Origin of the sequence: Pseudomonas sp. FeN3W (assembly GCA_030263805.2) — a bacterium.
Lineage (GTDB): Bacteria > Pseudomonadota > Gammaproteobacteria > Pseudomonadales > Pseudomonadaceae > Stutzerimonas > Stutzerimonas stutzeri_G.
This window is the reverse complement of sequence record CP136010.1, coordinates 1,281,343-1,336,853: the sequence shown is the minus strand read 5'-3', so window position 1 is coordinate 1,336,853 and position 55,511 is coordinate 1,281,343. Positions and strand designations below refer to the sequence as shown.

Sequence of the window (55,511 nt, the reverse complement as noted above, 5' to 3'; positions counted from 1 at the left end):
AGTTGGCCGGGCAGCGCATCCTGATCGATCCGGTCTTCAGCAGCAATGCCGCACCCGTGCCGCGGGCGAATCTGGCCTTCGACGGCACCAGCCTCTATACGGCGCAGGACATGCCCAAGATAGACGTGCTGCTGGTCACCCACGATCATTACGACCACCTGGACTATCCGAGCATCCTGGCGCTGCAGGACAAGGTCAGGCGGGTGGTGGCCGGGCTCGGGGTGGGGGCGCACTTCGAGGCATGGGGCTACGACATGGACATCGTGCGCGAGGTCGATTGGTTCGATGTCGTCGAGCCGACACCAGGGCTGCAGATCCACGTCACCCCGGCCCGACATTTCTCCGGGCGTACCTTGACGCGCAACAGATCGCTGTGGGTCGGCTTCGCGCTGGTATCGCCCGAGCGCCGTCTGTTCTTCAGCGGCGACAGCGGCTACGCGCCGCACTTCGTCGAGATCGGCCGGCGGCTTGGTCCTTTCGACTGGGTGGCGCTCGATATGGGCCAGTACGATCCGCACTGGGCCAATGTGCACATGAACCCCGAGCAGGCAGCGCAGGCGGCTGAAGACTTGCGAGCGAAGGTGTTGACACCCGCGCATGCTGGCCGCTTTTCCATCTCTCCCCACGATTGGGACGATCCGTTCAAGCGGATCACCGTCGCCAGCCAGGGACGCAGCTATGCATTGTGGACGCCGGAGATCGGCCGCCCCATTCACCTGGATGGCCGTGCCCAGGCGTTCAGCGCATGGTGGGAGGAAGCTTCAAGCTTCAAGCCAGGCTCCACCCCATTCTTCACCGCCAGGATTTCCGCCATCACGCTCACCGCGATCTCGGCGGGGGTCTTGCTGCCGATGTAGAGGCCGACCGGCGCATGCAGGTGCCGCAGGGAGTCCTCCGTCTCGTCGAAGTGCTCGATGAAGCGGCGCCTGCGGCTCGCGGTGTTGCGCCGCGAGCCGATGGCGCCGACGTAGAAGGCGGGGCTGTGCAGCGCCGCCAGCAGGGCCAGGTCGTCGAGCTTGGGGTCGTGGCTCAGGGCGACGATGCAGGTGCGCGGGTCGGGATTCAGGGTACGAACCGCGTCGTCGGGCATTTCCGTGCTGAGCGCCACGCCTGCCACGGTCCAGGTTCCACGATGTTCGATGCGCGGATCGCAGACCGTCACCGCGAAGTCGTTGAACAGGGCCATGGTGGCCACGTACTCGGCCAGCGCGCCGGCGCCGATGAGCAGCATGCGGTATTGCGGCCCCAGGGTGCAGGACAGGCTGGCGCCATCGAAGCGCAGCGCCTCGGGGATCGAGGTCGGCTGCAGCGTCACCGCGCCGCTGGCGCAGTCGACCGTGCGCTGCATGAGTCGTCCCGATTCCAGCTGGCGCACCAGTTCGTCGAGCGCCGTGAAGTCCGGCTGGAACTCCAGCAGCAGTTCCAGCGTGCCGCCGCAGGGCAGGCCGAAGCGATGCGCCTCGTCCGCGGTGACGCCGTAGCGCACGACCGCGGGCGTCGTCTGCCCGATGTCTCCCGCGCCGCCGTAGGCGCGGGTGTAGCGGTGGACCAGGTCATCCTCGATGCAGCCGCCGGAGACCGAGCCCACGCAGCGGCCATCCTCGCGCAATGCCATCATCGAACCCACGGGGCGCGGCGACGAGCCCCAGGTCTTGACCACCGTGACCAGCAGCAGCCGATGTCCGGCCGCATGCCAGTCGCGGGCGGTGCGCAGTACGCGTACATCGATGCTTTCCAATGTCGTGGTTCCTTATCGGGCATGAGCGGCCGTCAAGCGCGGCAGGGCATTCCTGTGTACTAGACCGTGCCCGCCCCGTCGCAGGTCGTGTGCGCCGACCGGCGGCGAATCGCCCGGCGTGCCCGAAGCGCACGACAGGCGATTTCCGGGCCGGTTCTTACGCCACCCTGCGCACCGGCAGGCTGCGCACGCGCTTGCCGGTGGCGGCGAAGATCGCGTTGCACAGCGCCGGCGCCACGGGCGGCACCGGCGGCTCGCCCACGCCGCCGGGCGGCAGGTCGTGGTCGTCGTTGACCAGGTGGGTGCGGATCAGCCGCGGCGAGGCGGAGTGGCGCAGCACTTCGTAGTCGTGGAAGTTGCTCTGCTGCACGCGGCCGCTCTCGAAGGTGATCTCGCTGGCCAGCGCCAGGCCCAGGCCCATGATGGCGCCGCCTTCCATCTGCGCGCGGATGCGTTCGGGATTGATCTGCGGGCCGCAGTCCAGCGCCATGTCGACGGCCAGCACGCGCACCTCGCCCTCGTCGTCCACGGCCACCTCGACCACGCTGGCCGTGTAGCTCATGAAGCTGTAGCAGAAGGCCAGGCCCAGGCCATGGCCCTCGGGCAGTTCGCGGCCCCAGCCGGCGCCTTCGCAGGCGGCCTCGATCACGCCGCGCAGGCGGCCGGTGTCGTAGGGGTAGCGTTCGGGCGACTCGGTGTAGTTCCAGGTGTCGGCCAGCGTGCCGGGGTCGAGCCGGCGTGCCGGCCCGATCAGGTCGAGGGCGAACTGCCGGTGGTCCTTGCCGGCGCGGTGCGCCAGTTCGGCGATGAAGCATTGCGCGGCGAAGGCATGCGGGATGTTGGCCACCGAGCGGAACCAGCCGATGCGCGCATGCGCCGGCACCTCGGCGGTTTCCACGCGCACGTTGGGGATGCGGTAGGGCATGTTGATGGCCGACATGGCCGACTCGAACAGCTGCTGGCCTTTCGCCCCTTCGGCGAACAACGAGGCGATCGTGGGCGCGGCGCTGCGGTGCAGCCAGGAACGCACCTGGCCCTGCCGGTCGACGACGGCTTCCAGCCGTTCGCAGGAGACGGTGTGCAGGTAGTCGTGGCGGATGTCGTCCTCGCGCGTCCACACCAGCTTGACCGGGGTGCCTTCGGGCATGGCCCGGGCGACGATGGCGGCTTCATCGACGAAGTCGGGCTTGGACTTGCGGCCGAAACCACCGCCCAGCAGCAGGACGTTGACCTTGACCTTCTCGGGCTGGAGTCCGAGCCGGGCGGCCACGGCGTCCCGGGCGGCGATGGGGTTCTGGACCGAGGTCCAGACGTCGGCGCGGCCATCCTGGATGCGCACCGTGGCCACGGGCGGCTCCATCGACGCATGGGCCAGGTGGGGCACGTAGTACTCGGCGGCGAAGCGCTCGCGCTCCGCTGCCTGCGCCCAACTGCCCGGGGCGTCGCCCTGGTCGCGCATCACCTTGCCGGGCGCGCGCGAAGCCTCTTCCAGCGCCTGGCGATAGGCGGCCGAGTCGTAGCCGGCATTGGCGCCGTCGTCCCATTCGAGTTCCAGCGCGGCACGGCCCTGCATGGCGGCCCAGGTGTTGCGCGCGACCACGGCCACGCCGCCCAGCGGCTGGAACGCCGGCGCGCCCTGGAAGGCGGGAATCTCGATGACCTGCAGCACGCCGGGCAGCGCCAGCGCCTTGCGGCTGTCCAGCCGGCGCAGCGTGCCGCCCACCACCGGCGGGCGGGCCACCACGGCGTAGACCATGCCGGGCAGGCGCATGTCCATGCCGTAGATGGCCTGGCCCGTGCCGATGTCTTCCAGGTCGACGAGGCGCACCCGGTCCTTGCCGATATAGCGGAACTCGGCGCGGGTCTTGAGCCGCAGCGCATCGCCCGTGGGCACGGGTTGCCTGGCCGCATCCGCCGCCAGTTCGCCGTAGCCCAGGCGGCGACCGCTGGGCTGGTGCAGGACTTCGTGCTGCGTCGCCCTGACCTCGGCGACCGGCACCGCCCAGCGCGCGGCGGCCGCCGCTTCGAGCATCTGCCGGGCGGCCGCGCCGACGCGGCGCATGGGCATCAGGAAGTGCCGCACGCTGCGCGAGCCGTCCACGTTCTGGTTGCCGTAGCGCGCCTCGTCGGCCTCGGCCTGCACGACCTTGACCCGGTCCCAGCGCGCCTCCATCTCGTCGGCCACCACCATCGGCAGGCTGGTGCGCACGCCGGTGCCCATCTCGGCGCGGTGCGCCACGATGGTGACGGTGCCGTCGGTCGCGATCGAGACGAAGACCAGCGGATCGTCCACCGTACCGCCGGGCATGCTGTCGGCACCGTATCGGGGAGCGTCGTCGGCCCAGGCGACGCTGACCAGGCCCCTGGCCGTCACGGCCAGCGTCAGCAGGCCCAGGCTGCCCTGCAGGAAACGACGTCGGGAGAGTGCGCTGCCGGTCATCTACTGGTCCCCCTGCGCAAGGACTTGCGCCGCCTGCTGGACGGCGGCGCGAATGCGCGGATAGGTGCCGCAGCGGCAGATGTTGCCGCTCATGGCTTCTTCGATCTGCTGCTCGCTGGGCGCCGGCGTGCTCTTGAGCAGGCCCACGGCCGTCATGATCTGGCCGGCCTGGCAGTAGCCGCACTGGGCGACGTTCTGTTCGAGCCAGGCGCGTTGCACCACCTGGCCCACGCGGTCGGCCTGCAGGCCTTCGATGGTGGTGATGGCGTGCTCGGCCGCCGTCGAAACGGGCGTGATGCAGGCGCGGACCGGCGCGCCGTCCATGTGCACCGTGCAGGCGCCGCACAGTGCCACGCCGCAGCCGAACTTGCTGCCGGTCATGCCCAGCTCGTCGCGCAGCGCCCACAGCAGCGGCATGTCGTCGGGGACCTCGATGTCCCTGGCCTGGCCATTGACCTGAAGTCTCGCCATGGTGAACTCCTCGGGAAGGTAAAGGGCCACGGCCATGGCCCATCGCGGGTGATACGCGCTCGGAATTTTCCCGGAAAATATAGGCAGGCATTCATTAGATTGCCTACTAGCCGTATTAAGGGTTCATCAGGTGTCCACTGTATTCGAGGCCCGGACGTGGGGCTCGAGGGGGCGCTGTGCCGTTCAGATCTTGCGCATGTGAATGTTCAGCGTCTGCACCCGGTAGGCGATCTGCCGGGGCGTCATGCCGAGCAGGCGGGCGGCCTTGGCCTGGACCCAGCCGGCCTGTTCCAGGGCGGCGATGACGCGTTCGCGGTCGTCGAGGCTGTCGTCGGCGAGGTCGACCTCGGGGACCGGCGCCAGCGGCGTGGCGTCGTGGTCGAGGCCGGTGAGGGAGACCACGTCGCGGCTGATGGTGCCATCCTCGCTCATGATGGCCGAGCGTTCCAGGCAGTTTTCCAGTTCGCGCACGTTGCCCGGCCAGCGGTGGCTCATCAGCAGGCGCAGGGCGCTGTCGGTCAGCTTGAGTTTGCGGCCCTGCTGGCGGGCGATCTTGTCGAGGAGGAATTCGGCCAGTTCCGGGATGTCGGCGCTGCGCTCGCGCAGCGGCGGGACGCGGATGGCCATGACGTTGAGGCGGTAGTAGAGGTCTTCGCGGAACTTGCCTTGCTCCACCTCGTGCTCCAGGTCGCGGTTGGTGGCGGCGACGATGCGCACGTTGACCTTCACCGTCTGGGTGCCGCCGACGCGCTCCAGTTCGCCTTCCTGCAGCACGCGCAGCAGCTTGGCCTGGAACATCGGCGAGATCTCGCCGATCTCGTCGAGGAACAGGGTGCCGCCGTCGGCCTGTTCGAAACGTCCCTTGCGCTGCTTCACGGCGCCGGTGAAGGCGCCTTTCTCGTGGCCGAACAGTTCCGATTCGAGCAGGGTTTCCGGTAGCGCGGCGCAGTTCAGGCGTACCAGCGGCTGATGAGCGCGCGGCGAGTTGTAGTGGATGGCGCTGGCGATCAGCTCCTTGCCGGTGCCGGATTCGCCGAGGATCAGCACGGTGCTGTTCCACTTGGCGACCCGCCGCACCTGGTCGAAAACCCGGCGCATGGAGGTGGTGTGGCCCACCACCATGTTCTCGAAGCCATACTTGGCGCGGACTTCGCGGCGCAGTTCGTCGCGCTCGTCGACCACTTCCTGGCCGTCCTCGAGGTTCACCACCAGGCGCACGGTCTGCGCCAGCAGGCGGGCGACGATTTCCATCAGGCGGGTGCGCTCGGGCATCAGCTCGTCGGCGCGGCGGTCGGGTTGCGCCGCCAGCACGCCGATGGTGGTGCCGTCGATGGCCTTGATCGGTACGGCGATGAAGGGCAGGTCCATGTCGTACAGCGCCAGCCGGTCGAGAAAGCGCGGTTCGGCGTCGATACGCCCGAGCACCACGCTGTTGCCATGTTTGAGGATGTTGCCGAACACGCCTTCGCCGATGCGGTAGCGGGTGCTTTCGCAGGCCCGTACCACGGTTTCGGAGTCGCTGTGCACGGCGCCCACCTGCAGGCTGCCGTCCTTCGGGTTGCAGATGGAGACCAGCCCGTGCAGCAGGCCGAGGTCTTCGTGCAGCACGGCGAGGATCTCGGCCAGCAGTTCCTCGATGGGCCGGCCGCGGTTGAGGATGCGGGCGATCTGCGCCAGCGCCTGCAGTTGGGCATCCAGCAGTTCGCTGCGGGTCGGCGCGCTGGGGCGTTCGGCGAATGTGGCGTTCATGCGAGCTTCCCCTGTCAGCTGGCCGAGAAGGGCAGTTCGACGACGATCCTGCAGCCCTGGTCGTAGCCGCTATCGATATGCACCGTGCCGGCGTGTTCGGTGACGGTTTCCTGCACCATGGCCAGGCCCATGCCGCGGCCGGCTTTGTGCGGCGGCTTGGTGCTGAAGAACGGCTCGAATACCTTCAGCGCCAGCTCCGGCGCGATGCCCGGGCCGCTGTCGGCTATTTCCAGGCGCACCACCCGCTGGCCCTGGACGCGGGTGACGATCGACAGCGTGCGCGGGTTGTCCTGGTTCTGGCTCATGGCCTCGATGGCGTTTTCCAGCAGTTGCTTGATCATGCTGCGCAACCGGCCTTCGGCGCCCATCACCCAGGGCAGGCGCAGCGCCGGTTGCCAGTCGACGACGATGCCCTGGGCGAGCAACTGGTCGGTCATCAGGCTGACCACTTCGCGGATCAGCTGGTTGACGTTGACCGGCACGCAGCCGCCGGTCTGGCGCTGCGGAATCGAGCCGCTGAGGCTTTCCAGCGCGTCCATGCCGGCCTGGCTGGCTTCGCGCATGGCGCTGAGCACCGGGTCGCCCTCGGCGCTGTCGCCCAGGCGCCGTTCGAGCATGCGCAGCGCGGCGCTGATCAGGTTGACCGGGCCCTGCAGGCGGTGGATGGCGCCGTTGAAGGTCTCGCGCATGCCGTCGAGCAACTCTTCCTCGGCCATCAGCACCTTCAGCGCGTTGAGCTGGGAGGCCTGCTGTTGCTGGCGCAGCCCGGTGATGTCGTTGATCGTGAGCAGCAGGTAGTTTTCCTCGCCCGGGTCGAAGAAATCGTCGGCGCGCTCGCCCTCGATGCGGATGGCGCGGCCGTGGCAGGACAGCCAGCGCGGGGCGTGGCCGCCGAGGTCGAAGGTGACTTCCTTGCCGGTGAAGGCCTGGCCATGCGTCTTCAGCGCCTCGATGGCGCCGCCGAGGTTGTCCTGCAGCAGGCTCACCAGTTGCGCGGGCGTGGCCTGGTCGCCGAGCTCGGCGGCCAGGCGGTTGAAGCTGGGATTGGACAGGCGGATGCGCAGGGCGTGATCGAGCACGACGATGGCCGCCGGCGCGCTGTCGACCACCGCCTCGATGATCAGCCGCTGGTTGCTGACGCGCTGTTCGAGCTTGTGCTGGTCGCTGCTGTCGCGGTGCATGCCCAGGTAATGGATGGTCCGCTCGTGCTCGTCGAGCACCGGTGCCACGGTCAGCTCGGCGAGGTAGCAGCTGTCGTCCTTGCGCCGATTGATCAGCATGCCGGACCAGGCCTTCTTCTGCGCCAGGCGGCTCCAGAGCGCCTGGTAGACCAGCCGCGGGGTGGTGCCGTTGGACAGCACCGACTCGTTCTTGCCGATCACCTCGGCGCTGTCGTAGCCGGTGATGGCGCTGAAGGCGCGGTTGGCATAGAGGATGTTGGCCTTCAGATCGGTGATGGAGATGGCGATCGGCGCGTGTTCCACGGCTTGCTGGAACACCTCGGGCGCCAATCCATCGGACGCGGCGGGTTGCCCCACGTCGCGCTCGGGGGTGGCCTGGGTCATGTGCAATGTCCTCATCGATGCGGCGAAGCCGACGTCTGTGCGCCGGTATCCGCTGCAAAGCCATACGGTTAGGGGCTGTTGCCGTTTCATCGAGGTCGCGAATGAAATGGCAACAGCCCCCTCGGGTTTTGCAAACCGCGTGCCGCCGGTCACATTCCACGTCGGCGACCCCGCAAGGGCCCTAAACAGGTTGCGCAGGCGCATTTGCGCCCGGCAAACGCCCGTTGCGCTGTTGCAAAACCCACAGGGAGGCGCGCCTGCCCCTCTGGACCTGTCGTAAATCCCACAAAATCCGTCCCGCCAGCGCCGTCGGAGGCTGCGCTATCGCGAGCTTCGTTGATCTGCATCAACGAATCCCGGGCTCCCGGGGGGCTCCGGGACATCTGGCGGGGCGTGGCATGCTTGATGCAAAACCCTCTCGTGACGTCGCGTTGCCCGACAACGGTGCAGCGCCATTACAGCGGAGAGGGTTTATGGAATACGCGCTGTTCCTGATCGGCACCGTACTGGTCAACAACGTGGTGCTGGTCTACTTCCTCGGCCTGTGTCCGTTCATGGGCGTGTCCGGCAAGCTCGATCCCTCGCTGGGCATGGGCCTGGCGACGACCCTGGTGATGACCCTGGGCGGCATCAGCAGCTGGTTGCTCGAACACTACGTGCTGCTGCCGCTGGGTATCGGCTTCCTGCGCATCCTTTCCTACATCCTGGTGATCGCCGGCATGGTGCAGCTGATCGAGATGGTCATCCGCAAGGTCAGCCCGCCGCTGCATCGTTCCCTGGGCATCTACCTGCCCCTGATCACCACCAACTGCGCCGTGCTGGGCGTGCCGCTGATCAGCGTGCGCGAGGGCCACGGGCTGGCCGAGGCGGGGTTGTTCGGCCTGGGCTCGGCGCTGGGTTTCACCCTGGTGATGGTGATCTTCGCCGGCCTGCGCGAGCGGCTGGCATTGGCCAGCGTGCCGGCGGCCTTTGCCGGCGCGCCGATCGCTTTCGTCACCGCCGGGCTGCTGGCGATGGCCTTCATGGGCTTCGCCGGCCTGATCTGAATGCTGCTGCCGGCGAGGCTGGCGAAGGAGGAACGATGCTGGGCGCAATTCTGGTTCTCGCACTGATGGGCCTGCTGCTGGGCGGCGGTCTCGGCCTGGCGGCACGCTACCTGGCGGTCTCGGAGGAGAATCCGCTGGTCAAGGAGATCGAGGCGTTGATGCCCGGCAGCCAGTGCGGGCAGTGCGGTTATCCGGGCTGCGGCGCGGCGGCCAGCGCCCTGGTCGAGGGCCGCGCCGCGGTCACCTGCTGCCCGCCCGGCGGCGCCGCGCTGGCCGAGCGTCTGGCCGAGCTGCTCGGCGTGCCGCTGGATGCCAGCGCGCTCGCCGCGCCGATGCTGGCGCGCATCGATGCCGCCGAGTGCACCGGCTGCACGCGCTGCTTTCGCGCCTGCCCGACCGACGCCATCGTCGGCGCCAATGGGCAGATCCATTGCGTCTTGAGCAACGCCTGCACCGGTTGCGGCAAATGCCTGGAGGCCTGCCCGGAAGACTGCATCGCCCTCGCGGCCCAGGAACCGACGCTGGACCATTGGCGCTGGGCCAAGCCCCGGGCCGCCTGATTTCGCCTGATGAACAGGGGCGTCAGACCCCGGGAGTCGACCATGTTCCACCTCGCGCATTTTCGCGGCGGCATCCATCCCGCCGCCCACAAGGACCGCTCGGCCGCCCTCGGCATCGCCGTGCAGCCACTGCCGCCGCGCCTGTACCTGCCGTTGCGCCAGCACGCCGGGGCCGAGGCCTTGCCGGTGGTGAAGGCGGGCGAACGGGTGCTCAAGGGCCAGTTGCTGGCCGGCTCGCCCACCGAGCTCTCGGCGCCGATCCATGCGCCGAGTTCCGGGCGCATCGTCTCGATCGGGCCGATCGACGCGCCGCACCCGTCCGGGCTCCAGGTCAATGGCATGGTGCTCGAATGCGATGGCGAGGAGCGCTGGATCGAGCTGGACGTACCGGCCGATCCCTTCGCCGAGGCCCCGCAGCGGCTCGCCCAGCGTGTCGCCGATGCCGGCGTGGTCGGACTCGGCGGGGCGATCTTCCCGGCTGCGGTGAAACTCAAGCAGGGCACGAAGCACGAGATCAAGACGGTGCTGGTCAACGGCAGCGAGTGCGAGCCGTACCTGAGCTGCGACGACCGGCTGATGCGCGAGCGCGCCGAGGCGGTGGTCGACGGCGCGCGGCTGATCCAGCACATCCTGCGCGCCTACAGCATCGTCATCGCCATCGAGGACAACAAGCCGGCGGCGCTGGCGGCCATGCGCGCGGCCAGCGAGCCCTACGGCGCCGTCGAGGTGGTGGCGGTGCCGGCGCTCTACCCGATGGGCTCGGCCAAGCAACTGATCCGCCAGGTCACCGGCCGCGAGGTGCCGGCCGGCGGGCGCAGCACCGACGTCGGCGTGCTGGTGCACAACGCCGGCACGGTCTACGCGATCCAGCAGGCGCTGCGCCACGGCCGCCCGCTGATCTCGCGGGTGGTGACGGTGGCCGGCGGCTGCGTGAGCAGCCCGCGCAACGTCGAGACCCTGATCGGCACGCCGGCGCAGGCGCTGCTCGACACCTGCGGCGGGCTGCTGCGCGAGCCGCGGCAACTGCTGCTCGGCGGGCCGATGATGGGCATGCCGCTGCCGTCGACGGCGGTGCCGGTGATCAAGGGGGCCACCGGCCTGCTGGCGCTCGACCGCCACGAGTTGCCGCATGACGACAGCGCGCCGTGCATCCGCTGCGCGCGCTGCGTGGATGCCTGCCCGATGGGCCTGGCGCCGCTGGAGATGGCCGCGCGCACCCGCGTCGACGATTTCGACGGCGCCAGCGAGTACGGCCTGCGCGACTGCATCCTCTGCGGCTGCTGCGCCTACGTCTGCCCGTCGCACATCCCGCTGGTGCAGTACTTCCAGTATGCCGTCGGCCAGCAGGACGAACGCCGCAGCGCCGCACGCAAGAACGATTACATCAAGCGCCTCACCGAGGCGCGCGAGGCACGCCTGGCCGAGGAAGAAGCGGCCAGGGCGGCGGCCAAGGCCGCGAAGAAACGCAAGACGGCGGCGCCGGCCGCCAGCAGCGAGGTGTCGTCATGAGCGCGCCAGGTATCGCATCGGGGCCGTTCGCCCACGACCGCTCCTCGGTCGACCGCATCATGCTGCACGTGTGCCTGGCGCTGCTGCCGGCGACGGCCTGGGGGCTGTACCTGTTCGGCTGGCCGGCGATCAACCTGTGGCTGCTGACCTGCGCCAGCGCGGTGGCCTGCGAGGCCGTCTGCCTGTACCTGCTCGGCCGGCCGCTGCGCCGCCTGCTGGACGGCAGCGCGCTGCTCAGCGGCTGGCTGCTGGCGCTGACGCTGCCGCCCTGGGCGCCCTGGTGGATCGCCGTGGCCGGCAGCGTCTTCGCCATCGGCATCGGCAAGCAGCTGTATGGCGGCGTCGGGCAGAACGTGTTCAACCCGGCGATGCTGGCGCGGGTGGCGCTGCTGATCGCCTTTCCGCTGCAGATGACCACCTGGGCGCTGCCCCTGCCGCTGGGCGCGGCGGGCGCGCCCGACTGGCTCGAAGGCCTGCGCATCACCTTCGCCGGCGGGACGCTGGCCGATGGCCTGAGCGGCGCCACGGCGCTGGGCCAGTTGCAGACCGAGCTGACCCTGGGCCATGGCGCCACGCAGATCCTCGCCGAGCATTTCGACCTGCTGCCGGCCTTTCTCGGCTACAGCGGCGGCGGCCTCGGCGAGACCTCGGAGCTGCTGATCCTGCTCGGCGGGCTCTGGTTGCTGGCGCTGCGCATCATCCACTGGGAGATCCCGCTGGGCATGCTGTTGACGGTGGCGGCGCTGGCGGCGCTGGCGCACCAGATCAATCCGCAGGTGTATGGCGGCGGGCTGTTCCACCTGACCTCGGGCGGGTTGCTGCTCGGCGCGCTGTTCATCGCCACCGATCCGGTGACCTCGCCGACCAGCCGCAGCGGGCGGCTGGTCTTCGCGATCGGCTGCGGGGCGCTGGTGTTCATCATCCGCAGCTGGGGCAATTTCCCCGAGGCGGTGGCCTTCGCGGTGCTGTTCATGAACGCCCTGGTGCCGCTGATCGACCGGCTCTGCCGGCCGCGCGCCTATGGGCGCAACGCGCGGGGCAAGCCGCTGGTGGCGGCGAAATGGACCAGCCAGGTGAAGGAGGTCGACAAGGTATGAACGAGATGACCCAGGTTCCGCCCGCAGAGTCCGGCAGCGAACCGTCGGCCGTCCGACCCGGCCTGATCGAGGCCTGGCGCGACCGGGTCGCCTACCAGGCGCTGTCGCTGGGGCTGGTCTGCGCCCTGGTGGCCGTGGTGCTGCTGCTGGGCAACCAGCTGACCCGGCAGCGGATCGTCGATGCCGAATTGCAGGACCGCCTGGCCGTGCTGCGCCAGGTCCTGCCGCAGGCGCTCTACGACAACGACCCGCTGGCCGACGCCTTCGAGCTCGAGGATGCCGAACTGGGCCTGGTCGAGGTGTACCCGGCGCGGCGTGCCGGGCAACTGACGGCGACCGCCTTCCAGGTCAGCACCGTCGGCTACGGCGGCCCGATCGTCCAGCTCATCGCCCTCGACAACGAAGGCCGCATCCTCGGCGTGCGGGTGCTCAGCCACAAGGAAACCCCCGGCCTGGCGGACAAGATCGAAATCGCCCGCAGCGACTGGATCAAGGGCTTCGACGGCCTGTCGCTGGCCAACACAGCGCTGGATCGGTGGGCGGTGAAGAAGGACGGCGGCCAGTTCGACCAGTTCGCCGGCGCCACCATCACCCCGCGGGCCATCGTCAAGGGTGTGGTGCGAACGCTCGAATTCCAGGCCCGCCAGTCCACTGTCCAGTCCAACCAGGAGACCCGGCCATGAGCAGCCATTGCGGATCACCCGAGGTCGCGGCAGCCACGCCCAAGGGGCTGTTCGGCTACTTCAGCTCGGCGCTGTGGGACTACAACGTCGCCCTGGTGCAGATGCTCGCGCTGTGCCCGGCGCTGGCGGTGACCACCACCGCCACCAACGGCCTGGGCATGGGCCTGGCCACCACGCTGGTGCTGATGATCACCAACGCGATCGTCTCGGCGCTGCGCCACAGCATTTCGCCGGCGGTGCGCAACCCGCTGATGATCGGCATCATCGCCGGCGTGGTGACGCTCATCGACATGGCGATGAACGCCTGGATGCACGAGCTGTACAAGGTGCTGGGGCTGTTCATCGCGCTGATCGTGACCAACTGCGCGGTGCTCGGCCGCGCCGAATCCTTCAGCAGCCGCAACCCGGTGCTGCCCTCGATCCTCGATGGCGCCGGCATGGGCATCGGCTTCACCTGGGTGCTGATCGTGATCGGCGGGGTGCGCGAGATTCTTGGCAGCGGCACGCTGTTCGCCCAGGCCTCGCTGCTGCTGGGCGAGCACTTCCGCTGGCTGGAGATCACCGTCTTTCCCGACTTCCAGGGGATTCTGCTGGCGATCCTGCCGCCCGGGGCATTCATCGTCCTGGGCTTCGTGCTGGCGTTCAAGCGGGTGGTCGACCGCCGCCGCGCCGAGCGACGGGTCAGGACCCATGGCGAACTGATCGTGCTGCAGTGAGGCCGGCCGAGGAGCGAAGCGCACCATGAAGATTTCCGTTGTATACGCCGCACCCCGGCAACCCCTGCTGTTCGATTGCCGGGTGGCGGAGGGCTGCAGCGTGGCCGAGGCCATCGAGCAGTCCGGCCTGCTGCGCTACTGCCCGGACATCGACCTGGGCAGGCAAAAGGTCGGCGTCTACGGCAAGTTCGTCAAGCTCGACAGCCCGCTGAAGGAGGGCGATCGGGTGGAGATCTACCAGCGCATCACGCGCGTGCTGGACGAAGACGACGATGACGACGACTGAAGCGATCGTCGCAGACAGCCACCGTGGATGAGAACAGCCCAGAGAGGAGCGACCGATGGACAGCCAGCCCCCGAAAATGAACCGTGAAACCGCACTGCGCATCGCCCTGGCCGCCCGGGCCCTGCCCGAGGTGGGCGTGGGCCGCCTGCTGGAGATCCTGCATCAGCGGATCGAAGGCGAACTGAACGAAGAGAGCCTGCAGCGCGTGACCGTCACCGACCTCAAGACCGCCTTCGCCAGCGCCGATGGCGAGGAGGACGGCGAGGACATCGGCATCGGCCTGCCGGCGCTGAAGGAGGCGGTGCGCATCCTCTGGGGCGAAGGCGTCGACGACGACCTGCCGCAGGCGGAGGCCCTGGACGTCGTGCCGGAAGGTTCGATCCGGGTGGCCGTGGCCTCCAACAACGGCGAACGGCTGGATGGCCACTTCGGCTCCTGCCTGCGCTTCCTGGTCTACCAGGTCGGCGTCGACAGCCTGGCGCTGGTGGACGTGCGCTCGGCGCTGGACACCGAGTTCGCCGAGGACCGCAACGGCGCGCGCGCCGAACTGATCGGCGACTGCCAGGTGCTCTACGTGGTCTCCATCGGCGGCCCGGCGGCGGCCAAGGTGGTCCGCGGCGGCCTGTATCCGATCAAGAAAGCCGGCGGCGAGGCGCGGCAGATCCTCGCCGACCTGCAGACCGTCATGGCCGGCAGCCCGCCGCCGTGGCTGGCCAAGCTGCTGGGCGTGAGTGCGGAACAGCGGGTGCGCTTCGACCGCTCCGACGACGAGGCGGCCTGGGCATGAGCGACGCGCGCAGGCTGGTCGCCGTGGCCATCGACCGCCACGGCAAGGTCGCCGGGCATGCCGGCCGGGCGCATCATTGGCAGATGTACGACATCTGGCCCGGCGAGGCGCCGGAATCGGTCTACCGCCTGGCGCTGGACGAACAGGCCTGCCTGCACGAGTGGCACGTCAGCGCCCAGCCCGAACGCCATCCGCTGCACGCGGTGGACGTGGCCATCGCCGCCAGCGCCGGCGACGGCGTGGTGCGCCGCCTGGGCGAGCGCGGCGTGACGCTGCTGACCACCGCCGAGAGCGATCCGCTGCGCGCCGTGAAGGCCTGGCTCGCCGGCACCCTGCCAGCGGGATTGCCGCACGAGGAGCCGGGCTGTGGCGGCGAGGGCCATCGGCATCCATGAGCGTGGATTGGCGGAGGCGTGGATTATGAGGGCGGCCGCCAGACCGTAATCGTAGGCTGCGGCGGCGCAAAACGGGTCGTGGTGGCCGACCAGCAGCTCGGCGTAGACCGACGGGCGCACCGGCAGCTTGCGGATGTCCGCTGACGGACAGCACGAAGGCGACGAAGGCTTCGGCCGCCTCCGGCTCCCGCGTGCCGGCGGTGATCGCGACATGGCTGGGGTTGAGCCCGCGTGCGCCGGGTAGACGAAGCGCAGGGACGCGTCGCTGTCGATGCTAGAGGCGACGAAGAGTCGATGGACAGGCCGACCACCTCGACCCATCCCAGGTCGAAGGTGGTGAAGCGGCTGAGGTCCGCGTAGCCGTAGTAGGGGACGTAGATGGGGATGCCGTCGACGAAGATCGGCACCTGGCGCAGGTCGAAGCCGCGCACGTGGACCATTTCTTCGTTGCGCGCGGATCTGCTCGCGGCCGACCGACCGGGCCGCGCCCAGGCTGTCTTCGCCACGGTTGTCGACGACGATGGTGCCGAGGTCGGCCGGTGCGGATGGGGCCGACTGAGCATGGGCGAGCGTCGAGCTTCGGCGGTCATGGCGCTCCGCTGGAGCCGCTCACTCGGCGGCGACGATGACGTGCGAGGCCTTGATCAGCGCGGTGCAGTCCTGGCCGCTGCCCAGGCCCAGTTCGGCGACGCTGGCATTGGTCACCAGGGCGGTCAGCGTGCGGCCCGGCGACAGGCGCAGCTTGACTTCGCTGCGCACGGCGCCGGGAATCAGGCTCAACAGCTTGCCGTGCAGGCGGTTGCGGGCGCCGATGCCCACCGCCGGATCGGGCGACAGCATCACGAAGTCGGCCTTGATCAGGGCCATGGCCATCGTGCCCTCGCGCAGTTGCATCTCTTCCAGGCTGTCATTCGACACTGTCGCCTGCAGTGTCACGCCTTCGCCGATATCCAGCGTCACGCAGCCTTCGATGGCATCGCGCTCGATACGGCTGATGCGTCCGCGGTACTGGTTGCGTGCGCTGGTGCTGAGCGACAGCGCGCGCAGTTGCCGCTGGATTTCGGCCGCTTCCAGCGGCTCTGCGGAGGGGGGCGCTTCGCGCAACTGCTGCCAGGCTTCCAGCAGGCGTCTTCCGTACTCGGTCAGGTGGGTGCCGACTTCGGCCGAATAGTCGATCAAGGGCGCCTGGGACAGGTTGTTCATGGCATCCACGCAGTCCCAGGCGCTCTTGTAGCTGAGCCGGATCCGCTTGGCGGCACGGCTGATGGAGCCGGATGCCTCGATCGATGCCAGCAGCTCGAGGTTGCGCTCGGCGTTGCGAATGGATGTGGGCCTGGGCTGGCATTCGCCGGGTATCTGTATCTGGAGGGGTGGGACATTCATGGAAGAGCTCCTGGGAAAGGCTGTCTCGCCACCGCCTGCAAAACCGTCGCCAGGCTGGCATGCCGGGAAAGCGGCCGGTTTTCAAGGGCTTGGCTTTGTGCTCGGCGGGTTCGCGAATGTGCGGGTCGTGACAGGCAGGCTTTATCTATGTCGCTTTGTATATAAGTAAACATCGTGAAGCCAGCGGTTTCGATTCGTGTGCAGGGCGGACCGGGCTTGTAGCAAAGGTGACATTCGCCTTCGGCAAGTCCTGTTCGCGACAGCCGGGGTTGGCACGCCCTTCCTGCAACCTGTTGATAATCATCGATTTTCGTTTCTTTTCGGGTGTGGCATGGCGGTTGCAACTCCCCTGCTACAGGTTGCCCAGGCAGCCGCGTCCAGTCGAGGAGACATGCCGATGATTACTTTGACCGAGAGCGCCAAGTGCGCGGTTAGCCGCTTCATCAGCAACGCCGGCAAGCCCACCGCCGGCTTGCGCATCAGCGTCGAGGGTGGCGGCTGTGCGGGGCTGAAGTACAGCCTGAAGCTGGAGGAGCAGGACCTCGCCGGCGACCAGCGGGTCGACTGCGGCGCCTTCACCGTGCTGATCGACGATGCCAGCGCGCCGTTGCTCGCCGGTGTGACCATGGATTTCGTCGACAGCATGGAAGGCAGCGGTTTCACCTTCGTCAATCCGAACGCCAGCGGTGGCTGCAACTGCGGCAAGTCCTTCGCCTGCTAAGCGCCACTACGAGGCGGCCGGCCAGGACCAGCCGCCCAGCATTTCACCGGGAGATCAGCCGTCATGTGGGATTATTCGGAAAAGGTCAAAGAACACTTCTACAACCCGAAGAACGCCGGTGCCGTGGCCGAGGCCAATGCCGTCGGCGACGTCGGCTCGCTGAGCTGCGGCGATGCCCTGCGGCTGTCGCTGAAGGTCGATCCCGACACCGACGTGATTCTCGACGCCGGTTTCCAGACCTTCGGCTGCGGCTCGGCGATCGCATCGAGCTCGGCGCTGACCGAGATGATCAAGGGGCTGACCGTCGACCAGGCGTTGAAGATCAGCAACCAGGACATCGCCGATTTCCTCGACGGCCTGCCGCCGGAGAAGATGCACTGCTCGGTGATGGGCCGCGAGGCCCTGCAGGCGGCGGTGGCCAACTACCGCGGCGAAGAACTGGAAGACGACCATGAGGAGGGCGCGCTGGTCTGCAAGTGCTTCGCCATCGACGAGGTGATGGTGCGCGAGACCATCCGCGCCAACCGCCTTTCCAGCGTCGAGGACGTGACCAACTACACCAAGGCCGGCGGCGGCTGCTCGTCCTGCCACGAGGGCATCGAGCGGTTGCTGGTCGAGGAGCTGGCCGCCCGTGGCGAGATCTTCGTCCCGGCCGGCACCGGCGCCAGGGCGGCGAAGAAGAAGGCCAAGGCGCCGCTGGTGACCCTGGAGGCAGCGCAAGCGGCGCCTGCCGCGCAGCCCATGACCAACCTGCAGCGCATCCGCCGTATCGAAAGGGTGCTCGAATCGATCCGCCCGACCCTGCAGCGCGACCACGGCGACGTCGAACTGCTGGATGTCGAGGGCAAGAACGTCTACGTCAAGCTGACCGGCGCCTGCACCGGCTGCCAGATGGCGAGCATGACGCTGTCCGGCATCCAGCAGCGGCTGATCGAGGAACTCGGCGAGTTCGTCAAGGTGGTCCCGGTCAGTGCCCCGGCCCACAGCGCGATGGCGGAGGTGTGAGATGAACGGCATCTATCTCGACAACAACGCGACCACCCGTGTCGATGACGAAGTGGTGCAGGCCATGCTGCCGTTCTTCACCGAGCAGTTCGGCAACCCGTCGTCGATGCACAGTTTCGGCAACCAGGTCGGCATGGCGCTGAAGAAGGCCCGGCAGAGCGTGCAGCGGCTGCTGGGCGCCGAGTTCGACTCGGAAATCGTGTTCACCTCCTGCGGCACCGAGGCCGACTCCACCGCGATCCTCTCGGCGCTCAAGGCCCAGCCCGAGCGCAAGACCATCATCACCACGGTGGTCGAGCATCCGGCGATCCTCAGCCTGTGCGACCATCTGGCCGAGGACGGCTACAGCGTGCACAAGCTCAAGGTGGACAAGAAGGGCCGCCTGGACCTGGACGAGTACGCCGCGCTGCTCGACGACGACGTGGCCATCGTCTCGGTGATGTGGGCCAACAACGAGACCGGCACGCTGTTCCCGGTGGAGCGGATGGCGCAGATGGCCGACGACGCCGGCATCATGTTCCACACCGATGCGGTGCAGGCGGTCGGCAAGGTGCCGATGAACCTCGAGGACAGCGCCATCCACATGCTCTCGCTGTCCGGCCACAAGCTGCATGCGCCCAAGGGCGTCGGCGTGCTCTACCTGCGCCGCGGCACGCGCTTCCGTCCGCTGCTGCGCGGCGGTCACCAGGAGCGCGGACGCCGCGCCGGCACCGAGAACGCGGCGTCGATCGTCGGCCTGGGGGTCGCCGCCGAGCGCGCGCTGGCCTTCATGGAGCACGAGAACACCGAGGTCCGGCGCCTGCGCGACAGGCTCGAGGCCGGCATCCTCGCCGCGGTGCCCCATGCCTTCGTCACCGGCGACCCGGACAACCGCCTGCCGAACACCGCCAACATCGCCTTCGAGTACATCGAGGGCGAGGCCATCCTGCTGCTGCTGAACAAGGTCGGCATCGCCGCCTCCAGCGGCTCGGCCTGCACCTCCGGCTCGCTGGAACCCTCGCATGTGATGCGGGCGATGGACATCCCCTACACGGCGGCCCACGGCAGCGTGCGCTTCTCGCTGTCGCGCTACACCACCGAGGAGCAGGTCGACTACGTGATCCGCGAGGTGCCACCGATCATCGCCCAGCTGCGCAAGCTGTCGCCCTACTGGAGCGGCAACGGCCCGGCCGAGGACGTGGGCGAGTCGTTCGCACCGGTCTACGCCTAGGGCGGGTCAACCCAAGGTGTGGCCCCCTGTGTAGGAGCCAGCTTGCTGGCGATCAGCTGATCGAAAGCATCGCCGGCAAGCCGGCTCCTACGAAAACGCAGACCCGCCGTGACATTGCACTATCTGGAGGCAGTCATGAGCACAGTGATCATCGACGACACCACCCTGCGCGACGGCGAACAGAGCGCCGGGGTCGCCTTCAGCGCCGAGGAGAAGCTCGCCATCGCCCGCGCCCTGGCGGCGCTCGGCGTGCCGGAGCTGGAGATCGGCATCCCCGGCATGGGCGAGGAGGAGTGCGAGGTGATGCGCGCCATCGCCGGGCTGGCCCTGCCGGCGCGGCTGCTGGCCTGGTGCCGGCTGTGCGACGCCGACCTGCTGGCGGCCTGCGGCACCGGCGTGGACATGGTCGACCTGTCGTTGCCGGTCTCGGACCTGATGCTGCAATACAAGCTCGGCCGCGATCGTGACTGGGCGCTGCGCGAGGTCGCACGGCTGGTGGGGGCGGCGCGCGACGCCGGGCTGGACGTCTGCCTGGGCGGCGAGGACGCCTCGCGTGCCGACCTGGAGTTCATCGTTCGCGTGGCGGAGGTCGCCCAGGCCGCCGGCGCGCGGCGGCTGCGCTTCGCCGACACGGTGGGGGTGATGGAGCCGTTCGCCATGCACGAGCGCTTCCGCTTTCTCGCCGAGCGCCTGGACCTGGAGCTGGAAGTGCACGCCCACGACGACTTCGGCCTGGCCACGGCCAACACCCTGGCGGCGGTCAGGGGCGGCGCCACGCACATCAACACCACGGTCAACGGCCTCGGCGAGCGGGCCGGCAACGCCGCGCTGGAGGAATGCGCGCTGGCGCTCAAGCAACTGCACGGCATCGACTGCGGCATCGACGTGCGCGGCATTCCCTCGATCTCCGCGCTGGTGGAGCAGGCCTCCGGGCGCCAGGTGGCGTGGCAGAAGAGCGTGGTCGGCGCCGGGGTGTTCACCCACGAGGCGGGCATCCACGTCGACGGGTTGCTCAAGCACCGGCGCAACTACGAGGGGCTCAATCCCGACGAACTCGGCCGCAGCCACAGCCTGGTGCTGGGCAAGCATTCCGGCGCGCACATGGTCGAGCTGAGCTACCGCGAACTGGGCATCGAGCTCGAGCAGTGGCAGAGCCGCGCGTTGCTCGGCTGCATCCGCCGCTTCTCCACGCAGACCAAGCGCAGCCCGCAGCGCGCCGACCTGCAGGGTTTCTACCAGCAACTGTGCGAACAGGGCCTGGCCCTGGCCGGAGGTGCCGCATGAGCCTGTACCGCGAATGCCGCGACGACGTGCGTTGCGTGTTCCAGCGCGACCCCGCCGCGCGTTCCACGCTGGAGGTGCTGACCACCTATCCGGGTGTGCACGCGATCATGCTCTATCGCCTCGCACACCGCCTGTGGCGCCGCCAGTGGCGCTACCTGGCGCGCCTGCTGAGTTTCGCCGGGCGGCTGCTGAGCAATGTCGATATCCACCCCGGTGCCCGTATCGGCGCACGCTTCTTCATCGACCACGGCGCCGGCGTGGTGATCGGCGAGACCGCCGAGATCGGCGATGACGTCACCCTCTACCACGGCGTGACGCTGGGCGGCACCAGCTGGCGCAAGGGCAAGCGCCACCCGACCCTGGGCGATGGCGTGCTGGTCGGCGCCGGGGCGAAGATCCTCGGGCCGATCAGCATCGGCCGCAATGCCCGGGTCGGTGCCAATTCGGTGGTGGTGCAGGACGTGCCGGACGGCTGCACGGTGGTCGGTATCCCCGGCAAGGTGGTGCGTCTGCGCGAGGCTGGCCGACCCAATGCGCATGGCATCGATCTCGATCATCACCTGATCCCCGACCCGGTGGGCAAGGCCATCGCCTGCCTGCTGGAACGCCTGGACAGCCTGGAGAAGCAGGTCGAGCAGGGCGGCCTGGTCGCCGCCGGCAGCCAGCAGCGGCGCTACCAGGAGTGCCAGCCGGACAACAGCCTGTGTGACAACGATTGCCCGGCCATGGCCGGGCGCTGACGGAGCGCGCCCATGGACCTGCAGGATTTCGACGGCGACGGCCTGTATTTCGACGAGCCGCGCCAGCCACGCGTCGCGGCGCTGCTGGACGAGGCGTCGGCGCAGTACGCCACCGGCATGGCGGAGCGGCCGCTGCTGACGGCGCAGGCGCTGGCACCGGGCGACCTCAGCGTGCTGGTCGGGCTCTACCGCTTCTACTTCTACCAGCATCGCCATGCCGATGCGCTGGGCATCGCCGCGCAGGTGCTGGACGTGGTCGCGCCGCGGCTGGGCTTGCCCACGGACTGGCGCGCACTCGATGCCGACTGCCTGGCGCGCGTGGCGCCCGGCGCCATCGGCCTGCTGCGTTTTCATCTGCTGGCGCTCAAGGGCGCCGGTTACCTGAGCCTGCGCCTGGGCCTGTTCGGCCAGGGCAAGGCGATGCTGGCGAAGGTCGTCGAGCTGGACGCGGACAACCGCCTCGGCGCGCGCCTGCTGCTCGAGGTGCTGGCGGCCAACGACGCCACCATCCTCACCTTTCCCTCTGCCGCCACCCTGGAGACACGCCCATGAGCGAATACGCCGCCGAACCGAACCTGGACGGGCCTCTGGACGAGGCGCTGGAAGAGCTGGTGTCCGCCGAGGACTTCCTGAACTTCTTCGGCGTGCCCTTCGTGCCGTCCGTGGTCCAGGTCAACCGCCTGCACATCATGCAGCGCTATCACGACTACCTGTGCCAGGCCGGCGACATCGAGCATCTGCCGGATGCCGTGCGGCATGCGGTCTATCGCCGGCTGCTGGGGCGTGCCTACGAAGATTTCGTCGCTTCCGACGCGCAGACCGAGAAGGTCTTCAAGGTCTTCCGCATGCACGAACCGCAGACGACCTTCGTGCCTTTCGATCAACTGCTGGGCTGATCCGCAGGAGGTGAGCGCCATGAGCCTGCCGCTCTACGAATATGGCCAGGCCGTAAGGCTGATCCGCAACGTGCGCAACGACGGCACCTATCCCGGCAAGGACACCGGCGCCCTGCTGATGCGCCGTGGCGCGGTGGGCTGCGTCTACGACGTCGGCACCTACCTGCAGGATCAACTGATCTACCGCGTGCATTTCCTCGAGCAGGGCTGCACGGTGGGTTGCCGCGAGGAGGAGCTGATTCCGGCGTCGGACCCCTGGATACCCAACCTGTTCGAGTTCCGCGACCAGGTGATCGCCACCCGCAGCCTTGCCGTGCGCGGCGAGGTGGTGGTGGAGCAGGGCCGCGCCGGCAGCATTGAGAAGGTGCTGCGTGACCTGCCCGGCGGCATCCAGTACCACGTCTATTTCGGCGACGGCCGGGTGCTGCAGGTGCCCGAGGCGAGCCTGGCCTGGGCCGACGCGCAAGTGGGAGGCGAGCATGAGCATTGATCCCGTTGCCGGCGGCGCCCGCTACCAGCTGCTGAAGATCGCCCACGAGCGCTTCGGTTGTGACCCGGCCGCCCTCAGCACGCCGCAGCGCGAGCAGGCCGAGCGCATCGCCGGTCGCCAGCTGCAGCTGGAGAATGCCGTGCTGCACAGCGCCGAGGCCTGCGGCGTGGTGATTCCGGACGAGCAGGTCGACGAAGCCTGGGCGCAGATCGCCGCCCGCTACGAGGACCCGCTCGCGCTGCGCAAGGCGCTGGCCGACAGCGGCCTCGACGAGGCCGGGCTGCGCCAGCTGCTGGCCCGCGAGCTCAAGGTCGAGACGGTGTTGCAGCGCGTCTGCGCCGGGCTGCCGGAAATCACCGACACGGATGTCAGCCTGTACTACTTCACACATCCGGAACGCTTCGTGCGGCCCGCCACGCGCCTGGCGCGGCATATCCTGATCACCATCAACGAGGATTTCCCGGAGAACGGCCGGACCAGCGCCTGGCGCCGCATCAACCTGATCGCCGAGCGTCTGTTGCGCAAGCCGCAGCGCTTCGCCGAACAGGCACTGAAACATTCCGAATGCCCTTCGGCGATGGACGGCGGGAACCTCGGCCTGGTACGCCCCGGCATGCTCTATCCGCAGCTGGAAGCCTGCCTGTTCGCCCTGCGCGCAGGCGAGATCGGCCCGGTGGTGGAGACGCCGATGGGGTTTCACCTGGTGTTCTGCGAGGCGATCCATCCCGCGGGCCAGTTGACGCTACAGGAGGTACTGCCACACCTGCGCGAGAAGCTTCGCGCCCGTCAACACGAGCGGCACCAGCGCGCATGGCTGGCCGGCCTGCTGCAACCCGCCCCGTCCCGCATGGAGGCCACCCATGACTGATATCGACAAGCCCTGCTGTTCGTTCTGCGGTGCGGAAAAATCGCCGACGGTCCCGCTGATCGCGGGCAACGAGGGGCGCATCTGCGAGGCCTGCGTCAAGCTCGCCCACCAGGTGGTGACCAGTTGGGGGCAGCGGCGCCAGGCCCAGCAGCTGGCGCCGCAACTGCTCACCCCGGCGGCCTGCATGCAGCATCTGGACGAGTCGGTGATCGGCCAGGACGAGGCCAAGGAAACCCTGGCGGTGGCGGTCTACAACCACTACCTGCGGCTGCTCAACTGCACCCGCGAACCGGTCTGCCAGCTGGGCGGGGCGGTGGAGCTGGAGAAATCCAACATCCTCATGGCCGGCCCCTCGGGAACCGGCAAGACCCTGCTGGTGCGCACCCTGGCGCGCATCCTCGGCGTGCCCTTCGCCTCCGCCGACGCCACCACCCTGACCCAGGCCGGCTACGTCGGCGACGACGTCGACAGCATCATCGCCCGCCTGCTGGAGGCTGCCGGCGGCGACGTGCAGAAGGCGCAATGGGGCATCGTCTATATCGACGAGGTGGACAAGCTGGCACGGCGCGGCGGGGGCGGCACGGCGGTGCGCGACATCTCCGGCGAAGGCGTGCAGCAGGCGCTGCTCAAGCTGGTCGAGGGCAGCGAGGTGCGCATCGGCAAGGGCGGCCGGCGTGGCGAGCACGGCGAGGAGCAGGTGGTGGACACCCGCAACATCCTGTTCATCGCCGGTGGCGCCTTTCCGGGCCTGGAAACCCTGGTCGGCAGCCGTGTGCACCCGCGTGGCAGCGCGATCGGCTTCCATGCGCGGCCGCAGCAGCAGGCGCCGTCGATCAACGAGCTGCTGGCGGCGCTGCTGCCGGACGACCTCCATGAGTTCGGGCTGATCCCCGAGTTCATCGGTCGCTTCCCGATCATCACCTTCCTCCGCGAGCTGGACCACGCGACGCTGCTGCGCATCCTCAGCGAACCGCGCAATGCGCTGGTCAAGCAGTACCAGCAACTGTTCGCCTACCAGGGCGTGAAGCTGGAGTTCAGCGAGGCGGCGCTCGGCCACATCGCCGACCAGGCGCTGCTGCGCCGCACCGGCGCGCGCGGGCTGCGCGCGGTCATGGAGGGCGCGCTGCAGCGCACCATGTTCGAGATGCCGGCGCAGCCGCAACTGCGCAGTTGCCTGCTCGACCTCGACGAGGAGGGCAGCGAACTGGTGGTGCTCAGGCAGTTCGACGAGCATGCCGAAGCGCAGCCTGAGGCTGCTCGGCCGGCCGTATCGCCCGGACAGGGCGCGCTGCTGAGGGTGGATGGCTGAATGTCGCAATGCCGACAGTGGCGAGCGGTCGTCGGCAGCCGGCTTGTGTGGTTTGCGACAGGTAATGCTTATAAAAGTGCTTTGTTTTCAATTACTTACAATAATCCAGTGGCTGGCGTGCTTCCTGCTAGAAGTCTTTTGCCGAGTGGGTATGGGGCCTGCGCGGTGTTTCATTCATCCAAACAGCAATGAGGTGGCGTGATGGCCAGGATCGGACTTTTCTTCGGCAGCAACACGGGCAAGACGCGCAAGGTCGCCAAGATGATCAAGAAGCGCTTCGACGACGACACCCTGGCTGATCCGCTCAACGTCAACCGCACGAGCGCGGAGGACTTCGCCGGCTATTCGCACCTGATCCTCGGCACGCCGACCCTGGGCGAGGGTTTGCTGCCAGGGCTGAGCGCCGATTGCGAGAACGAAAGCTGGGAGGAATTCCTGCCGCAGATCGAGGGGCTGGATTTCACCGGCAAGACCGTGGCCATCTTCGGCCTCGGCGATCAGGTCGGCTACGCCGACGAGTTTCTCGATGCGATGGGCGAACTGCACGAATTCTTCAGCGAGCGCGGCGCCACCCTGGTCGGCGAGTGGCCGACCACGGGCTACGAATTCACCCACTCCGAAGCGGTGGTGGACGGCAAGTTCGTCGGGCTGGCGCTGGACCTGGACAACCAGAGCAACCTCACCGAAGAGCGGCTGGGCGCCTGGTTGCGGCAGATCGCCCCGGCCTTCGAACTGCCGTTGTGAACGCTCGTTGAGCTTCGTTCGGCTGTAGCCACGCGTCGGGCTTCGCTGCGCTCAGGCTGCGTACCCCGGCCCCGACCTACGCCTCGTAATCCGTAGGTTGGGTTGAGACGCGCAGCGTCGAAGCCCAACGCGCTCCGAAGCGCAGCTCGGCGGCGATCTATGCGAACCGTTGCCCGGCGGCCGTGGGCGGAGTAGCGTGATCGCGAACCGAGGAAGGAGATTCGCCATGAAGCTTCTCACGCTCATTGCCCTGTCTGCGCTCGCCTTGCCGGTAATGCCGGCGGCGGCCAGCGAATGCCCGACCCTGCTACAGCACGAGCTGCCCAAGCTGCGCTCCAAAGAAACCGTCGATCTGTGCGGCCAGTTCCATGGCAAGGCCCTGGTGGTGGTCAACACGGCCAGCCATTGCGGCTTCACCGGGCAGTTCAAGGGGCTCGAAGCGCTCTATCAGCGTTACAAGGACGACGGCCTGGAGGTGATCGGCGTGCCCTCGGACGACTTCTTCCAGGAGGCCGATGACGAAGCCGAGACGGCCGAGGTCTGCTACGTGAATTACGGTGTGACCTTCACCATGACCCAAACGCAGCCGGTTCGGGGTGGAGATGCGACGCCGTTGTTTCGCCAGCTGGCCGAGCAGGCCGGAACAGCGCCGCGCTGGAACTTTTACAAGTACGTGGTCGATAGGGAAGGGCGCGTCGTCGGGCATTTCTCCAGCAAGGTCGCGCCGGATGACCCGCGCCTGATCGCAGCAGTGGAGAAGGCGTTGGAAAGGTAGAAACAAAAAAGCCCCGGCGGACCGGGGCTTTTTCGTTCTTTCGCTACATCAGAAGCGGTAGCTCAGAGCAGCGCCAAAGCCGTGGGCGCTGTTTTCATATGTGGCGTTGTAGATGCCCTTGGACTGGTGCTCGCGGCGAACCTTTGTATCTTCTTCCCATAGGTAGGAATAAGCGAGGTCGACAGTAATATCGTCGGTTGGGTGCCAGCCCAGGCCGAGGCTCACCGCAGTACGGTCTCCGGAGGGGATGCGTGGCGAACGATCAACGTTGTTGGTCGGGCTCTGGTCAAATGCCAAGCCAGTGCGCAGAGTCCACTCGCGATTCAGCTTGTACGCGGCGCCGAGCGCATAGGACCAAGTGTCATGCCATTCCTGATCTTCGACGATCGGGTTGAGCGGACCGGAAGGAAGTCCTTCGTTTTCGATAATGATCGCTTCGAAGCGGCTCCAGCGAGTCAGCATGGCGCCGGCGTATAGCGTCCACTGGTCGTTGAGCTCGTGTGTGACGGAGAGGTCAATTGACTCGGGGGTGGTCAGGTCCAGCGAGGCATCATACTTTCCGGCGATGCCGAGTTGGTTGAAGCCTTCTTTGAGTTCGGTATCGCCCTCAAGTGTGTATTCAACCTTGGAGTGGTAAGTCAAGCCCATGCGGGTATGGGGTGTGAACTCATACAGGATGCCTGCATTGAAGCCCACGGCGGTGTCGTCACCCTTAACCTTGACCCGGCCGTCGTTTCCTCCGATAGGGCTGATCGTTGCGCTCTGCAATTCACCGTCGATACGGTTAATCGTGGGGCCAAAGCCGACAGAGAGCTTGTCGTTAAAACGATAGCTGACGGTTGGCTGCACCGTGATCACGCGCACTTCGCTGTAGTCGCCGTGATAGCGACCCTGAAAGCCGCTTTCGTAGTCGGTAATCAGGCCGAACGGTACATAAACACCGACACCCAACGCCCACTTATCATCAATTGGTTTGACGTAATAACCCATCGGAACGGCGGTGAACGGGACCATATCGCCGTCATTGCTGCCGTCAACCGGCAGGCGGGCGCCACCGAGCGCGGGAATTTGTGGTGAAGCTGCGCTCGTATTCTTGATATCTGTCTTCGCATGAATCGCTGCCATACCGAAGCTGACTTCCTCACGCTTCAGGCGGGACATGCCGGCAGGGTTGCCGAACAGGGTGGTGGCGTCGTCGGCGGAAGAGGAACGACCTGCAAAGGAGGTGCCCATGCCGCTGATGCTTTGTTCGTTGAGGGCAAAACCGGCGGCCATTGCCTGGCTGGACAAGGCGCCTACGGCTACCGCGAGCGCGGTCTTCAACCATGTTGTTTTCATTGTTCTACTACTCCGGGATGAAAGCGGGTCGGAACCTAGCAACTTTCTCCGACAGGTAGCAAGACAATGAATTGCAATTTTTCGTAAAGATGACGACTAACGGTAGTGAAAACAAATGTAACTTCGGTGAAAACCCCGTGGGCGTATTCTGACTGGCGAGCCACGCTGCGCGCTGGGCACAGCGGGTCGCTCCAGCATCAGGCCCGAGGCCTGCCTGGGTCGGTGATCCATTCGCTCCATGAGCCCGGGTACAGCGTCGCCAATGGGTAGCCTGCGAGACAGAGCGCGAACAGGTTGTGACAGGCGGTGACGCCGGAGCCGCAATAGGCTACCGCGGTTCGCGGTGATTTGCCGTCTAGCAGCTGATCGAATCGGCCGCGTAGCTGCCCGGCATCGAGAAAGCGGCCATCGCTGCCCAGGTTTTCGCTGAAGGGGGCGCAAACGGCACCGGGGATATGCCCAGCGATGGGGTCTATGGGCTCGACCTCACCGAGGAAGCGTGGCAGGGCGCGTGCGTCGAGCAGTGTCAGCTCCGGGCTATGCAGGCGTCCTTGCAGTCGCGCTGCATCGACGACCATGCTGTCGTCTACGTGCCCGTCGAAATGGCCAGTTTGCACGGCGGGCGTGATGTTTTCCGTTGGCAGCCCCGCTTCCCGCCAGGCGTTGAGGCCTCCGTCCAGCAGGTAGACGCCTTCACGCTTGCCCAGCCATAGCAGCAGCCACCACGCCCGTGCCGCAAACGCGCCGGGGCCGTCGTCATAGAGCACCACTTCGCTGCCGTCATCGAGGCCCCATTCGCGCAGGCGAGTCAGCAGCTGCTCAGGATCCGGCAGTGGGTGGCGCCCGGTGGTGCCGGCGATCACCGGGCCGGACAGGTCTTCTTCCAGATCGGCGAACTGCGCGCCGGGAATATGCGCCTCGCTGTAACTGCGCTCGCCATAGGTCGGATCTTCCAGGGCGAACCGGCAATCCAGAATCAGCAGGTCGGGGGTGTGCAGGCGCTGGGCAAGCTCAGCGGCGGTAATGAGTTGGGCCAGTGGCATCGGTGCGGCTCCAGGCGGATTGAGCGGCCAACACTACCAGCGCGCGTGGCGGTCATGAATGCCCCGGCCGCTCGGATGCTCGATATATACTGCGCGCCTCGTTCGGCCGTGCGCCGGTCGTCAGCCGAAAAGGAGGGCCGTGTGGCCATCGAAACGCAATGGGTCCTGGATGATGAGCATCTGACCCGCCTGTGCGCCGAGTGGCGCCAGCTGCCCTATGTGGCAGTGGATACCGAATTCATGAGGGTCGATACCTTCTATCCCATCGCCGGGCTGATACAGGTCGGTGACGGGCGGCGTGCCTATCTGATCGACCCGCTGAGCGTACGTGACTGGTCCTCGTTTGCTGCGTTGCTGCAAGACCCGGCGGTAGTGAAAGTGCTGCACGCCTGCAGCGAAGACCTCGAGGTGCTGCTGCGTCTGACCGGCAGCTTGCCGCAGCCGCTGTTCGATACCCAGCTGGCCGCCGGTTACCTGAATATCGGCTTCTCCATGGGTTACTCGCGCTTGGTCCAGGCCGTGCTTGGCATCGAGTTGCCCAAGGGCGAAACGCGCTCTGACTGGCTGCAACGGCCGCTGAGCGACATGCAGGTGCGCTATGCCGCGGAGGATGCCCAGCATCTGGCCGAATTGTATGAAGCCCTGCTGCCGAAGCTGTCCGAGGACAAGCGTGCCTGGGTGCTGGAGGATGGCGCCGAGCTGGTGGCCAACCTGCAGCGCGAATCCGATCCGGACGAGGCCTACCGTGACGTGAAGCAGGCCTGGCGCCTCAAGCCGCAACAGCTCGCCGTGCTCAAGGTGCTGACGGCCTGGCGCGAGCGTCAGGCCCGTGCACGCAACCAGCCGCGCAATCGCGTGCTGCGCGAAGCCAGTCTTTGGCCGCTGGCGCGCGCACAACCGCGCGATCTGGTGACGCTGGCGCGGATCGAGGACATGCATCCGCGTACCGTGCGCCAGGACGGTGAGTTGCTGCTGGAGATGATCCGCGAGGCCGCAGCGACGCCCGAACAGGATTGGCCGGCACCGCTACCGGAACCATTGCCTCTGGAGGTGTCGTCCGTGCTGAAAAAGCTGCGTGCGGTCGGCCAGCGCGAAGCGCAGGCGCTGGATATCGCTCCGGAGCTGATGCTGCGCAAGAAAACCCTCGAGGCGCTGCTCAAGAGCGGCTACCCCGATGGTCCCTATCAACTGCCCGAATCGTTGCGCGGTTGGCGCCGTGAGCGGATGGGGCAAGCCCTGCTCGATGCTCTGGAAAAACGACCATGAAAGTCATCTGTTCCATCTACAAAAGCCCACGTAAGGACGGAATGTACCTCTACGTCGAAAAGCGCGATGCGCTCAAGCGCGTCCCCGAAGGGCTGATCGCCGCGTTCGGGCCACCGCAGCTGGCCTTCGAAATGGTGCTGACGCCCGAGCGCCAGCTGGCACGCGAAGACATCACCAAGGTGCTCGCCAATCTGCAGACGCAGGGCTATCACCTGCAGATGCCGCCCGCCGAGGACGATTACATCGAACATCTGCCTGAAGAACTGCTGCGCATGAACGATCCGATGTAATCCGGCGCTCGATCCTGACGCTGGACAAGATGCGCCAGGGGGATCGGAACTACGCTCTTCTGACCGTACATGCATAAGGAGACGACGATGAAAACGTGTTCTTTGGTGATCGGTTCGGTACTGGCGGCTCTGGCGATGCCGGCTGGCGCACAGACGCCCGCTAGCGACGACGAAGCCTGGCAGCAGCATTGGCAGAAGATGCAGGAGTACCGGCAGGCCTGGCAGTCTGCGAAGACCCCGCAGGAGCGGCAGAAACTTCGCGAAGAGCATTGGCAGAGCATGCAGTCCGGTATGGGCGGCATGGCCGGCTGCCCGATGGGTGGGCCCGGTGGCGGAATGGGCAAGCAGGGCGGCAAGCCGATGCAGGGCGCCATGGGTGGTGCAGGCATGATGGGCGCGCCGTCCAGGGAGATGCTCGACATGCGTATCCAGCACATGGAGCAGATGCTCGAGCAGATGCGTAGTCACCGACAGATGCTCGACAAGCAGTAGCGCTCGCCGTAGTCGCCGGCTCGTACCGGCGGCATCCGTCTGGCGGCTCTTGGCCGGATATCCGACAGTGGCTAGACTTGCCGGTTTTTACCGGTAGTGACAGTCATGGCGGCCAAGGTCGAACCCTTCTGGATGCGCAAAACCCTTGCCGAGCTTGATTCGGCGGAATGGGAGTCGCTGTGCGATGGTTGCGGCCTCTGCTGCCTGCAGAAGCTCGAGGACGAGGAAGACGGCGCCGTTTACTACACGCGCATCGCCTGCAAGCTCCTCGACTTGAAAACCTGTCGCTGCAGCGATTATCCGAACCGGCGCGCCAGTGTGCCGGACTGCATTCAGCTGAACGCTTCCGATGCCGCCCAGTTCAAATGGCTACCGCCCACCTGCGCCTATCGCCTGGTGGCCGAGCGCAAGGATCTACCGCTCTGGCATCACCTGGTCTGTGGCGACCCTGATGCGGTGCACGTCGAGCGAATTTCCCAGTCGGGCCGGATGCTCGCCGAAGGCAGCGTTGCCGAGGAGCACTGGGAAGACCACCTGATTTTCCGCGCCGGTTGAATCTAAGCTTCGTTTGCATCGTCTCAAGATCAGCACACCCCCGCGCGTTTCCGATGGAGTTCTCTTCGATGCTTGTCCGACTGCTGTCGCTGTTCGCTCTTGTTCTTTTCTTCAGCGCAGAGGCCCACGCGGCCAAGCGGGTCGACCTGGACTATCACGTGCGTTTTCTGCCCGACGAGGATCAGGCCGAGGTGCAGCTGATCCTGGAGAAAGGCGAAGCGGTTCGTAGTCTGGAGTTCAATCTGGGCGATGACGGCTACTACAGCGACTTCGAAGCGGATGGCGAATGGTTGCAGGCGTCGCCGGAGCGTGGTGCCTGGCGGCCCGCCGAAGGTAAGGCGCGTCTCAGCTACCGTGTGCGTATCAGCCATCCGCGCGACAACGGACGCTACGACGCGCGGATGACCAGTGACTGGGCGTTGTTCCGTGGCGATGACTTAGTGCCGCCGGCCCGGCTCGACCAGGTCGACGGTGTGAAGCTGGTTTCGCGTATCACCTTCGAACTGCCCGAGGGCTGGAAGAGCATCGAAACCGGCTGGCCGCGTGTCGGCAAGAACCGCTTCCGCGTGGAGAACCGTGAGCGGCTGTTCGACCGGCCGACCGGCTGGATGCTCGCCGGCAAACTCGGTACCCGTCGCGCCAAGCTCGGCGAAACGGACGTCACCGTCGCAGCGCCGGTTGGCGAAGGTGTCCGGCGGATGGATATTCTGACGATGCTGACCTTCGTCTGGCCGCAGGTACAGAACGTCTTTCCCCGCGACCCGGCGAAGCTGCTCATCGTCGGCGCCGGCGACCCCATGTGGCGCGGCGGCTTGTCTGGTCCGAACTCCCTGTACATGCACGCCGATCGGCCGATTGTCAGCGAGAACGGCACCAGTTCGCTGGTGCATGAGCTTGTTCACGTCTTCAGCCGTATCAAGGACAGCGACCGCAGCGACTGGATCAGTGAAGGGCTGGCCGAGTACTACGCCATCGAACTGGTGCGCCGCGCCGGTGGCATGAGCGAAGACCGCTACCAGGCGGTGCGTGAGCATCTGACCAAGTGGAGCCGCAAGGTCGATAGCTTGCGCACCGAGCACTCGACAGGGCCGATCACTGCCCGTGCCGTGCTGCTGTTGCAAGAGCTGGACAAGGAGATCCGCCAGCGCAGCAAGGGCCGCCATTCGCTCGACGATGTCAGTCGGGGCTTGATGCGTATGGATACGGTCAGCACCGACGCCTTCATTGAAATGACCGAAACGCTGCTGGGCGGCGGCTCGAAGGTGCTCGACACGCGCCTGCTGCGCTGACGGCCCTAGCGGCAGCATCATTGGCCCTGCCTGAGCCCGAGGAGGTCTCATGTCCGTGATCGATCTACGCAGCGACACCGTTACCCAACCCACCGCAGCAATGCGCGAAGCGATGCTTGCCGCCGAAACCGGTGACGATGTGTATGGCGAAGATCCCACGGTCGTTCTGCTCGAGCGGCGTCTGGCAGCCGACCTGGGCTTTTCTGCGGGAATGTTCGTGCCGTCCGGCACCATGAGCAATCTGCTGGCGTTGATGGCGCACTGCGAGCGTGGCGATGAATACATCGTCGGGCAGCAGGCGCATACCTACAAATACGAGGGCGGCGGAGCGGCCGTGCTCGGCTCGATCCAGCCCCAGCCGATCGAAATGGAAGCCGACGGAACGCTGGACCTGGTGCGTGTCGAGGCCGCGATCAAACCGGACAATTTCCACTTCGCCCGCAGCCGCCTGCTCGTGCTGGAAAACACCATGCACGGCAAGGTTCTGCCGCTGGACTACTTGGCCGCGGCCCGTGGCTTCAGCCATCGGCATGGCCTGGCGCTGCACCTCGACGGTGCGCGGCTGTACAACGCTGCGGTGAAGCTTGGCTGCGATGCCCGCGAGATCACCCGGCACTTCGATACGGTGTCGGTCTGCCTGTCCAAGGGCCTCGGCGCACCAGTCGGCTCGGTGCTGTGCGGCAGCGAGGCGTTCATCGCCAAGGCCCGGCGCCTGCGCAAGATGGTTGGCGGCGGCATGCGCCAGGCCGGCATTCTTGCTGCCGCGGGCTTATACGCGCTGGAACACAACATCGAGCGATTGGCCGATGACCATCGTCGTGCAGAACTGCTCGGCAATGAGCTGGCAGCACTCGGCTTCGTTGTGGAGCCGGTGCAGACCAACATGGTTTATCTCGAGATAGGGGAGAAAGCTGCGGTGCTGGCGGCCTTCTGCGCGCAGCGCGGCATTCGCCTGACGCCTGCGGCGCGGCTGCGGCTGGTTACCCATATGGACCTGAATGACGAGCATCTTCCGCTAGTGGTAAATGCATTCGCCGAATTTGCCGAAAACATGGGCCGTCGCTGACGTCGAATTGCTTGATTCAATCGCTTTTATCCCCTATACCCGGCGCGCAGGCCCGATATAATGCGGCCCTTTGCCGGCTATCCGTTGGGTAGTTGCGAACCGGCTTTCGGTAGTCTCGCCTCGCCGTGTCGTTTTGCAGCCGTTCGGCCGCAGTCCTCTGGAAGAAATCTATGAAAAGCGCAGAAATCCGTGAAGCCTTCCTCCGCTTCTTCGAAGAGAAGGGCCACACACGCGTGGCCTCCAGTTCGCTGATTCCGGCGAACGACCCGACCCTGCTGTTCACCAACGCCGGCATGAACCAGTTCAAGGACTGCTTCCTCGGCCTGGAGAAGCGCGCCTACACCCGCGCCACCACCAGCCAGAAATGCGTGCGCGCCGGCGGCAAGCACAATGACCTGGAGAACGTCGGCTACACCGCGCGTCACCACACCTTCTTCGAGATGCTCGGCAACTTCAGTTTCGGCGACTATTTCAAGCGCGACGCCATCACTTACGCCTGGGAGTTCCTCACCTCCGAGAAGTGGCTGAACCTGCCCAAGGAGAAGCTCTGGGTCACCGTCTATGCCAGCGACGACGAGGCCTACGACATCTGGACCAAGGAAGTCGGCGTGCCGGCCGAACGCATGGTGCGAATCGGTGACAACAAGGGCGCTCCTTACGCGTCGGACAACTTCTGGGCGATGGGCGACACCGGCCCCTGCGGTCCCTGCACCGAGATTTTCTTCGACCACGGCGAGCACATCTGGGGCGGCCCGCCCGGCTCGCCGGAAGAAGATGGCGACCGCTACATCGAGATCTGGAACAACGTGTTCATGCAGTTCAACCGCACCGCCGATGGCGTCATGCATCCGCTACCGGCGCCGAGCGTCGACACCGGCATGGGCCTCGAGCGCATCAGTGCAGTTCTGCAGCACGTCAACTCGAACTATGAAATCGACCTGTTCCAGAGCCTGCTCAACGCAGCGGCGGATGCCATCGGCTGCGCCAACGAAGGTCAGGCTTCGCTGAAGGTCGTCGCCGATCATATCCGCTCCTGCGGCTTCCTCATCGCCGACGGCGTGACGCCGTCCAACGAGGGGCGTGGCTACGTGTTGCGCCGCATCGTGCGGCGCGCCTGCCGTCACGGCAACAAGCTGGGTGCCAAGGGCAGCTTCTTCCACCGTATCGTCGCCGCGCTGGTGGCGGAAATGGGCGATGCCTTCCCTGAACTCAAGCAGCAGCAGGCGCATATCGAACGCGTGCTGAAGAACGAGGAAGAGCAATTCGCCAAGACCCTGGAGCAGGGCCTGAAGATCCTCGAGCAGGATCTGGCCGGCCTCACCGGCAGCGTCATCCCTGGTGATGTGGTGTTCAAGCTGTATGACACCTACGGCTTTCCGGTCGATCTGACCGGCGACATCGCCCGCGAGCGCAACCTGACTCTCGACGAAGAAGGCTTCGAACGTGAAATGCAGGCCCAGCGTGAGCGTGCGCGTTCGGCCAGCGCCTTCGGCATGGACTACAACAGCCTGGTCAAGGTGGAGGGCGAAACGCGCTTCCTCGGGTATGAGGGTACATCCGGCGCCGGCAAGGTGCTCGCGCTGTTCAAGGAAGGCATGGTGGTCGACAGCCTGAGCGCCGGCGAAGAAGGCGTCGTGGTGCTCGATCAGACGCCGTTCTACGCAGAGTCCGGCGGCCAGGTCGGCGACTGTGGCTATCTGGCGGCAGAGGGCTTGCGTTTCGATGTCCGCGATACCAGCAAGGCTGGCAGCGCATTCTTGCATCACGGCATCGTCGACAGCGGCACGCTGCGCGTAGGTGCGGATGTCGAGGCGACTGTCGATGCGTCCGTGCGCCAGGCCACGGCGCTCAACCATTCGGCAACCCACCTGCTGCATGCCGCGCTGCGCGAGATTCTTGGCGAGCACGTCAGCCAGAAGGGTTCGCTGGTGGACAGCCAGCGCCTGCGCTTCGACTTCAGCCACTTCGAGGCGATCAAGCCCGAGCAACTGCGCGCGCTGGAAGATCGGGTCAATGCCGAGATTCGCCGCAACTCCGCGGTCGAGATCGAGGAAACCGATATCGATACCGCCAAGGCCAAGGGTGCGATGGCGCTGTTCGGTGAAAAGTATGGCGACTCCGTACGGGTGCTGACCATGGGCGGCGGCTTTTCGGTCGAGTTGTGCGGCGGTACTCACGTAAACCGCACTGGCGACATCGGGCTGTTCAAGATCACCAGCGAAGGTGGCGTGGCGGCCGGGGTGCGGCGGATCGAGGCGGTCACTGGCGCCCCCGCATTGGCCTATTTGAATGCCGCCGAAGAGCAGCTGAAAGAGGCGGCGAACCTGGTCAAGGGCAGCCGTGACAATCTGCTCGACAAGCTCGGTGGCATCCTCGAACGCAACCGTCAGCTGGAGAAAGAACTCGAGCAGCTCAAGGCCAGGGCGGCCAGCGCAGCAGGCAACGACCTGGCGACCTCTGCCTTGGACGTGAAGGGCGTGCGTGTGCTGGCTGCGCGCCAGGATGGGCTGGACGGCAAGGCATTGCTGGCGCTGGTCGATCAGCTGAAGAACAAGCTGGGCAGCGCGGTCATTCTGCTGGGCGGCGTTCTGGACGATAAAGTGGTGCTGGTCGCGGGCGTAACCCAGGACCTGACCGCTCGTTTGAAGGCCGGTGAGCTGATGAAGCAGGCCGCTGCCGCGGTTGGCGGCAAGGGCGGTGGTCGTCCGGATATGGCGCAAGGTGGCGGTAGCGAGCCGGCCAAGCTGGACGATGCGCTGGCACTGGCGGTGTCGTTCGTCGAGCAGGGGCTTTGATTCAGTTGCCGAGTCGCGGCCCGTCGACTGTCGTCGAGTGGGTCTGATTGAGTCGGTGCTTGGCAGGTTTCGGGGTTGTTTGTTTAATGATCGCCCTTCAGGGGCTCTAGGCGGCTAACAATGGCTTTGATCGTACAGAAGTTTGGAGGCACCTCGGTCGGCACTGTCGAGCGGATCGAGCAGGTGGCCGAGAAGGTCAAGAAGTTCCGCGACGGCGGAGACGATATCGTCGTGGTCGTCTCGGCAATGAGCGGCGAAACCAACCGCCTGATCGATCTTGCCAAGCAGATCAGCGATCAGCCGGTCGCCCGAGAGCTGGATGTGATGGTCTCCACCGGTGAGCAGGTAACCATTGCTTTGCTGGCGATGGCGCTGATCAAGCGCGGCGTCCCTGCGGTGTCCTACACTGGCAACCAGGTTCGCATCCTCACTGACAGCGCCCATACCAAGGCGCGCATCCTGCAAATCGATGGCCAGCGGATCCAGCGCGACATCAAGGCAGGGCGTGTGGTCGTGGTGGCTGGCTTTCAGGGCGTGGACGAGAAGGGCAATATCACTACCTTGGGTCGTGGCGGCTCAGATACCACGGGCGTTGCACTGGCCGCCGCGCTGAAGGCCGACGAATGCCAGATCTATACCGATGTGGATGGCGTCTACACCACCGATCCTCGGGTCGTGGCCAAGGCTCAGCGACTGGACAAGATCACCTTCGAGGAGATGCTGGAAATGGCCAGCCTCGGCTCCAAGGTGCTGCAGATTCGGGCGGTAGAGTTCGCCGGTAAGTACAGCGTCCCGCTGCGCGTACTGCACAGTTTTCAGGAGGGTCCGGGTACCCTCATTACCCTTGATGAAGAGGAATCCATGGAACAGCCCATCATTTCCGGCATCGCCTTCAATCGCGACGAGGCCAAGCTGACCATCCGTGGGGTGCCGGATACGCCCGGTGTGGCGTTCAAGATCCTCGGGCCGATCAGCGCCGCGAACGTTGAAGTGGATATGATCGTGCAGAACGTCGCGCACGATAACACCACCGACTTCACGTTCACTGTGCATCGCAACGACTACAACAATGCGTTGCAGGTATTGCAGGGCATTGCATCCGAGATGGGTGCTCGTGAGGTCATCGGCGATACGGATATCGCCAAGGTGTCCATCGTCGGTGTAGGCATGCGTTCGCATGCCGGTGTAGCCAGCCGTATGTTCGAGGCCCTGGCCAAGGAAAATATAAACATCCAGATGATTTCGACGTCGGAAATCAAAGTATCGGTAGTGATCGAGGAGAAATATCTCGAGCTTGCCGTTCGTGCTTTGCACACCGCGTTCGAACTCGATGCGCCCGCCGGCAATACAGCGGAATGATTCGCAGAAGGCGCGCTAGTCCGCGCCTTCTGTCGTATTGGGTCACGCGAAAAGGAACTTTAGGCTCCTGCGCGCGGGTCAATACCTGTTGAATGGCTCTAGCTTCATGTTTTACGGACATTTTCCGTATTTATCTTTGCAGACTGTTTACTGAACTGAATCCGTTTAAGGAGAAAGGAATGCTGATTCTGACTCGCCGGGTTGGAGAAACCCTGATGGTGGGTGACGATGTGACTGTCACCGTGTTGGGTGTGAAAGGAAACCAAGTACGTATCGGCGTCAATGCGCCCAAGGAGGTGGCGGTGCATCGCGAGGAGATTTACCAACGGATCCAGAAAGAGAAGGATCAGGAACCAAGCCACTAATTTTTCTGTAATTTTCGGCTTTGCAAACGGGGTAAAGATGGGTATTATGCGCCCCGTGTTGCGGAGAGGTGGCCGAGTGGCCGAAGGCGCTCCCCTGCTAAGGGAGTACACCTCAAAAGGGTGTCGGGGGTTCGAATCCCCCCTTCTCCGCCATTTTGCGTTCTAGGGTTTAGGGTTCTCGCGGCAGCCTGCTTTCATGTAAGAAAGCGCCACGGCAAAGTGCTTGACCGTCAATGTTTACTCCCTATAATGCGCACGCTCAGCGCACTCATAGCTCAGCTGGATAGAGTACTCGGCTACGAACCGAGCGGTCGGAGGTTCGAATCCTCCTGAGTGCGCCACACTTCGAATGATCGGCAGGAATGCAGGTCACTCAAGCCACCAGCAGTGATCTGGTCTATCAAGCACTTATGCACTCATAGCTCAGCTGGATAGAGTACTCGGCTACGAACCGAGCGGTCGGAGGTTCGAATCCTCCTGAGTGCGCCAACCAAGAGAAGGGCCTGCAGCGATGCAGGCCCTTTTTCGTTTCCGAGCGTTAGCGCCTGCCAAGGACGCAACCGTACTCGTCGAAGCTGACGGTGCGGACCTGGCCGCTGCTGTTGCGAAAGCGCAGGCGGTCTCGTCCGTTGCTGCTGGTGATGCTCTCCGGCCGGCCTAGGGCGCTTTCGACGTCGCTGCGAGTCATGCCGGCGCGGATCTGCTTGTTGATGATCGCGCTGCGCCGTTCGCTGCCGGTTACTCTGTTGCCGCAACCGTCATCTCGTTCGGCGACTATAGCCAGGCTTTCGCTTTCACTGCGGGCGGGGGTTTTCCTGGTCTTGAGGGTCGCCATTGGCACGGCTTTCCCTGAGCTGGGGGTTGGATTGGTTGCCCGCTGCCGTTGCTGTCTGTGGTCTTCCGGGCAACCTTGTTGGCTGAAGGTGACATGCCCGGATTGGTCGATGCAGCGAAATACGCTTGCTGAAAACGCGGGGGTGGATAGCAATAACAGGCTAACACCTATAGACAGTGCTCTCATTCTCGTCCTCCGTGACTGAACAACTGTCCATTCAGGCTACTCAATAAAAGCTGCTCGTACATTCGTGTCTCTTCGCCGCGTGAAGGCGTCGACAGAATGTCGGCTTCTCCATCGCAAGCTTTTCCGCATCTTTGACGCAGCCCTTGTGATGGCCGTGTTTGAGCACGTCGGGTCACTGATTGCGATGTTATGATGCCCGCATCTGCCCCTCAGGGTTTGTGGAACAACCTCTCTTTATGGACTTACCCAGTAGTCGTTCACGTTTCCAATTTGCCAATCACGTATTGATTGATTGATTTTCCCTGGCGTGCTCCCGGCCAGGGTGGAGTGCGCCATGACAGAAGTAGAAGCAAAAAAGCCCCAAGAGACCCTGCAGGATCGCCTGGCGCAGGTGGTCGATCTGTTGCAACGCCGTCGCCTTGGTGAGGATGGGGAGTACCGGCAGGACGGTGAGCAGGGCGAGGTCTACGACGAGAGTCAGATTCTCGCCGAGCTGCAACGCAAACTCGACGAACTGCATCCTGCTGATGTCGCTCACATTCTCGAAGCGTTACCGCTCGAGGAGCGGCTGACCGTCTGGCAGCTGGTCAAGGCCGAACGAGACGGCGATATCCTGCTCGAGGTGTCCGACGCGGTACGGGAAACGCTGATCGCCGACATGGACGATCATGAACTGCTTGCCGCGGCGAAGGAAATGGACGCCGACGAGCTGGCAGACCTGGCGCCGGAGCTGCCGCGCGACGTCGTTCATGAGCTGATGGAGAGCCTTGATGCCCAGCAGCGCGAGCGCGTGCGATCAGCGCTGTCCTACGAAGAGGATCAGGTCGGGGCGCTGATGGATTTCGAGATGGTGACCATCCGTGAGGATGTCAGTCTCGAAGTGGTGCTGCGTTATCTGCGTCGGCTCAAGGAGTTGCCGGGTCACACCGATAAGTTGTTCGTGGTCGACTACGACGGCGTGCTCAAGGGCGTGCTTCCGATCAAGCGTTTGCTGGTGAACGATCCAGACAAGCAGGTCGCGGAGGTGATGGCCAGCGATCCCGTGACATTTCACCCCGACGAAGACGCCTACGATGCGGCGCAGGCTTTCGAACGCTATGACTTGGTATCGACGCCGGTCGTCGACAAGAGCGGCAAGCTCATCGGGCGTCTGACCATCGATGAGATGGTCGACCTGATCCGTGAGGAGAGTGAAAGCGAAGTGCTCAACATGGCCGGTCTGCGCGAGGAGGAAGACATCTTCGCCTCCGTCTGGAAGTCCGTCCGTAACCGTTGGGCCTGGCTGGCGGTCAATCTGGTCACTGCATTTATCGCGTCACGGGTAATCGGCTTGTTCGATGGCTCGATCGAGAAGCTGGTCGCTCTCGCGGCCCTGATGCCAATTGTCGCAGGCATTGGCGGCAATTCGGGTAATCAGACGATCACCATGATCGTGCGCGCCATGGCGTTGGATCAGGTGGGTACCGGCAATACGTCCCGCCTGCTGCGCAAGGAGGTCGGGGTTGGGCTGGTCAACGGTCTGGTCTGGGGCGGTGTGATCGGTGCGGTGGCCTGGTGGCTGTATGGCAGCTGGTCTCTGGGGGTGGTCATGACTGCGGCGATGACCCTGAATCTGCTGCTCGCCGCGCTCATGGGGGTCTTGATTCCGATGACGCTGGTGCGCCTGGGGCGGGATCCGGCGATGGGGGCCAGCGTCATGATCACCGCCATGACAGACAGTGGCGGGTTCTTCATTTTCCTCGGATTGGCGACCATTTTTCTGCTGTAGCGGTACTTTTCGCGCCTTATTGGGGTTTGCCTTGTTTCGCTGTTTCGGGCTAAGGTTCGGCCGTTTCGTGTGTCGCGAAACGTGTCTGAACCTACGCAGCGAATAACAAGCAGCTTGAGCTGCTGACAAGGGAACTCCCGATGACCCCCAGCCAACTCCTGCTCGAAGGCGTCGAACTCATGCTGTTCGGCATCGGTTTCGTCTTCACCTTTCTCGTTCTGTTGATCCTCTGCATTCGCTTGATGTCCTACCTCGCCAGCCGCTTCGTCACTGAGCCGGCGCCTCGAGTAGCGGCCGTTCCAGTCGCGAGTGCTGAAACAGATGCGGATATTCTTGCAGCCATCCAGGCCGCGATTCATCAACACCGCGCGCGACGCGGTTGACTCTGGAAAGGGAGTTCCTTCCATGACCATTGCTAAACAGCCGCTCGGCATAACCGATGTGGTGCTGCGTGATGCGCACCAATCCATTCTCGCCACCCGTGTTCGACTGGAAGACATGTTGCCGATCGCTGCCAAGCTCGATCAGGTTGGCTTCTGGTCGGTGGAGAGCTGGGGTGGTGCGACCTTCGATGCCTGTATCCGCTACCTGGGCGAAGACCCTTGGGAGCGCATTCGCGAGCTCAAGAAGGCCATGCCCAACACGCGACAGCAGATGCTGTTGCGCGGCCAGAATCTGCTGGGTTATCGGCACTATGCCGATGACGTCGTGGAGAAGTTCGTCGAGCGGGCCGCTGTAAATGGTGTCGATGTATTCCGCGTATTCGATGCGATGAACGATCCGCGCAATCTCGAAACTGCCCTGCGTGCGGTCAAGCAGCAGGGCAAGCATGCGCAAGGCACCATTTCCTATACCACCAGCCCGGTGCATACGCTGGAAATGTGGGTCGATCTGGCCAAGCAGATCGAGGATATGGGCGCCGACTCGGTAGCGATCAAGGATATGGCGGGCATTCTCACGCCGTACATGGCGTTCGAGCTGGTGTCGCGCTTGAAGTCCAGTCTTGCGATTCCGATCCATATGCAGTGCCACGCGACAGCTGGCCTGTCGACGGCTGCCATTCTCAAGGCAGTGGAAGCGGGTATCGACAACGTCGATACCGCCATTTCGTCGCTTTCGATGACCTACGGACATTCTCCGACGGAATCGGTGGTCGCTATTTTTCAGGGTACGGAGCGCGATACCGGTCTGAACCTGGAGTTGCTCGAGGAAATCGCGGCGTACTTCCGCGAGGTCCGCAAGAAGTACGCGAAATTCGAGGGCACGCTGCGAGGTGTCGACTCGCGGATCCTCGTGGCTCAGGTGCCTGGCGGCATGTTGACCAATATGGAGGGGCAGCTGAAAGAGCAGGGCGCTCTGGGCAAGTTCGACGACGTGCTTGCTGAAATCCCTCGCGTTCGTGAAGACCTCGGCTTCATCCCGCTGGTAACACCTACATCGCAGATCGTCGGCACTCAGGCAGTGATCAACGTACTGATGGGGGAGCGCTACAAGTCGATCACCAAAGAGACTGCGGGCGTGCTCAAGGGTGAATACGGTGCGGCCCCTGCGCCTTTCAACTCCGAGCTGCAGGCTCGCGTGCTGGAGGGGGCCGAGGTGATCACCTGTCGTCCTGCAGACCTGCTGCAGCCGGAAATGGATCGTCTTACCGCTGAACTGCAGGGGATCGCGCAGGAGAAGGGCATCAAGCTCGCCGCGGATTCGATCGACGACGTGTTGACCTATGCGCTCTTCCCTCAGATCGGATTGAAGTTTTTGGAGAGTCGTGGAAATCCGGCCGCATTCGAGCCGGCGCCAACCGGGGGAGATCTGCCACCGAGGGAGGCGGGAAAACCGGAGGTCTACACCGTCGAAGTCAATGGCAAATCGTTCGTAGTGCAGGTTAACGATGGCGGCGACATTGAGGGTATCAAGCCTCTCGGCGCTGGTGACGGCGCTACTGGCGCGGTGAGTGGTCCTGCTGCCGTGCCTGCCAGTGGTGAAACCCAGGCGGCGCCGCTGGCTGGCAACATATTCAAGGTGCTGGTGCAGCCCGGGCAGCTGGTTCAGGAGGGTGATCTGGTGATGATTCTCGAGGCCATGAAAATGGAAACCGAGATTCGAGCGTTCAAGGCCGGCACCGTCGCCTCCGTCAGCGTGAAGGTGGGCGACGCGGTTTCGGTCGGTGACAGTCTGCTGAGCATCGGCTAAGGGGAGTCCCATGGAAAAGTTGCTCAAGCTGTGGCATGGAACCGGCCTGTACCATCTGGAGCCAGGTCAGGCGCTGATGATTCTCGTCTGTCTGGGATTGATCTATCTGGCGATTCGAAAGGGGTTCGAGCCGTTGCTGCTGATTCCGATAGGATTCGGCGGCATCCTGGCAAACATCCCTGTGGCCAATATGGGCGAGGGCGCCGGAATCCTGCATCTGTTCTATGAGGTGGGGCTGCCGACCAGCGTCTTTCCGCTGTTGATTTTCATGGGCGTCGGCGCGATGACCGATTTCGGCCCCATGCTCGCCAATCCCAAGACCCTGCTGCTCGGCGCAGCCGCACAGTTCGGTATCTTTGCGACCCTGCTCGGTGCGCTTGCTCTAACGGCTGCTGGGATTCCGGGTATGGAGTTCACGCTGCGCGAAGCAGCGTCGATCGCCATCATTGGGGGGGCGGATGGTCCGACGTCGATTTTCGTAACATCCAAGCTCGCCCCAGAATTGCTCGGCCCGATTGCGGTGGCTGCGTATTCCTACATGGCCCTCGTGCCGCTGATTCAGCCGCCGATCATGCGTGCGATGACCACTAAGGAGGAGCGCGCGATCGTCATGATGCAACTGCGTCATGTTGGGCAAGTCGAGAAGATCGTCTTTCCCTTGGTCCTCTGTTTACTGGTCGGCTTGCTGCTGCCGGATGCCGCGCCGCTGGTGGGTATGTTCGCCTTCGGTAATTTACTGCGCGAATGTGGCGTAGTGGACCGCCTGGCGGATACTTCCCGCAACGCTCTGATCAACATCGTCACCATCGCACTTGGTTTGACCGTTGGTTCGAAGCTCTCGGCCGAGGCCTTCCTGCAAATGAAAACCCTGGGGATTCTCGTGCTGGGTATGGTTGCCTTCTGTGGTGGCACGGCGGCGGGGATTTTCATGGCTCAAGTGATGAACCGTTTCAGCGAGAACAAGATCAACCCGTTGATAGGCTCTGCTGGGGTTTCTGCTGTGCCGATGGCTGCACGTGTATCGAACAAAGTGGGATTGGAGGCCAACCCCCAGAACTTCCTGCTGATGCATGCCATGGGGCCCAACGTGGCAGGGGTCATCGGTTCCGCGGTTGCCGCCGGGGTGCTGCTTAACTTTGTAGGCTAGTCGTATTGGCGCCTCCGCAACGGGGGCGCCTTGCTGTATCCAGGTTTTAACTTCTTATCGAGCGCTGGTCCCGAATCGACCATAGATTCGGCGCAGCCGAGTTTCCGAAGCGCAGTCGTGCTCTGTCTTGATTGGCTGGGGCGATAGGGGGGGGCTGGTGTGGTGATGCGGGATGACTTGTTGACCGCTTGAGAGTCGCAGTCGAAACAGGAGAAAAGTCAGGAAAATGCGCCAGCTGGAGGCAGTCACCTGTCTCCAGCTGGCGTCCGATCCGGCTCAATCTTCTTTGGCGAGCTCGGTGTCTTGGGCGATCAATGCAATAAGCGCATTCTGCTGACGATGAGCGAGCTGGCGAAAGCGCTGCAGAAGCTCTCGCTCGTGAAGAGACAGCTCGGGGCTGTCGAGACGCATGCTCAGATCTTCATCCAGTGCGCCTTCCTGCAACAGGCTCTGCTCCAGTCTGGCGATGATTTCTGAGTTCATGCTGCGGTGATGATTGCGCGCTACCTCAGCGATGCGTTCACGCATGCCGTCGGGAAGCCGAACAACGAACTTGTCAGCCGTACGGCTGGAATAAACTGCCTGTTTCATAGGGCGCATAATTAACCGGTTAGTCAGGTGGGCGTGCTGGCGTATTGCCGGGGTAGTCACCGGTCTGACAACCACCAGTACTCGCTGTTCCGTCAACCAAGGTAAAATTTAGGAGACGGCTTCATGGCGCCAATTGTACGACGATCTGCTGATTAGTAAAGAGTCAGTGCTATCAAAATGCCTTTACTGTGAACCAGTCTGGTTATCGCTTGACCGAGAGCCTAACGAAGCACTGGATCAAACTTGATCCTGCGTCCGATCATGAGCGCAAACAGCGACAAACTGCCGAATATGCCAAGCCCCGCCTTGCACGCGGTATCCAGGGTCGCCAGGCTTTGCGGGGCCAGGAAGGTGCCATACGCGCACGCTGCGGTAAGAAGCAGGCAAGTTATTGCAAATCTGGACATGAGTAACTCCTTTTTTGCGGAACCATCCGCGCTCAGCTGAATCCCTTAAAACACCCAGCGTTGCGGTTGAGAGAGCATGCTCGTCTCGCCTGAGTTGAGGGTGGTGATCTGTGCGCGTTCTGAGTTGCTAGTACGCTGAATTGAGAGCTGAGAAGAGGGCTCGTATCGCTTTTGCTGCGGCTCGGCGAATGGCAGCTGCGAGACTGTCAGGGCGGCAAATGTAAAGCCTGTAGTGAGAAGAAAAGCCGACTTGATCATGAGCGTTATCCTTCGCGTCACGTTAACTTTGCCTAGCTATTGCAGTAGCTGTGCCAAAGTCATGCTGGATAAAATCTCTTATAAATCAATAAGTTGGTGTTGGTTCGAGGCGGACGCTTCTTGCGCTTTGCACGGATGGCCAATAGTGATCATGCAATTTGCATTGCGGTGCGTGAGGAGGGCTGTTTAACCTGTGGGACGCCGCTTCGGCATCGGGTCTAGGATGGGCATGACAAATCATGCTTGGCTAGTTACCATGCCCGCCGCGTGATGTCCCAGTAGCTCAATTGGATAGAGCATCCCCCTCCTAAGGGGAAGGTTGTGAGTTCGAACCTCGCCTGGGACGCCATAAGATTTTGCGTGCTCATCACGCTTGGGCATCGAGGTTTTGAGATCGGCTGTGCCGCTCTATGCGGCAAGCCTTTAGCTGGGGGCTGTTCAGGTTCGCTGCGCCATGCGCGACGCGTCAGCCGAACGGTGAATCCGAATTGTCGCGGCGTGCGTCGCGTTGCAGCTGGTACACGAGTCTTTCAATCTGCCGTTGCGTCAGTCCGCTGAGGCGGTGAAAGCGCAGCCCGCAAATTGAAGTCCCTGACTTTTCATCAATGCTCACATGACGAAGCTCGACTTCTGTCTGTATCGCGCCGATTGGTAGCTTCGCGCTCAACTCGTAGACTTGGCCCGTTTGGAGCGCAGCCTGTTGGTCGCCCTTTACGCTCAGCTTGCAGCCGGTCGCCGATATATCGAGCAGTCTGCCTTCCAGGGCTTTTCTCACTGTCGAGCCGCCCAGCTGGGCCGCGACGGCGAGCTCTTTCAGTTGAGCGCGATACGCGTTGCGGCGCTGATGATAAGTGAGCGTTGTCGGGACTGGGATCCAGTAGCAGCGGGCGCCATCAATCTCTCCGATATGAACCTGCTGGTCGCTCGTCCAGGAGAGTCGTGCACCTTCGTAGAATCCTTCGATATGAATCCGCTCACCTTGCAGTAGCAATCTCTCGCCGTCATTGGGGATCAGCTCGTCGAGCGCTATCCAGCCAGTTTCACGATTCATTTCAACCAGAAAGCTCTGGTAGCGCTGGTTGCGCTCATGGAAGCGAAGCGTTAGGGGAGTGTTGTTGTCCAGAAGCGGACGCAGATTGGCGTAAATCTCAAGTGGTGCCGTCAATACCTTGGGAGGCTGCGGACCTTCATCGCCGAGGAATAAGCTAGACACGGGCCGGTGCTCTCCGGCGCATTGTTGTCACCATGGCGTTGCGTCCTTGTGGCGTATATCGTTCAGGCTTGGCTCAGAGGTCGTTGCGGCTTGTTCTTGGCGGCACCGCCACGATTGTCATACAGGCCAGGTGTATCCTCCTTGCCTTGGAGAATGTGCAGCATCCCGCCAAGGGCGCTTTGGTTGGCGTGGATGAGGCGGCCGTTTCTTTCATTGGCACTGCGGCAGCGCTCAAGCTCTGTTTCCAGCGCCAGCGCTTGCTCAAGAATAAGCGTACCGCTTTTCGATCTGCTTGCAGCCGCTTCGAGTCCGGCGCGATCTGGAGTCAGCTGCTGCCCTGTAAGCCACTGGCTGCGCTGAGCGCCATGCTGTGCAAGCAGTGCCAGTAGCGGCTGCTTCTTCGCCAATATCGCTTCTAGCTTCGTCAGGTTGCGTTCATCCAGCGCGGTGAACTCCTGATCGACGAGTTCAAGAAGCTGGCGTGCAATGCCGATATCATCGGTTAGCTGCTCAAGCAGGGCTGTGTCTTGCATTTCGTGCTCTGGGCATGCTCGCGTGTAGGTGTCGGCTCAGGTTCAGCGCTGGCTTTCGAATGCGAGCAGCTTGGATGCGACACGTTGGCTATCGACCTGATAGGAGCCCTCGGCGATCGCCTGTTTCAGCTTCGCTACGCGCTCCTGATCTACTGCAGGTTGCTCGTTCAGTTTGTCAGTTGCTTGCTGCAGGCGCTGGGCTTCAGGGCTCAGTTGAACGGTGTCGCTGGTGTTGACGCTGTCGGCTTTCGGCGCTTCGCTGGCTGGCCCTTGCTGAGTGCCAGAAGTACGCTCGTTGCCTTGTACGCTGCTGCGCCCGTTAGGGGCGTTCAGTGGACTATTGGGCCGATTGAAGTCGATGACCATGATGCAAACCTCGAAGGAATCAGGACGCTTGCCATGTGTTCGGCAACAATGGATGAAACTTTAGCCTTTTTTTCCAGCGAACACACTGGAAAACTCCGTCGTCTGCTTCATGCCTACATTGCCACTTCAACCTGACCTGGGCCAGTCACTCGAGCCTTGATCGTGCGACCGGAGCGTTGGTTCTTAACCGGGATCTGCTTGCCCGTGACGCCGTCGGCCATCGCCTCGCCGGGCATGCGTACGCTTATCGAGCCCGTCCTGGCCGTAATGACCACCTGATCGCCTTTGCGTACCACCTTCGCCATTTCCAGCTGGTTAGGTGTGATTACCTGGTCTGGCTGGGCCGGTCGTGTCAGTTTGTTACCCAGCGCCTCGTCGTGCCGGGTCAGGTATCCCTGAGTAAGGATGGATACGTCCCGTTCGGCAAGGCTCACGTCTGCATCGGTCAGCACGGTGCCGCGCAGAAGTGATCTGCTGGCGACAATGACCTGACGATAAAGACGAACGTGGCTGGGGACGAATACCGACCAGGGGCTGCTGCCTTCGCAACTTACTCGTACGCTCACGCGTCCTACTGGGATGGTGGTGCTGCCAAGGCTGGCCGCGATTGGTTGATCGCATTGATTCAAGCGCAAACGCGGATCCAGTCTGGCAACTTCGATCTCGTAGCGTGCATCGATAGTACTGCGGTTCAAATACTCGCTCACTGTCTGCTCAAGAAACTGCTCGGTCACGTCGATAAGCTGTTGAGGATGTGACATGGTTGACGCGTGGGTGTACTGAGCAAACACGCACAGCATTGATAGCAGCACGTTTCTATACGGTAGCCGGCCGCGCCGGAAAATGGTCATCTGGACGTTCATATCCCAACCAAAGCAAGGGGCGTGCCGCGTCGTCGGCCCCAATAATCTGCAAGCAGAGAGGAAGACTGGCATGGCCGGTGTATTGGATTCGGTTAACCAGCGTACCCAGTTGGTGGGGCAAAACCGTTTGGAGCTGCTGCTTTTCCGTCTTGAAGGCGAGCAGCTGTACGGAATCAATGTGTTCAAGGTGCGCGAGGTGCTGCAGTGCCCGCGCCTGACCGTGATGCCGAAATGCGGTCGGGTAGTACGTGGTGTTGCGAGTATTCGCGGCAGTACCTTGCCCATCCTCGATCTGTCGCTCGCCACGGGCAAGACTGCGCTGATGGACGTACAGAATTCTTTTGCGGTCATCACCGAGTACAACAACAGAACGCTGGGTTTTCTGGTGAGCTCTGTCGAAAGAATCGTCAACCTGAACTGGGAAGCGATTCTGCCCCCACCAAGAGGGGCGGGGCGTGATCATTACCTGACGGCCGTAACTCACATCGACAACAAGCTGGTGGAAATCATCGATGTGGAAAAGGTGTTGGCGGAAGTCGCACCGACCTCCGAAGAGGTATCAGCCGATGTGGTCGATGAGGATACCCGTGCCAAGGCGCTCTCGTGTCGTGTGCTCATAGTCGACGACTCGTCTGTAGCGCGTAAGCAGATTGCTCGCTGCCTGGAAAATATCGGTATCGAGGTCGTCAAACTTAATGATGGACGCGAAGCTCTCAACTATCTGAAGCGAATGGCTGACGAGGGCAAGAAGCCTGCTGAAGAGTTTCTGATGATGATTTCCGATATTGAAATGCCGGAAATGGATGGCTATACCCTGACTACCGAGGTACGGCACGATCCGCGCATGCAAGGTATGCATATACTCCTGCATACTTCCCTTTCCGGCGTGTTCAACCAGAACATGGTGAAGCGGGCGGGGGCGGATGATTTCCTCGCCAAGTTCCAGCCTGACGATCTCGCTGCTCGAGTGGCCGAGCGAATCAGGCAGGCGGATGCAAACTGAGGCTAGTTCCTCTCATGATGGTGAGGCTTTGATTGGTGTCAGTCGATCTGGATTTCGAGCAGTTCCGGGTATTTCTTGAAAAGACGTGCGGCATTCTGCTGGGCAGTAACAAGCAGTATCTGGTGTCCAGTCGGCTGAACAAGCTGATGGAACAACAGGGCATCAAGACGCTGGGCGATCTGGTTCGGAAGATTCAGGCACAGCCACGCAGCGGGCTTCGGGAGTTGGTCGTCGATGCGATGACGACCAACGAAACGCTCTGGTTTCGTGACACCTATCCTTTCGAAGTGCTCAAGAGTCGCGTGCTGCCAGAGATGCTCAAGGCTGGGGCAGGGCAGCGTCTGCGAATATGGTCGGCGGCATGCTCGTCCGGGCAGGAGCCGTACTCGCTGTCGATGTCCATCGATGAGTACGAGCGCAGCAATCCCAGTCAGGCGAAAACCGGCGTGCAGATCGTAGCTACCGAACTGTCCGGCGCGATGCTCGCAGCGTGCAAGGCGGCAGAGTACGACAGCCTGGCAATTGCTCGCGGTCTGTCCAGTGAGCGCCTGCAGCGCTACTTCGATGTAAAGGCGCCGGGGCGATGGGCGGTCAAGCCCGCGATCCGTTCGCGTGTCGAGTTCAGGGTGCAGAATCTGCTCGATAGCTATGCCGCGCTGGGCAAGTTCGACATCGTGTTTTGCCGCAATGTGCTGATCTATTTTTCCGCTGATGTGAAGAAGGATATTCTCAAGCGCATTCATGCGACATTGCGCCCGGGCGGCTATCTGTTTCTTGGCGCATCCGAAGCGCTCAATGGCCTGCCGGAGCTTTATCAGATGGTCCAATGCAGTCCGGGGATCATCTACAAGGCGAAGTAGCCGGCATCACGCCGGCGGCAGAAAACCGTCATGCAACATGACGGATGCGGCAAAAAAGCGGTAAAGCCTTGCCGCTTTTGACGCCCGCTAGCCGAGAGCTCTCTCGCTAGCCTCCTGAAATCAAAGAGTTACGTTCAGTGGCATGAGCTTTGCTGGTGTTTGCGTAAGCAGACTTGTATCCGGCAGAGGGCCAGATCATGAGCATCAGTTTCGATAAGGCATTGGGTATACACGAGAAGGCGCTCGGTTTTCGCTCGCAGCGCGCTGAAGTGCTGGCGAACAATATCGCCAACGCCGACACGCCCAATTACAAGGCTCGTGACTTGGACTTCAGCAGCGTGCTTGCCGAACAGTCCGCTCGCAGCCAGGGCGGATTCGAGGTGGCGCGGACCAGTGACAAGCATATCGCCGCCGAGGGGTTGGAGATTGCCGATGCCTCGTTGCGCTTCCGCACCCCCGCACATCCCTCGCTTGACCAGAACACTGTCGATCTGCAGATCGAGCAATCCCACTATGCGAAGAACGCCGTCGACTTTCAGGCGAGCTTCACCCTGCTCAATAGCAAATTCAAAGGGCTGATCAGCGCCCTGCGCGGCGAGTAAAGGAGTTTCCCATGTCTCTAAGCAGCGTATTCAACATTGCCGGTAGTGGCATGAGTGCCCAGAGCACCCGTTTGAACACTATCTCCAGCAATATCGCGAACGCCGAAACCGTTTCATCCAGTGTCGATCAGACTTACCGAGCGCGGCATCCCGTATTTGCGACCGTGTTTCAGCAGGCCGGCGGTCAGCCTGATCAATCGCTTTTCGCGGAGCAGGATCAAGCGGGTGCAGGCGTTCAGGTGTTGGGTGTGGTCGAGGATCAGGGCGAGCTGCAGGCGCGCTATGAGCCCAATCATCCGGCCGCCGACGAGGCCGGCTACGTGTATTACCCGAACGTCAATGTGGTGGAAGAGATGGCCGACATGATTTCAGCCAGTCGCGCGTTTCAGACCAACGCCGAACTGATGAATACGGCCAAGACCATGTTGCAGAAAGTGCTGACGCTGGGTCAGTGATCGTTACGAGAGCGCATTCATGAGCACTACAAGCGGCGTTGGCGGTAGCAGTTCGATACTCGAGCAGTACCAGTTCGGAGAGGATCGCGAGGTCAAGGGTAACGACCTTGGCAAGAACGAGTTCCTTGAACTGCTGGTTGCCCAGATGAACAACCAGAATCCGCTGGAACCCCAGGAAAACGGCGAGTTCATCGGTCAGCTGGCGCAGTTCAGTACGGTCGAGGGTGTCGAGAAACTGAATTCCAGCATGGAAACCATCCTTTCCGGCTATCAGTCTTCGCAGGCGCTCCAGGCCTCGTCCCTGGTCGGTCGCAAGGTGATCGTGCCGGCCGACAAGGCTGTGGTCGATACCAGTGAAACCTTCAAGGCTAGCCTGGTGTTGCCGACGTCGAGCAGCAACGTGTTCGTGAATATCTACGACAACACCGGCGCTGCGGTTGGCCGCGTGAACATGGGCGCGCAAGAGGCCGGGAACATCTCCTTCATGTGGGATGGCAAGGATTCCAGCGGCAATGTCTTGCCGCCCGGCACCTATCGATTCGAAGCGCAGGCTACGTATCAGGGCGAAACCAAGGGGTTGTATACCTTGCTGCCGGCTAACGTCGACAGCGTCACCCTCGGGCACAACGGTGGGGAGCTGATGCTCAACCTTGCCGGTGTTGGCAGCATCGGGCTTTCTCAAGTCCAGGTCATCGGACAATAACCGCCGGCACTTCGGCAAAGGAGCGATTCAATGTCCTTCAATATCGGTCTTAGCGGCCTGCGTGCGGCGAGTAAAGATCTCAATGTCACCGGCAACAACATTGCCAACGCCGGCACCGTGGGTTTCAAGCAGTCGCGTGCGGAATTCTCCGATGTGTATGCGGCCTCCGTGCTCGGCACCGGGAAAAACCCGCAGGGCAGCGGTGTGCTGATGTCCAACATTTCTCAGCAGTTCAATCAGGGCAACATCAACTACACGCAGAATGCGCTGGATCTGGCGATCAATGGCAACGGCTTCTTCCAGGTCAGCAACAATGGCGCAGTCAGCTATACGCGCGCGGGTTATTTCGGTACCGACCGTGAGGGCTTCCTGGTCGATAACTTCGGCTACAAGCTGCAAGGCTTCCCGGTAGATGACAACGGCAATCTACAGAATGGCGTCGTGGGTAACTTGCAAGTGCAGACGACCAATCAGGCGCCGAAGGCTACCAGTCAGATCGATACGGCGTTCAACCTGAACTCGACACAGAAAGCGCCCGTAACATGGCAGGCATCGTACGATAGTGTGATCGACAAGGCTTATCGCGACAACTTCACGACTGATTCGAAGTTGGTGACTGCGATGAACAGCTGGTTGACTACAAACGCAGTTATTCCGTCAGCGCCGACCGCCGCTGAGCGAGCAAGCGCTTACAAGGACGCTTTGATAAATGTTCCCGCCGCTGATCGGACAGCTTACGACGACGTGATGTTATCCAGCGTTGGAAGTATCGCGATTCCTGATGAAGAGCTTGGTCCAAAGGTCGTCGAGGCTATAGCTGCTGCGGAAGTTGCGGCTGTAGAGGTTGCCAAGGCCGCTTCGGGGACTGAGGCTGTAAAGCTTCTTGCGCTCAGCACAGCAGACGCGACATTCAATCCGACCGATCCGACCACATATAACAGTTCGACGTCGCTGAACATTTACGACTCGCAGGGTAACGCGCACGTCATGACGCAGTACTTCGTCAAGACTAGCGCCAATACCTGGGATATGAAGGTGCTGATTGATGGTCGTAATCCGGCTGCTCCTGGTCAAGAGCCGCCAGAGCCCTATGTGATGGGACTGACTTTCAACTCTTCCGGTGCTCTAACCAGCATTGGGAATCCGGAGGCTGGCCCTTTTACCGTTGGGGCTGATCTCAAAGTTACCTTGAATAGTCCTAGCGCGACCAATCCGGACGGCTGGATTCCTGCCATATCCGACGGCGGTACTCCCGCTACATGGTCGCCCAACGGCGCGCTGGCCAACCCGGACGGCATCGTTCTCGACTTTTCCAAGTCATCGCAGTTCGCCAGTGCCTTCGCGGTGAACAGTGTTGCTCAGGATGGTTACACCACCGGTGAGCTGGCAGGTCTGGAAATCGACGACACCGGTGTGATCTTCGCCCGTTACACCAATGGTCAATCCAAGGTGCAGGGGCAGATCATCCTGGCGAACTTCGCCAATGTCCAAGGCCTCACCCCGGTGGGCAAGTCGCAGTGGGTGCAATCGTTCGAGTCAGGCGAGCCCGTGGTCGGCACGCCAGGCTCCGGTACGCTCGGTGCCCTGCAGGCAGGTGCGCTGGAGGACTCCAACGTCGAGCTTTCGGACCAGCTGGTCAATCTGATCGTCGCCCAGCGCAACTATCAGGCGAACGCCAAGACCATCGAAACCGAAAGCGCTATCACGCAGACCATCATCAATCTGCGGTAATAGCCAGCGGCAAAGAAGGTTGCCGCTGACGGCATTATTCCGCCGCTCCTTTCGAAGAAGGCCCGTAAGGGCCTTCTTTGTTTCTGTAAAACCTATATAAATCAGCTTCTTAAGTGGTCCTTTCGGTGATGGCACGCGCCTTGCATTTTTCATCTGCAACAGAATCGCAAGTGTCAAACTCGCGTCTCGGAGATGTCGATGGACAAGATGCTCTACGTGGCCATGACCGGTGCCAGCCAGAATGCGCGGGCCCAGCAGGCCCATGCCAACAATCTGGCGAATATTTCCACCACTGGCTTTCGCCGGGATTTCGAGCAAGCCCGCTCGATGCAGGTCTTTGGCGACAGCCATCCCGCGCGGGTGTATGCGATGTCCGAGCGTCCGGGCACCGACTTCACGCCGGGCACCTTGCAGGAAACTGGTCGTGATCTTGATGTCGCCGTCGAAGGCGAGGGCTGGATTGCGGTGCAGGCGCCGGATGGCAGTGAGGCCTACGTCCGCACTGGCAGCCTGAATATTGACGTGCTTGGCATGTTGCGTACCGCAGACGGCATGCCGGTGCTGGGCAATGGCGGGCCGATCGCGATTCCTCCGGAAGAGAAGGTGGATGTCGGCAATGACGGCACCATCAGTATTCGCGCGCTGGGTGAGGACCCGAACGTTGTGGTCACCGTGGATCGCATCAAGCTGGTCAACCCTGATCCGCAACAGCTGGAAAAGGGCACTGATGGCCTGATTCGCCTGAAGGATGGCCAGCCTATCGAGCCCGACGCAAACGTGCGGGTCGTCTCGGGTTTTCTCGAGGCGAGCAATGTGAACGCGGTATCCGAAATGACTTCCATCCTGGCGCTGTCCCGCCAGTTCGAACTGCACGTAAAGATGATGCGCACCGCCGAAGATGACGCGGCTGCCATGGCGCGCGTACTGCAACTCAGCTAATAGCGTGGCGCCGGCGGCGCACGAGGAGAAAGCTCATGCTTCCAGCACTTTGGGTCAGCAAGACCGGATTGTCCGCCCAGGACATGAACCTGACGACCATTTCCAACAACCTGGCCAACGTTTCCACCACCGGCTTCAAGCGTGACCGCGCCGAGTTTCAGGATCTGCTCTATCAGATTCGCCGCCAGCCTGGCGGTCAGTCCAGCCAGGACAGCGAACTGCCCTCCGGCCTTCAGCTGGGTACCGGTGTACGGGTTACCGGCACGCAGAAGATCTTCACCGCCGGTAGCCTGCAGACCACCGAGCAGCCGCTGGATATGGCGGTCAACGGTCGCGGTTTCTTCCAGGTGCTGCTGCCCGATGGCACGGTTTCCTACACCCGTGACGGCAGCTTCCATCTGAGTTCCGATGGCCAATTGGTGACCTCCAACGGCTATGCGCTGGAGCCGGCTATCGTGGTACCGCCGGAGACCCAGACCTTCACCGTGGGCGAGGACGGCACTGTCTCCGTGACCACCGTGGGCAATCCGCAGCCG

At 63.7% G+C, this 55,511-nt stretch carries 59 protein-coding genes, 4 tRNA genes and 1 pseudogene (2 of these 64 only partly in view); 47 read left to right on the top strand and 17 right to left on the bottom strand.

Translation table 11 applies throughout. The features are described 5' to 3' along the window. Positions 1–539, top strand: a pseudogene (locus P5704_006165) (MBL fold metallo-hydrolase) (it extends 355 nt beyond the left edge of the window). Positions 540–712: 173 nt separating this feature from the next. On the opposite strand, the gene P5704_006160 reads toward P5704_006165, so the two are convergent. The 5 genes from P5704_006160 to nifL form a co-directional block, all read right to left on the bottom strand. Beyond that, entirely contained in the window at positions 713–1,738 is a 1,026-nt protein-coding gene (locus tag P5704_006160) for an XdhC family protein (GenBank protein WOF80068.1), read from the bottom strand. Between the two features lie 157 nt (positions 1,739–1,895). Next, positions 1,896–4,178, bottom strand: coding sequence for a molybdopterin cofactor-binding domain-containing protein (locus tag P5704_006155; GenBank protein ID WOF80067.1), 2,283 nt, complete (start codon positions 4,176–4,178; stop codon positions 1,896–1,898). Further along, the gene (locus tag P5704_006150) at positions 4,179–4,649 is read right to left on the bottom strand and encodes a (2Fe-2S)-binding protein (GenBank protein ID WOF80066.1); all 471 of its coding nucleotides are present in this window, start codon (positions 4,647–4,649) and stop codon (positions 4,179–4,181) included. It abuts the gene before it with no gap. A 183-nt stretch (positions 4,650–4,832) separates the two neighbouring features. Beyond that, complete coding sequence (gene nifA, locus P5704_006145) at positions 4,833–6,398, bottom strand: nif-specific transcriptional activator NifA (GenBank protein ID WOF80065.1); 1,566 nt, start codon at positions 6,396–6,398, stop codon at positions 4,833–4,835. Between the two features lie 14 nt (positions 6,399–6,412). Further along, entirely contained in the window at positions 6,413–7,963 is a 1,551-nt protein-coding gene (gene nifL / locus P5704_006140) for a nitrogen fixation negative regulator NifL (GenBank protein WOF80064.1), read from the bottom strand. Between the two features lie 473 nt (positions 7,964–8,436). Here nifL and rsxA point away from each other — a divergent pair, with 473 nt between their 5' ends. The 9 genes from rsxA to P5704_006095 are packed head-to-tail and all read left to right on the top strand — an operon-like array spanning position 8,437 to position 15,042. Further along, positions 8,437–9,009, top strand: coding sequence for an electron transport complex subunit RsxA (gene rsxA / locus P5704_006135; protein ID WOF80063.1), 573 nt, complete (start codon positions 8,437–8,439; stop codon positions 9,007–9,009). Positions 9,010–9,044: 35 nt separating this feature from the next. Continuing rightward, on the top strand, positions 9,045–9,569 hold the full coding sequence (locus P5704_006130) for an RnfABCDGE type electron transport complex subunit B (GenBank protein WOF80062.1): 525 nt from the start codon (positions 9,045–9,047) through the stop codon (positions 9,567–9,569). Positions 9,570–9,611: 42 nt separating this feature from the next. After that, complete coding sequence (gene rsxC, locus P5704_006125) at positions 9,612–11,078, top strand: electron transport complex subunit RsxC (GenBank protein WOF80061.1); 1,467 nt, start codon at positions 9,612–9,614, stop codon at positions 11,076–11,078. Then, positions 11,075–12,175 carry an RnfABCDGE type electron transport complex subunit D gene (locus tag P5704_006120; protein ID WOF80060.1) on the top strand — a complete coding sequence of 367 codons (1,101 nt, stop codon included), beginning with the start codon at positions 11,075–11,077 and terminating at the stop codon, positions 12,173–12,175. Before rsxC ends, P5704_006120 begins: the two co-directional genes overlap by 4 nt. Next, positions 12,172–12,858 carry an electron transport complex subunit RsxG gene (gene rsxG, locus P5704_006115; protein ID WOF80059.1) on the top strand — a complete coding sequence of 229 codons (687 nt, stop codon included), beginning with the start codon at positions 12,172–12,174 and terminating at the stop codon, positions 12,856–12,858. Before P5704_006120 ends, rsxG begins: the two co-directional genes overlap by 4 nt. Beyond that, on the top strand, positions 12,855–13,574 hold the full coding sequence (locus P5704_006110; protein ID WOF80058.1) for an electron transport complex subunit E: 720 nt from the start codon (positions 12,855–12,857) through the stop codon (positions 13,572–13,574). The genes rsxG and P5704_006110 overlap by 4 nt, the downstream gene beginning before the upstream one ends. A gap of 25 nt (positions 13,575–13,599) precedes the next feature. Continuing rightward, positions 13,600–13,860 (top strand): RnfH family protein, encoded by a 261-nt coding sequence (locus tag P5704_006105; GenBank protein WOF80057.1) that lies wholly within the window; start codon positions 13,600–13,602, stop codon positions 13,858–13,860. 55 nt (positions 13,861–13,915) lie between these two features. Continuing rightward, entirely contained in the window at positions 13,916–14,647 is a 732-nt protein-coding gene (locus P5704_006100; GenBank protein ID WOF80056.1) for a dinitrogenase iron-molybdenum cofactor biosynthesis protein, read from the top strand. Further along, positions 14,644–15,042: a nitrogen fixation protein gene (locus P5704_006095; protein ID WOF80055.1), complete on the top strand. Its 399-nt coding sequence runs from the start codon at positions 14,644–14,646 to the stop codon at positions 15,040–15,042. The genes P5704_006100 and P5704_006095 overlap by 4 nt, the downstream gene beginning before the upstream one ends. Before the next feature lie 23 nt (positions 15,043–15,065). Here P5704_006095 and P5704_006090 read toward each other — a convergent pair whose 3' ends face one another. After that, positions 15,066–15,482: a Plug domain-containing protein gene (locus P5704_006090; protein ID WOF81182.1), complete on the bottom strand. Its 417-nt coding sequence runs from the start codon at positions 15,480–15,482 to the stop codon at positions 15,066–15,068. Positions 15,483–15,651: 169 nt separating this feature from the next. Beyond that, positions 15,652–16,425 carry a TOBE domain-containing protein gene (locus P5704_006085; GenBank protein ID WOF80054.1) on the bottom strand — a complete coding sequence of 258 codons (774 nt, stop codon included), beginning with the start codon at positions 16,423–16,425 and terminating at the stop codon, positions 15,652–15,654. 397 nt (positions 16,426–16,822) lie between these two features. Between P5704_006085 and P5704_006080 the strand changes: the two genes are divergently transcribed. The 12 genes from P5704_006080 (at position 16,823) to P5704_006025 (ending at position 26,467) form a co-directional block, all read left to right on the top strand. Continuing rightward, entirely contained in the window at positions 16,823–17,146 is a 324-nt protein-coding gene (locus P5704_006080) for an iron-sulfur cluster assembly accessory protein (GenBank protein ID WOF80053.1), read from the top strand. A gap of 63 nt (positions 17,147–17,209) precedes the next feature. Further along, a complete protein-coding gene (gene nifU / locus P5704_006075; protein ID WOF80052.1) occupies positions 17,210–18,151 on the top strand; it encodes a Fe-S cluster assembly protein NifU in 942 nt (313 codons plus the stop codon). 1 nt (position 18,152) lies between these two features. Continuing rightward, positions 18,153–19,361: a cysteine desulfurase NifS gene (gene nifS, locus P5704_006070; GenBank protein WOF80051.1), complete on the top strand. Its 1,209-nt coding sequence runs from the start codon at positions 18,153–18,155 to the stop codon at positions 19,359–19,361. A 135-nt stretch (positions 19,362–19,496) separates the two neighbouring features. Continuing rightward, positions 19,497–20,645 (top strand): homocitrate synthase, encoded by a 1,149-nt coding sequence (nifV, locus tag P5704_006065; protein ID WOF80050.1) that lies wholly within the window; start codon positions 19,497–19,499, stop codon positions 20,643–20,645. Further along, a complete protein-coding gene (cysE, locus tag P5704_006060) occupies positions 20,642–21,385 on the top strand; it encodes a serine O-acetyltransferase (GenBank protein ID WOF80049.1) in 744 nt (247 codons plus the stop codon). Before nifV ends, cysE begins: the two co-directional genes overlap by 4 nt. 12 nt (positions 21,386–21,397) lie before the next feature. Continuing rightward, a complete protein-coding gene (locus tag P5704_006055) occupies positions 21,398–21,937 on the top strand; it encodes a hypothetical protein (GenBank protein WOF80048.1) in 540 nt (179 codons plus the stop codon). Then, positions 21,934–22,281 (top strand): nitrogenase-stabilizing/protective protein NifW, encoded by a 348-nt coding sequence (locus P5704_006050; GenBank protein WOF80047.1) that lies wholly within the window; start codon positions 21,934–21,936, stop codon positions 22,279–22,281. Before P5704_006055 ends, P5704_006050 begins: the two co-directional genes overlap by 4 nt. A 19-nt stretch (positions 22,282–22,300) precedes the next feature. Continuing rightward, positions 22,301–22,771, top strand: coding sequence for a nitrogen fixation protein NifZ (locus P5704_006045; protein ID WOF80046.1), 471 nt, complete (start codon positions 22,301–22,303; stop codon positions 22,769–22,771). After that, entirely contained in the window at positions 22,761–23,639 is an 879-nt protein-coding gene (gene nifM / locus P5704_006040; protein WOF80045.1) for a nitrogen fixation protein NifM, read from the top strand. The genes P5704_006045 and nifM overlap by 11 nt, the downstream gene beginning before the upstream one ends. Further along, the gene (gene clpX, locus P5704_006035) at positions 23,632–24,948 is read left to right on the top strand and encodes an ATP-dependent Clp protease ATP-binding subunit ClpX (protein ID WOF80044.1); all 1,317 of its coding nucleotides are present in this window, start codon (positions 23,632–23,634) and stop codon (positions 24,946–24,948) included. The genes nifM and clpX overlap by 8 nt, the downstream gene beginning before the upstream one ends. A gap of 201 nt (positions 24,949–25,149) precedes the next feature. Then, positions 25,150–25,692 carry a flavodoxin gene (locus tag P5704_006030; protein ID WOF80043.1) on the top strand — a complete coding sequence of 181 codons (543 nt, stop codon included), beginning with the start codon at positions 25,150–25,152 and terminating at the stop codon, positions 25,690–25,692. A 226-nt stretch (positions 25,693–25,918) separates the two neighbouring features. Further along, entirely contained in the window at positions 25,919–26,467 is a 549-nt protein-coding gene (locus P5704_006025; GenBank protein WOF80042.1) for a glutathione peroxidase, read from the top strand. 48 nt (positions 26,468–26,515) lie between these two features. Here the strand turns inward: P5704_006025 and P5704_006020 are convergent, their stop codons facing one another. Both P5704_006020 and P5704_006015 read right to left on the bottom strand, forming a co-directional pair. Beyond that, positions 26,516–27,805 (bottom strand): outer membrane protein transport protein, encoded by a 1,290-nt coding sequence (locus P5704_006020; protein WOF80041.1) that lies wholly within the window; start codon positions 27,803–27,805, stop codon positions 26,516–26,518. A 197-nt stretch (positions 27,806–28,002) separates the two neighbouring features. After that, positions 28,003–28,848 carry a sulfurtransferase gene (locus tag P5704_006015; protein WOF80040.1) on the bottom strand — a complete coding sequence of 282 codons (846 nt, stop codon included), beginning with the start codon at positions 28,846–28,848 and terminating at the stop codon, positions 28,003–28,005. Positions 28,849–28,989: 141 nt separating this feature from the next. Between P5704_006015 and rnd the strand changes: the two genes are divergently transcribed. The 12 genes from rnd to P5704_005955 all read left to right on the top strand — a co-directional run bounded on the left by rnd (position 28,990) and on the right by P5704_005955 (position 38,814). Beyond that, positions 28,990–30,114, top strand: a complete 1,125-nt coding sequence (gene rnd, locus P5704_006010; GenBank protein WOF80039.1) for a ribonuclease D — start codon at positions 28,990–28,992, stop codon at positions 30,112–30,114. Beyond that, complete coding sequence (locus P5704_006005) at positions 30,111–30,404, top strand: YcgL domain-containing protein (protein ID WOF80038.1); 294 nt, start codon at positions 30,111–30,113, stop codon at positions 30,402–30,404. Before rnd ends, P5704_006005 begins: the two co-directional genes overlap by 4 nt. 87 nt (positions 30,405–30,491) lie before the next feature. After that, positions 30,492–30,896 (top strand): hypothetical protein, encoded by a 405-nt coding sequence (locus P5704_006000; protein WOF80037.1) that lies wholly within the window; start codon positions 30,492–30,494, stop codon positions 30,894–30,896. Between the two features lie 105 nt (positions 30,897–31,001). Next, positions 31,002–31,451 (top strand): YcgN family cysteine cluster protein, encoded by a 450-nt coding sequence (locus P5704_005995; GenBank protein WOF80036.1) that lies wholly within the window; start codon positions 31,002–31,004, stop codon positions 31,449–31,451. Positions 31,452–31,519: 68 nt separating this feature from the next. Further along, positions 31,520–32,740 carry a hypothetical protein gene (locus P5704_005990; protein WOF80035.1) on the top strand — a complete coding sequence of 407 codons (1,221 nt, stop codon included), beginning with the start codon at positions 31,520–31,522 and terminating at the stop codon, positions 32,738–32,740. A gap of 49 nt (positions 32,741–32,789) precedes the next feature. After that, positions 32,790–33,806, top strand: a complete 1,017-nt coding sequence (ltaE, locus tag P5704_005985; protein WOF80034.1) for a low-specificity L-threonine aldolase — start codon at positions 32,790–32,792, stop codon at positions 33,804–33,806. Positions 33,807–33,976: 170 nt separating this feature from the next. Continuing rightward, positions 33,977–36,601 (top strand): alanine--tRNA ligase, encoded by a 2,625-nt coding sequence (gene alaS / locus P5704_005980; GenBank protein WOF80033.1) that lies wholly within the window; start codon positions 33,977–33,979, stop codon positions 36,599–36,601. 120 nt (positions 36,602–36,721) lie between these two features. After that, on the top strand, positions 36,722–37,960 hold the full coding sequence (locus P5704_005975; GenBank protein WOF80032.1) for an aspartate kinase: 1,239 nt from the start codon (positions 36,722–36,724) through the stop codon (positions 37,958–37,960). A 179-nt stretch (positions 37,961–38,139) separates the two neighbouring features. Continuing rightward, entirely contained in the window at positions 38,140–38,325 is a 186-nt protein-coding gene (gene csrA, locus P5704_005970) for a carbon storage regulator CsrA (protein WOF80031.1), read from the top strand. A gap of 62 nt (positions 38,326–38,387) precedes the next feature. Continuing rightward, positions 38,388–38,478, top strand: a tRNA-Ser gene (locus P5704_005965). A 111-nt stretch (positions 38,479–38,589) separates the two neighbouring features. Beyond that, positions 38,590–38,666: transfer RNA gene (locus P5704_005960), tRNA-Arg, on the top strand. 71 nt (positions 38,667–38,737) lie between these two features. Further along, positions 38,738–38,814, top strand: a tRNA-Arg gene (locus tag P5704_005955). Positions 38,815–38,863: 49 nt separating this feature from the next. Here P5704_005955 and P5704_005950 read toward each other — a convergent pair. Beyond that, on the bottom strand, positions 38,864–39,346 hold the full coding sequence (locus P5704_005950) for a DUF4124 domain-containing protein (GenBank protein WOF80030.1): 483 nt from the start codon (positions 39,344–39,346) through the stop codon (positions 38,864–38,866). Between the two features lie 334 nt (positions 39,347–39,680). Here P5704_005950 and mgtE point away from each other — a divergent pair, with 334 nt between their 5' ends. The 4 genes from mgtE (at position 39,681) to P5704_005930 (ending at position 44,451) form a co-directional block, all read left to right on the top strand. After that, positions 39,681–41,114, top strand: coding sequence for a magnesium transporter (mgtE, locus tag P5704_005945; GenBank protein ID WOF80029.1), 1,434 nt, complete (start codon positions 39,681–39,683; stop codon positions 41,112–41,114). Positions 41,115–41,254: 140 nt separating this feature from the next. Beyond that, a complete protein-coding gene (locus P5704_005940; GenBank protein WOF80028.1) occupies positions 41,255–41,497 on the top strand; it encodes an OadG family transporter subunit in 243 nt (80 codons plus the stop codon). A 22-nt stretch (positions 41,498–41,519) separates the two neighbouring features. Further along, complete coding sequence (gene oadA / locus P5704_005935; GenBank protein WOF81181.1) at positions 41,520–43,304, top strand: sodium-extruding oxaloacetate decarboxylase subunit alpha; 1,785 nt, start codon at positions 41,520–41,522, stop codon at positions 43,302–43,304. Positions 43,305–43,314: 10 nt separating this feature from the next. Then, positions 43,315–44,451, top strand: coding sequence for a sodium ion-translocating decarboxylase subunit beta (locus tag P5704_005930; GenBank protein WOF80027.1), 1,137 nt, complete (start codon positions 43,315–43,317; stop codon positions 44,449–44,451). Positions 44,452–44,727: 276 nt separating this feature from the next. On the opposite strand, the gene P5704_005925 is transcribed toward P5704_005930, so the two are convergent. The 3 genes from P5704_005925 to P5704_005915 form a co-directional block, all read right to left on the bottom strand. Continuing rightward, positions 44,728–45,051, bottom strand: coding sequence for an Arc family DNA-binding protein (locus tag P5704_005925; protein ID WOF81180.1), 324 nt, complete (start codon positions 45,049–45,051; stop codon positions 44,728–44,730). A gap of 212 nt (positions 45,052–45,263) precedes the next feature. Next, positions 45,264–45,449, bottom strand: a complete 186-nt coding sequence (locus P5704_005920; protein WOF80026.1) for a PA3371 family protein — start codon at positions 45,447–45,449, stop codon at positions 45,264–45,266. A gap of 45 nt (positions 45,450–45,494) precedes the next feature. Beyond that, positions 45,495–45,707, bottom strand: coding sequence for a hypothetical protein (locus P5704_005915; protein WOF80025.1), 213 nt, complete (start codon positions 45,705–45,707; stop codon positions 45,495–45,497). Positions 45,708–45,979: 272 nt separating this feature from the next. Here P5704_005915 and P5704_005910 point away from each other — a divergent pair. After that, positions 45,980–46,056: transfer RNA gene (locus tag P5704_005910), tRNA-Arg, on the top strand. 117 nt (positions 46,057–46,173) lie between these two features. Here the strand turns inward: P5704_005910 and P5704_005905 are convergent. From P5704_005905 to flgA, 4 genes are all read right to left on the bottom strand, one after another. Next, positions 46,174–46,920, bottom strand: a complete 747-nt coding sequence (locus P5704_005905) for a flagellar brake protein (protein WOF80024.1) — start codon at positions 46,918–46,920, stop codon at positions 46,174–46,176. A 62-nt stretch (positions 46,921–46,982) separates the two neighbouring features. Next, positions 46,983–47,453, bottom strand: a complete 471-nt coding sequence (locus P5704_005900) for a flagellar protein FlgN (protein WOF80023.1) — start codon at positions 47,451–47,453, stop codon at positions 46,983–46,985. A gap of 42 nt (positions 47,454–47,495) precedes the next feature. Further along, positions 47,496–47,819, bottom strand: coding sequence for a flagellar biosynthesis anti-sigma factor FlgM (gene flgM, locus P5704_005895; protein WOF80022.1), 324 nt, complete (start codon positions 47,817–47,819; stop codon positions 47,496–47,498). Positions 47,820–47,932: 113 nt separating this feature from the next. Beyond that, positions 47,933–48,670: a flagellar basal body P-ring formation chaperone FlgA gene (gene flgA / locus P5704_005890; GenBank protein ID WOF81179.1), complete on the bottom strand. Its 738-nt coding sequence runs from the start codon at positions 48,668–48,670 to the stop codon at positions 47,933–47,935. Between the two features lie 82 nt (positions 48,671–48,752). Between flgA and P5704_005885 the strand changes: the two genes are divergently transcribed. The 8 genes from P5704_005885 to flgG form a co-directional block, all read left to right on the top strand. After that, complete coding sequence (locus P5704_005885) at positions 48,753–49,685, top strand: chemotaxis protein CheV (GenBank protein ID WOF80021.1); 933 nt, start codon at positions 48,753–48,755, stop codon at positions 49,683–49,685. Positions 49,686–49,717: 32 nt separating this feature from the next. After that, the gene (gene cheR / locus P5704_005880; GenBank protein WOF80020.1) at positions 49,718–50,545 is read left to right on the top strand and encodes a protein-glutamate O-methyltransferase CheR; all 828 of its coding nucleotides are present in this window, start codon (positions 49,718–49,720) and stop codon (positions 50,543–50,545) included. A gap of 197 nt (positions 50,546–50,742) precedes the next feature. After that, on the top strand, positions 50,743–51,147 hold the full coding sequence (flgB, locus tag P5704_005875; protein WOF80019.1) for a flagellar basal body rod protein FlgB: 405 nt from the start codon (positions 50,743–50,745) through the stop codon (positions 51,145–51,147). An 11-nt stretch (positions 51,148–51,158) separates the two neighbouring features. Further along, positions 51,159–51,602, top strand: a complete 444-nt coding sequence (flgC, locus tag P5704_005870) for a flagellar basal body rod protein FlgC (GenBank protein WOF80018.1) — start codon at positions 51,159–51,161, stop codon at positions 51,600–51,602. Positions 51,603–51,621: 19 nt separating this feature from the next. Then, a complete protein-coding gene (flgD, locus tag P5704_005865; protein ID WOF80017.1) occupies positions 51,622–52,305 on the top strand; it encodes a flagellar hook assembly protein FlgD in 684 nt (227 codons plus the stop codon). Between the two features lie 30 nt (positions 52,306–52,335). Next, the gene (locus P5704_005860; GenBank protein WOF80016.1) at positions 52,336–54,036 is read left to right on the top strand and encodes a flagellar hook protein FlgE; all 1,701 of its coding nucleotides are present in this window, start codon (positions 52,336–52,338) and stop codon (positions 54,034–54,036) included. A gap of 198 nt (positions 54,037–54,234) precedes the next feature. Further along, positions 54,235–54,975: a flagellar basal-body rod protein FlgF gene (gene flgF, locus P5704_005855; GenBank protein ID WOF80015.1), complete on the top strand. Its 741-nt coding sequence runs from the start codon at positions 54,235–54,237 to the stop codon at positions 54,973–54,975. A gap of 35 nt (positions 54,976–55,010) precedes the next feature. Next, positions 55,011–55,511 carry the 5' portion of a flagellar basal-body rod protein FlgG gene (flgG, locus tag P5704_005850; protein ID WOF80014.1) on the top strand. The gene runs 285 nt beyond the window's last position, so 501 of the gene's 786 nt are visible here — the first part of the coding sequence; it begins with the start codon at positions 55,011–55,013; its stop codon lies beyond the right edge, outside the window.

Coding starts and splice junctions, on each gene's coding strand:
- P5704_006155 (WOF80067.1), bottom strand. CDS start 4,178: ATGACCGGCAGCGCACTCTCCCGACGTCGTTTCCTGCAGGGCAGCCTG.
- P5704_006150 (WOF80066.1), bottom strand. CDS start 4,649: ATGGCGAGACTTCAGGTCAATGGCCAGGCCAGGGACATCGAGGTCCCC.
- nifA (WOF80065.1), bottom strand. CDS start 6,398: ATGAACGCCACATTCGCCGAACGCCCCAGCGCGCCGACCCGCAGCGAA.
- nifL (WOF80064.1), bottom strand. CDS start 7,963: ATGACCCAGGCCACCCCCGAGCGCGACGTGGGGCAACCCGCCGCGTCC.
- rsxA (WOF80063.1), top strand. CDS start 8,437: ATGGAATACGCGCTGTTCCTGATCGGCACCGTACTGGTCAACAACGTG.
- P5704_006130 (WOF80062.1), top strand. CDS start 9,045: ATGCTGGGCGCAATTCTGGTTCTCGCACTGATGGGCCTGCTGCTGGGC.
- rsxC (WOF80061.1), top strand. CDS start 9,612: ATGTTCCACCTCGCGCATTTTCGCGGCGGCATCCATCCCGCCGCCCAC.
- P5704_006120 (WOF80060.1), top strand. CDS start 11,075: ATGAGCGCGCCAGGTATCGCATCGGGGCCGTTCGCCCACGACCGCTCC.
- rsxG (WOF80059.1), top strand. CDS start 12,172: ATGAACGAGATGACCCAGGTTCCGCCCGCAGAGTCCGGCAGCGAACCG.
- P5704_006110 (WOF80058.1), top strand. CDS start 12,855: ATGAGCAGCCATTGCGGATCACCCGAGGTCGCGGCAGCCACGCCCAAG.
- P5704_006105 (WOF80057.1), top strand. CDS start 13,600: ATGAAGATTTCCGTTGTATACGCCGCACCCCGGCAACCCCTGCTGTTC.
- P5704_006100 (WOF80056.1), top strand. CDS start 13,916: ATGGACAGCCAGCCCCCGAAAATGAACCGTGAAACCGCACTGCGCATC.
- P5704_006095 (WOF80055.1), top strand. CDS start 14,644: ATGAGCGACGCGCGCAGGCTGGTCGCCGTGGCCATCGACCGCCACGGC.
- P5704_006090 (WOF81182.1), bottom strand. CDS start 15,482: ATGGTCCACGTGCGCGGCTTCGACCTGCGCCAGGTGCCGATCTTCGTC.
- P5704_006085 (WOF80054.1), bottom strand. CDS start 16,425: ATGAATGTCCCACCCCTCCAGATACAGATACCCGGCGAATGCCAGCCC.
- P5704_006080 (WOF80053.1), top strand. CDS start 16,823: ATGATTACTTTGACCGAGAGCGCCAAGTGCGCGGTTAGCCGCTTCATC.
- nifU (WOF80052.1), top strand. CDS start 17,210: ATGTGGGATTATTCGGAAAAGGTCAAAGAACACTTCTACAACCCGAAG.
- nifS (WOF80051.1), top strand. CDS start 18,153: ATGAACGGCATCTATCTCGACAACAACGCGACCACCCGTGTCGATGAC.
- nifV (WOF80050.1), top strand. CDS start 19,497: ATGAGCACAGTGATCATCGACGACACCACCCTGCGCGACGGCGAACAG.
- cysE (WOF80049.1), top strand. CDS start 20,642: ATGAGCCTGTACCGCGAATGCCGCGACGACGTGCGTTGCGTGTTCCAG.
- P5704_006055 (WOF80048.1), top strand. CDS start 21,398: ATGGACCTGCAGGATTTCGACGGCGACGGCCTGTATTTCGACGAGCCG.
- P5704_006050 (WOF80047.1), top strand. CDS start 21,934: ATGAGCGAATACGCCGCCGAACCGAACCTGGACGGGCCTCTGGACGAG.
- P5704_006045 (WOF80046.1), top strand. CDS start 22,301: ATGAGCCTGCCGCTCTACGAATATGGCCAGGCCGTAAGGCTGATCCGC.
- nifM (WOF80045.1), top strand. CDS start 22,761: ATGAGCATTGATCCCGTTGCCGGCGGCGCCCGCTACCAGCTGCTGAAG.
- clpX (WOF80044.1), top strand. CDS start 23,632: ATGACTGATATCGACAAGCCCTGCTGTTCGTTCTGCGGTGCGGAAAAA.
- P5704_006030 (WOF80043.1), top strand. CDS start 25,150: ATGGCCAGGATCGGACTTTTCTTCGGCAGCAACACGGGCAAGACGCGC.
- P5704_006025 (WOF80042.1), top strand. CDS start 25,919: ATGAAGCTTCTCACGCTCATTGCCCTGTCTGCGCTCGCCTTGCCGGTA.
- P5704_006020 (WOF80041.1), bottom strand. CDS start 27,805: ATGAAAACAACATGGTTGAAGACCGCGCTCGCGGTAGCCGTAGGCGCC.
- P5704_006015 (WOF80040.1), bottom strand. CDS start 28,848: ATGCCACTGGCCCAACTCATTACCGCCGCTGAGCTTGCCCAGCGCCTG.
- P5704_006005 (WOF80038.1), top strand. CDS start 30,111: ATGAAAGTCATCTGTTCCATCTACAAAAGCCCACGTAAGGACGGAATG.
- P5704_006000 (WOF80037.1), top strand. CDS start 30,492: ATGAAAACGTGTTCTTTGGTGATCGGTTCGGTACTGGCGGCTCTGGCG.
- P5704_005995 (WOF80036.1), top strand. CDS start 31,002: ATGGCGGCCAAGGTCGAACCCTTCTGGATGCGCAAAACCCTTGCCGAG.
- P5704_005990 (WOF80035.1), top strand. CDS start 31,520: ATGCTTGTCCGACTGCTGTCGCTGTTCGCTCTTGTTCTTTTCTTCAGC.
- ltaE (WOF80034.1), top strand. CDS start 32,790: ATGTCCGTGATCGATCTACGCAGCGACACCGTTACCCAACCCACCGCA.
- alaS (WOF80033.1), top strand. CDS start 33,977: ATGAAAAGCGCAGAAATCCGTGAAGCCTTCCTCCGCTTCTTCGAAGAG.
- P5704_005975 (WOF80032.1), top strand. CDS start 36,722: ATGGCTTTGATCGTACAGAAGTTTGGAGGCACCTCGGTCGGCACTGTC.
- csrA (WOF80031.1), top strand. CDS start 38,140: ATGCTGATTCTGACTCGCCGGGTTGGAGAAACCCTGATGGTGGGTGAC.
- P5704_005950 (WOF80030.1), bottom strand. CDS start 39,346: ATGAGAGCACTGTCTATAGGTGTTAGCCTGTTATTGCTATCCACCCCC.
- mgtE (WOF80029.1), top strand. CDS start 39,681: ATGACAGAAGTAGAAGCAAAAAAGCCCCAAGAGACCCTGCAGGATCGC.
- P5704_005940 (WOF80028.1), top strand. CDS start 41,255: ATGACCCCCAGCCAACTCCTGCTCGAAGGCGTCGAACTCATGCTGTTC.
- oadA (WOF81181.1), top strand. CDS start 41,520: ATGACCATTGCTAAACAGCCGCTCGGCATAACCGATGTGGTGCTGCGT.
- P5704_005930 (WOF80027.1), top strand. CDS start 43,315: ATGGAAAAGTTGCTCAAGCTGTGGCATGGAACCGGCCTGTACCATCTG.
- P5704_005925 (WOF81180.1), bottom strand. CDS start 45,051: ATGCGCCCTATGAAACAGGCAGTTTATTCCAGCCGTACGGCTGACAAG.
- P5704_005920 (WOF80026.1), bottom strand. CDS start 45,449: ATGTCCAGATTTGCAATAACTTGCCTGCTTCTTACCGCAGCGTGCGCG.
- P5704_005915 (WOF80025.1), bottom strand. CDS start 45,707: ATGATCAAGTCGGCTTTTCTTCTCACTACAGGCTTTACATTTGCCGCC.
- P5704_005900 (WOF80023.1), bottom strand. CDS start 47,453: ATGCAAGACACAGCCCTGCTTGAGCAGCTAACCGATGATATCGGCATT.
- flgM (WOF80022.1), bottom strand. CDS start 47,819: ATGGTCATCGACTTCAATCGGCCCAATAGTCCACTGAACGCCCCTAAC.
- flgA (WOF81179.1), bottom strand. CDS start 48,670: ATGACCATTTTCCGGCGCGGCCGGCTACCGTATAGAAACGTGCTGCTA.
- P5704_005885 (WOF80021.1), top strand. CDS start 48,753: ATGGCCGGTGTATTGGATTCGGTTAACCAGCGTACCCAGTTGGTGGGG.
- flgB (WOF80019.1), top strand. CDS start 50,743: ATGAGCATCAGTTTCGATAAGGCATTGGGTATACACGAGAAGGCGCTC.
- flgC (WOF80018.1), top strand. CDS start 51,159: ATGTCTCTAAGCAGCGTATTCAACATTGCCGGTAGTGGCATGAGTGCC.
- flgD (WOF80017.1), top strand. CDS start 51,622: ATGAGCACTACAAGCGGCGTTGGCGGTAGCAGTTCGATACTCGAGCAG.
- P5704_005860 (WOF80016.1), top strand. CDS start 52,336: ATGTCCTTCAATATCGGTCTTAGCGGCCTGCGTGCGGCGAGTAAAGAT.
- flgF (WOF80015.1), top strand. CDS start 54,235: ATGGACAAGATGCTCTACGTGGCCATGACCGGTGCCAGCCAGAATGCG.